Genomic DNA, 52539 nt, shown 5'->3' with positions numbered 1-52539 from the left:
AACGATCAACAGACACCCCAACCCCCGCGAAGACAGAGCATCCGAACGCCCAGTGACACACGCCCGCGCCCCGTGCCGTTGCCGAGCCCCGTGCCGTTGCCGAGCCCCGTGCCGTTGCCGAGCCCCGTGCCGTTGCCGAGCCCTGCGTCGATCTTGCACTTATGGCCGCCCCTATTTGCGGAAATGTCGTGTTTTGAGGGGGGCCACAACTGCAAGATCGGCGGAGAGGGGGGTCGGGAGGCGTCAGGGGTTCTGCTTCACCAGCGGGAGCTCGGCCGTCGGGAAGTCGGCGAAGCCGGGGTCGTCGGCGCGCGGCGCCACCGGCTTCGGCGGGGTGCCGGCCGACACGGTCAGGGCCGCGTTCAGCAGCGGCAGCGCCGCCAGTGCCGTGGTGCCCTCGCCCAGCCGCATCCGCAGGTGCAGCACCGGGCTCAGGCCGAGCACGTCGCCGCCGAAGCGGACCAGGGGGTGGCCGCCGTGGTCGGCCAGCTGCAGCCAGAGCCGGCTCTGCGGTCCGATGTCGCGGGCCGCGAGGCCGGCCGCGATGCCGACCGGGCCGTCGATCAGCACCGGGGTGCGCCGGTAGGTGGCGCCGAGGATGATGCCGGTCGCCACCGCGATGTCGCCGCCGCCGACCGTGGCCAGCAGGCTGCGCGGGTCACGCGGCCGGGTGCGCACGCGGTGCAGCGCGTCGCGGACCGTGACGCAGCGGGTCATCCACGCCAGGTCGTTGATCGAACTCGACGCCGCCACCACCCGGTCGAGCAGCGCGGCCGGCTCGCCGCCGGCGGTGAGCGTGGTGAGCGCGACGGCCGCCGCCTCCTGACCGGTGCCGAGCGCGGCGAGCACCAGCACGTCGGCGCCCTCGTCGACGGCGGCCTCGGCGAGCTTCCAGCCCTGCGCGAGCGCCGCCTCCACCTCCTGGGCGGTGAGCGCGTCGCCGGTCTCCATGGCCGCCGACGGCGGGCACTCGACCGTGCTGATCGAGGCACCGGCCGCGCCGGCCAGCAGCGCCAGCGCCCCGACCCCCTCGTGGGCCTGCTCGAGGCGCCGGTCGACCGAGTCGCGGTCGTCGCCGGCCGCGGCGCCGCCGGCGTGGATCCCGTGCAGCAGCATGACCCGCGCCGACCGCCACGGCTGCGGCGCGGCCCGCCCCTGGGTGCCGCCGGCGAACCGGACGACGTCGGTGAGCGCGCCCAGCCCGGCGCCGACGAAGTCGAGCCCCTGCAGCTGGAGACCGGCCGCCGACGCGGTGGTCTCGTCGGGAACCAGGAGGTCGGGCCGCTCGGGGATCCCGGCGTCGACCTCGATCGGCACGATCGCGGGCCGCGCGACCTCCCCGCTGGTCACCGGCGCCGGTCCACCCTTGAGCCACGCGACCTGGCCCGCGACGACCAGCGCGACCCGGTCGCACGCCTCCGCCAGCGCCCGGTTGAGCTTCGCGAGCGCCGCCGCGTACACCGTGTCCCGTCCACCGGCGGGAACCGCCAGGCCCACCTCGCGGCTCACCAGCACCACGCGGCGCGCGGCGGTGCCGGCGAGGGCGTCGGCGAGCGCCCGGATGGCCTCGTCGGCATGGGACCGGTCGGCCCATCCGGACACCGCGTCGAGCAGCTCCGTGACCCATTCGTCGAGGTCGGCGACGAGGATCTCGTCGGACGCCGCGGCGCCGGCGAGACCGGCCGCCACCGCGTCGGGCTCGGTGACGTCGAGCCTCGTGGAGGCCGGACCGAGCAGCGTCTCGGCGAACTCCGCCTGGCCGGCGTCGAACCCGCCCAGTACCAGGACGCGCGTGGAGGACATGCCCGCTAGCCTATGGCCCGCGCAGCGGCGGTACCCTGCCGCCCCGGTACCCTTGGGCACAATCAAGTTCAGGGAGCGTGGCATGGCGTGGACGTGGCGGTACGAAGACGCGCAGGGCGGGGCGCTCGACGGCCCGAACGAGGCGTTCGCCAGCCAGTCCGACGCCGAGAGCTGGATCGGCCAGAGCTGGCGTGAGCTCAGCGCGCGTGGGGTGCTGCGGGTGGCGCTCTACGAGGAGAACCGGCTCGAGTACCGCATGCCGCTCACGCCCGCCACCACCGAGTGATGTACGAGGTCAGGGCACCCCGGAGCGCGTTCCGGCCGAGCGCCATCTTCCTGGCCATCGTCGCGTTGTTCGTCACCGCCGGGGTGATGCTGTGGCAGGGCTTCGGACACTCCGGGGTGAACGTCTTCCTGTTCGTGGTCGCCGGCTGGCTGGTGTCGCTGTGCCTGCACGAGTACGCCCACGCGCTCACCGCCTTCCGCGGTGGTGACCACGGCGTGGCCGGCCGCGGCTACCTGACGCTCAACCCGCTGAAGTACTCGCACGTCCTGTTGTCGGTGATCCTGCCGGTGCTGTTCGTCATCCTCGGCGGCATCGGGCTGCCCGGCGGCGCGGTGTGGGTCGACAAGCACCGGCTGCGCGGCAAGGGCTGGGACAGCTTCGTCAGCTTCGCCGGGCCGGCGATGAACATCCTGTTCGCGCTGGTTCTCACGGTCCCGTTCGCGATCGGTGTCGACATCTACGCCCACTTCGAGTTCTGGGCGGCGGTGGCGTTCCTGGCGTTCCTGCAGATCACCGCGTCGCTGCTGAACCTGCTTCCGATTCCCGGCATCGACGGCGGCAACCTCATCGAGCCGTGGCTCAAGCCCGACTGGCAGCGCGGCTTCGCCAAGGTGGCGCCGTTCGGGTTCCTGCTGCTGTTCGCCCTGCTGTGGGAGCCGCGGATCAACAACGCGTTCTTCAGCGTGGTCTTCGCGATCTCCAACGCGCTGGGTCTCCCCGAGGACCTCTACGGAGACGGCTTCCGCCTGTTCCGGTTCTGGCTGTAGCGCGGTTCGCGGTGCGACGCCCGCAGGCGCCGCACCGCGGACCCACCGTTACGGGCGCTGCGCCGGCACCTGGGTCTTCGACGGGTCGGTCGTCACCACGTCGCCGAGGGCCTCGTCGATCGCCTTCAGCATGTCGGCGTCGAGCGTGACGTCGAGCGCCTTGACGTTGTCGGTCAGCTGCTCCGGCCGGGTGGCCCCGACGATCGCCGACGACACGTTGCTGTTGTTCAGCACCCACGCCACGGCGAGCTGCGCGAGCGTGCAGCCGGCCTGGTCGGCGATCGGCTTGAGCTTCTGCACCGCCTCGAGCACCTCGTCGCGCAGCCACGACTTGATCATGTTGGCGCCGCCCTGGTCGTCGGTCGCCCGGGACCCGCTCGGCGGGGCCTGACCCGGCAGGTACTTGCCGGTCAGCACGCCCTGGGCCAGCGGCGACCACACGATCTGGCCGATGCCCAGCTCCTCGCACGTGGGCACGACCTCGGCCTCGATCACGCGCCACAGCATCGAGTACTGCGGCTGCGACGAGACCAGGTGGATCTTCAGCTCGCGGGCGAGCTCGTGCGCGGCCCGGATGTGCTCGGCCCGCCACTCCGAGACGCCGATGTAGTGCGCCTTGCCGCTGTGCACGATGTCGGCGAAGGCCTCCATCGTCTCCTCGAGCGGCGTGAAGTTGTCGTACCGGTGGGCCTGGTAGAGGTCGACGTAGTCGGTCTGCAGCCGCGTCAGCGAGCCGTTGATCGACTCCATGATGTGCTTGCGGCTGAGCCCGCGGTCGTTGCGGCCGGGTCCGGTCGGCCAGAAGACCTTGGTGAAGATCTCCAGGCCCTCGCGGCGCTCGCCCTTCAGCGCGCGGCCGAGAACCGCCTCCGCCCGGGTCCCGGCGTAGACGTCGGCGGTGTCGAAGGTGGTGATGCCCAGGTCGAGCGCGGCACGGACGCACGCGGTGGCGGCATCCTCCTCGACCTGGGAGCCGTGCGTGATCCAGTTGCCGTACGAGATGGCGCTCACCAGCATCCCGGAGCGGCCAAGGTGTCGGAATTCCATAATCTCCAGACCTTATCCACCTACCGGTCGACCCGCGTGATCAACAACGGGTCGAGCGCCGTGCGGCTCGGGTGCACGAGGTCGAGCAGCGGCCGCCCGTCCCGGTCGAGCGCACCCCAGTGCAGGCCGTCGGTCACCAGAAACGCGACCGGGTGCAGCACCACGCCCGTGTACGCCGTCGGCACCAGCAGCGCACCGGTGTGATCGACGACACCCGACCGGTCGTTGCGCCGCACCACCGCGTAGCCGCCGTCGCTGAACCCGTCGACATACCGGCCGTCGTGCAGCGCCGTCGCGAACCCGTCGAACTCCAGCGGGACGACCACCGCGCCGGCCGGGTCGACCGCGCCCCACCGGCCGGCGCGGGCCACCGCGGCCAGCCCGCGCCGGAACGGGCGCACCTCGTCGTACGACGGCGCGATCAGCTGGCCGCCGACCTCGTCGATGAGCGCCCATCCGCGGGCCTGCAGCGGCCGCACCCACGCGACGCCGCCGGAGAACGGTTGGGCGTCGGCGAACATCGGCGCGATCACGAAACGACCGTCGAGGGCGTAGCCCCAGTGGCCGTCGAACGCCGGTTCGGGCGCGGGCCGCACACCGAGGATCTCCTCGACGGGACGCGCGTAGGGGCCCCACCCGTGCTCGGCGACCTTCCGGAACACGCCGTCGAGCGCGACCTCGGTGCTCGCCAGCAGCCCCGGGTCGGGGTCGTCGCGCCGCAGCTCCAGCGCCTTCTCGAAGTGGGTCACCGCCTCGATGTAGCGGCCCTGGTCGAAGGCGCACTTGCCGGCGTGCTGGTGTGTCGCCGCGAGGGCCCGGTCGGGCAGGTCGGGGGAGAGGGCGTATGCGAACAGCCGGTCGGCCGCCTCGAACTCGCCGAGCCACTGCAGCACGTGCGCCAACCGCGTCTGTACCGCCGAGAGCAGCACCAGGTCGCCGACCGACTCGGCGTACGCGAGCGCGCGTACCCCGTCCGCTCTCGCCGGTCCCAGATCGCCGAGACCACGCGCGACCGCCGCGCGGACGCTGAGCAGCCGCGCGCGCGACCTGTCGTCGCGCGCGGCTTCGAGCTGCGCGGTGAGGCCGGCGCGGATCTCCTCGAACAGCGCGGTGTCGGCCTCGTCGAGGACCTCCCGCAAGGTGTCGGGATCGAACGTGTACCGGTATTCGGCCAGCAGCCGGAACGGATCGCGGTCACCCATCCGGTCACTACCTCCGCGAAAGTCGGGTGCGCCCGGTTCGACGCCCGACTACATTCTTCGCGGTCGCTGGCACCCCGCTCAAGGAGAGCTCCGTGTACCTCGCGCTGGCCCGGGCGGGCTTCCGGCGGCATGCGACCTACCGGATCGCGACCGTCGCGGGAGCCACCACGAACATCACGTTCGGGTTCCTGCGCTACTACACGCTTCTCGCGGTGGCCGCCTCCGCCGGCGGCTCCATCGCCGGATACGACGGGGCGAAGATCGCCACGTTCGTCTTCTGCAGCCAGGGCATCCTCGCCGTGGTGGCGCTGTGGGGCGACATCGGCGAGCGGGCCGAGCGCATCCGCAACGGCGACGTGGTGGTCGACCTGCTGCGCCCGGTCGACCCGTTGCGGCACCAGTTCGCCACCGACGTCGGCCGGGCCGTCTACCACCTGCTCACCCGGTTCACGTTGCCGGTCGCGGCCGGTCTGCTGTTCTTCCGGATGTACCTGCCGGCCGACCCGGCCACGTACCCGCTGTTCGCGGTGTCGCTGTGCCTGGCCGTCACGGTCTGCTTCGGCTGCCGGTTCATCGTCACGTGCTCGGCGTACTGGCTGCTCGACGTCCGCGGGCCGATGGTGCTGTGGTTGCTGCTGTCGGGCGCGGCGTCGGGCCTGTACTTCCCGCTGTGGCTGGTGCCGGAGCCGTGGTCGACGGTGCTGGTCTACGGGTTGCCGTTCGCGTCGATGGTGCAGGCGCCGATGGACATCCTCGTCGAGCGGACCGACCACCCGTACCTGATGGTGGCGACGCAGGCGTTCTGGGCGGTGGTGGTGCTGTCGGTCGGGCGGGCCGTGCACCGCCGCGCGGAACGGAAGCTGGTGGTGCAGGGTGGTTGAGGTCGCTCCGTACCTGCGGCTGTTCGCCGCGCAGACCCGGGCCCAGGCGCAGTACCGGCTGTCGTTCTGGCTCGACGTGCTCGGCTCGGTGGTGATCGGACTGCTCGACCTGTCGGCGGTGGTGGTGCTGTTCCAGGCCACCGGGCTGGTGGCCGGGTTCACGACGGCCGAGGCGATGCTGATGGCGACGCTCGCCACGGTCGGGTTCGCCACCGCCGACCTGGTCGTCGGCAACATGGACACCATCCGCAACCTCGTGCGCACCGGGCGCATGGACGCGGTGCTGCTGCGTCCGCTCGGGGCGCTGGGCCAGCTCGTCGCGACGGAGTTCGCGCCGCGTCGGGCCGGGCGATTGGCCGTCGCGGTCGTTCTGGTCCCGGTCGCGGCGGCGTGGTCGGGGGTCGATTGGACGCCCACCGGAACAGCACTGGTACTGGCAGCTTCGCTGGGCGGCGCCCTACTCTTCGGCGCGATCTTCACCGGCGCGGGCACGGTGGCGTTCTGGTGGATCGAGTCGGGCGAGTTCAGCAACAGTTTCACCTACGGCGGCCGGGACTTCGCGACCTACCCGATCACCGTGTACGGCCCGGCGTTCCGGAACGTCTTCGCGTTCGGGCTCGGGCTCGGTTTCACCGGCTACTACCCGGCGCTTGTGCTGCTCGGCCGATCCGACCCGCTCGGAGGGCCGGCCTGGTTCGGTTGGCTGAGCCTGCCGGTCGGGCTGGTGGCGTGCGGCGCGGCCGCCCTGCTGTGGCGGGCCGGCGTGCGCCGGTACCGCAGTACCGGTTCCTAGTGTCCCGAGTCGCAGGTTCGCGCGCAGTCGCGGATTGGGCAAAGCCGACATTCAGCTCGGACGGACCCCCGCCACCACTGTCTGTCACCCCAAATCCGCCCACTACGTCTGTGCCGGCCGCCTTGATCGTCGTCCGAGGAACGAACGTGAAGCCCCACTGCAGTTCCGTTCCTCAAACAACGATCAACACACACCCCGAAGCCCCGCGAAGACAGGGCGTCCGAACGCACAGTGACACACCACGACCGCAAACGAATCAACGACTCAGGACACTAGGAGGGGTGCCGCTGTGGCCGTGATCGAGGCGCGCGAACTGCGCAAGGACTTCACCGTACGCCAGCGTACGGGTCGGCTGCGACGGGAGAGACGCGTGGTGGCCGCCGTCGACGGCATCGACCTGACGGTCGAGGCGGGCGAGATGGTCGGCTACATCGGGCCGAACGGCGCCGGCAAGTCCACCACGTTGAAGATGTTCACCGGGGTGCTGTTCCCGTCGGCCGGCCACGTGCGGGTGTGCGGGTTCGAGCCGGTGCCGCAGCGGGTCGCGATGGCGCGGCGCATCGGGGTGGTGTTCGGCCAGCGGTCGCAGCTGTGGTGGGACCTGCCCCTGGCCGACTCGTTCGACCTGCTCCGCCACATCTACCGGGTGCCGGCGGCCGACCACGCCGCCCGGCTGGCGCGCTGCCGCCGTCTCCTCGACCTCGACTCCTTCCTCGACCAGCCGGTGCGCCAGTTGTCGCTGGGCCAGCGCATGCGCGGCGAGCTGACCGCGGCCCTGCTGCACGGTCCGAGCGTGCTGTTCCTGGACGAGCCCACGATCGGCCTCGACGTGGTGAGCAAGCAGGCGGTGCGCGAGTTCCTCGCCGACCTGGGTGCCGAGGGCGACACCACGCTGGTGCTGACCACCCACGACCTGGCCGACATCGAACGCCTCTGCCGCCGCCTGGTCGTGGTCGACCACGGCCGCATCGTGCATGACGGCACCCTCGACGACCTGCACTCCCGCTACGGTTCCCAGCGGCGGGTGGTGGTGGACCTCGACGAGCCCACCGACCCCCTGGACGTGCCGGGTGCCCTGCTGGAGGCCACCGAGAGCGGCGGTCGTCGCCTCACCTACGCGCTGACCGGCCCACCCGGCCCGCTACTGGCGGCACTGGCGGGCACGGGCAAGCTGCGCGACGTGGCAATCCTGGAACCCGAAATCGAGGACGTGGTGGCGAAGCTCTACTCGGGCGGTTGATCCACCGCGCACCTGCCACCGCGCACCTGCCACCGCGCACCTGCCACCGCGCACCTGCCACCGCGCACCTGCCGCCACTGCTGCGCGTCGGCCCGCGCACAAACGACGCTCGATCCGGTGCGCCCCGCGGGCGGGAAAGCGCACTGGATCGAGCGTCGTTTATGAAAGGCGGCCCCGCCCGCTACCGGGCGGGTCAGTCGAGCTTCTGGCCGATCTTGACGCGGGGCTTCGGCACGCGGAGGCGGCGGAACGTCAGGCCGCGCATCGAGGCGTACAGGTACAGCGAGGTCAGCTTCTGCGTGCTCTTCGGGAACTGCTCGCGCATCCGGCGCTTGACCTCGCGACCGAGCAGGATGCTGTCGACCAGCGTGCCGAGCGCCAGCAGGGCCCAGAGGACGTTCGACACCGCCTGGACGAGCGGCGGCATCGCGGCCGACGAGCCGATCAGCACGATCAGCGCGCCACCGAAGAACCAGGTGCCGATGGTGAGCCGCCGGTCGACCACGTCGCGCACCATGGCGCGCTCCGGGCCCTTGTCGCGGGGGAGGAGGTACCGGTCGTCGCCGGCCATCATCGCCGCGCGGCGCTCGGCACGGTCTTCGCGGGCCTTCTCGCGGGAGCGCTTCAGCGCCTCCTTGCGGTCGGCCGGCGGCGCGGTCGCGGCGGAGCGCGGGTTGGCGCTCGGCCGCTTCTTCGTCTCCTGGCCGAGCTCGCGCTTGCTCAAGGTGCGCCCCTTGGGACGCACCTCCTCGACGACCTCGACCGCTGGCTCGGTCTCTTCGACGGTCTTGCGTTTGAACAGCGACGGCACGCAGTCAGAGTAACCGAGCGTCGTTCAAGCGTTGTCGGCCGATTCAGCCTTTCTCGACCGACGCACCGAGGGCCGCCAGCTTGGCCTCGAAGTCCTCGTAGCCGCGCCGGATCAGCTCCACGCCGTAGACCCGCGAGGTGCCCTCCGCCGCCAGCGCCGCGATCAGGTGGCTGAACCCGGCCCGCAGGTCGGGGATCACCACGTCGTGGGCCAGCAGCTTCGACGGACCGGCGATCACCGCGGAGTGGGTGAAGTTGCGCCGGCCGAACCGGCACGGCGTGCCACCCAGGCACTCGCGGTAGGTCTGGATCGTGGCGCCCATCTGGTTCAGCGCGTCGGTGTAGCCGAGGCGTCGCTCGTACACGGTCTCGTGGACGATCGACAGCCCGCGGGCCTGGGTCAGCGCGACGACCATCGGCTGCTGCCAGTCGGTCATGAACCCGGGGTGCACGTCGGTCTCCAGCAGAACGGCCTTGAGCTCGCCGCCCGGGTGCCAGAACCGGATGCCACCGGTGGGGGAGTCGTCGATGTCGAACGCGCCGCCGACCTTGGTGTACAGGTTCAGGAACGTCATCATCTCGGCCTGGCGGGCACCCTGCACGTAGACGTCGCCGCCGGTGGCCAGCGCCGCGGCCGCCCAGCTCGCCGCCTCGATGCGGTCGGGGATCGGCCGGTGGGTGTAGCCGCGCAGGCGGTCGACGCCCTCGATCTCGATCACCCGGTCGGTGTGGACGTTGATGATCGCGCCCATCTTCTGGAGGATCGCGATCAGGTCCATGATCTCCGGCTCGACGGCCGCGTTGCGCAGCTCGGTGACCCCGTGCGCGCGCACGGCCGCCAGCAGCACCTGCTCGGTGGCGCCGACACTCGGGTACGGCAGCTCGAACTTGGTGCCCTGCAGCCCGTTCGGCGCGGTGATGTCGAGCCCGGACGGCGTCTTGTCGACGACCGCGCCCATCTCGCGCAGCGCCTGCAGGTGGAAGTCGATCGGCCGGCCACCGATGTTGCAGCCGCCCAGGTCGGGGATGAACGCGTGGCCGAGCTTGTGCAGCAGCGGCCCGCAGAACAGGATCGGGATCCGGCTCGACCCCGCGTGCACGTTGATCTCGTCGACGTTGGCGCGCTCGACGTTGGCCGGGTCGAAGACGAGCTCGCCGTGCTCCTCCCCGTCGGAGACCCGCACGCCGTGCAGCTCGAGGAGACCGCGGACGATCTCGACGTCCCGGATGGCCGGCACGTCGTACAGGCGGCTCGGCGAGTCGCCGAGGAGCGCCGCGACCATCGCCTTGGAGACGAGGTTCTTGGCTCCGCGAACGCGGATCTGCCCGCGCAACGGCGAGCCGCCGTGCACGACAAGGACGTCGGTGGTCAACGCAGCCTCCACCCGGAAACGGAAAGTCTGTGGATAACGCTCGGTAGTCGAACGGATCGATTCAGGTACCCGATCCGTGACGTTGCCGACGCAGCATAACCACAAGACCATCACCTGCGAATCGACCGACGCGTTGACCTGGCACGAAGCCGTGAGGGAGTTACACGACTACGAAAAGTAACTGGCTACGGCAGTGCCAGCATCTGCGCCAGGGCCGCCTTGGCGTGGTGCGCGGTGTCGGCATCGACCGTGATCTCGTTGACCACCCGGCCCGCGACCAGCTCCTCGAGCGCCCACACGAGGTGGGGGAGATCGATGCGGTTCATCGTCGAGCAGTAGCAGACGGTGCGGTCCAGGAACATGATCTGCTTGTCGGGGTGGGCGTTGCCGAGCCGCCGCACGAGGTTCAGCTCGGTGCCGATGGCCCACTTGCTGCCGGCGGGCGCGGCCTCGATCGTGCGGATGATGTACTCGGTCGAGCCGACGAAGTCGGCGGCGAGCACCACGTCGTGCCGGCACTCCGGGTGAACGAGCACGTTGACGCCGGGCACCCGTTCGCGCACCTCCTTCACGCTGTCGAGCGTGAAGCGGCCGTGCACCGAGCAGTGCCCGCGCCAGAGGATCATCTTCGCGTTCGCCAGCTGCTCCCCGGTGAGGCCGCCGCCGGGCTTGTGCGGGTCGTAGAGCACGCAGTCGTCGAGGCTCAGCCCGAGCTCCAGTACCGCGGTGTTGCGGCCGAGGTGCTGGTCGGGCAGGAAGATGACCCGCTCGCCGCGCTCGAACGCCCACTTCAGCGCCCGCTCGGCGTTCGACGACGTGCAGACGGTGCCGCCGTGGCGCCCGACGAAGCCCTTGATGTCGGCGCTGGAGTTCATGTAGGTGATCGGCACCGTCGTGTCGGCGAGGCCGAGCGACGCGAGCCGCTCCCACGCGGTCTCGACCTGGCCGAGCACCGCCATGTCGGCCATCGAGCAGCCGGCGGCGAGGTCGGGCAGGATCACCTTCTGCTCGGGCGCGGTGAGGATGTCGGCCGACTCGGCCATGAAGTGCACGCCGCAGAACACGATGTACTCGGCCTGCGGCCGGGCCGCCGCGTCCTTGGCGAGCTTGAACGAGTCACCCGTGACGTCGGCGAACTGGATGACCTCGTCGCGCTGGTAGTGGTGCCCGAGGATGAACAGCCGGTCGCCGAGGGCGGCCTTGGCGGCGGCGGCGCGGGCGACCAGGTCGGGGTCGCTGGGGGAGGGCAGCTCGCCCGGACAGTCGACCCCGCGTTCGCTCGACGGGTCGCTGCCGCGGCCGAGCAGGAGCAGGGCGGTGGCGGTGGGCGACGGCTCAGTAAAGCTCACGTTGATAATAATTGCATGATCCCGCTCGCCTATTCCCGTTCCGGCGGTGTGACCTGACAGACTCCACCTCCATGCGGGTGCTGATCTGTCCGGACAAGTTCGCCGGCACCCTGTCGGCCGTCGAGGCGGCCGCCGCCGTCGAGGCCGGCTGGCGGGCCCGGTCCCCGCGCGACGAGGTGGTCACACTTCCGCTCGCCGACGGTGGGCCCGGGTTCGTCGAGGTCCTGGCGGCCGCGCTGGGCGGCCACCGGCTCCCGGTGCCCATCGTCGACCCGCTCGGCCGCCGCGTGACCGGTGAGGTGCTGGTGGCCGGCGACACCGCGTACGTCGAGAGCGCACAGGCGTGCGGGCTGCACCTGCTCGACCGGGGTGAGCGGGACCCGAACCGCACCACGTCCTACGGCCTGGGCGTGCTGCTGGTGGCGGCCATGGAGGCGGGCGTGCGGCGGGTGGTGGTCGGCCTCGGCGGCTCGGCCACCAACGACGGCGGCGCCGGCATGCTCGCCGCGCTCGGCGCGGCCCCGGTCGACGGGGCCGGCCTGGTGCTGCCGTACGGGGGCGCCGCCCTGGCCGGCTGTGTCGGCCTCACCGGGACGCCCCGGCTGCGGGCCGGTGTGACGCTGGTCGCCGCGACCGACGTCGACAACCCGCTCACCGGTATCCACGGCGCCAGCGCGATCTTCGGCCCGCAGAAGGGCGCCGAACTGGAGGACGTGATGCGCCTCGACGCCGCGCTGGAGCGCTTCGCCTCCGTCCTCGAAAGGGATCTGGAACGGTGCCCGCCGGAGCTGGCGGCGCGGCCCGGCGCCGGCGCGGCCGGCGGCATCGGCGCCGCCCTTCTCGCGCTCGGCGGCACGGTCGAGTCGGGGATCGGCCTGGTCCGCGCCGCGGTGGGCCTCGACGCGCAGCTCGACGACGCCGACGTGGTGATCACCGGCGAGGGCTCGTTCGACCACCAGTCGCTGCGCGGGAAGGTGGTCTCGGGGGTCGCGGCCGGCGCGCGCGACCGCGGCGTGCCGTGCGTGGTGCTGGCGGGACGCGTGAGCGCCGGCCGCCGGGAGGCCGCCGCGGCCGGAGTCACCGAGGCGCATTCGCTGGTGGACGAGCTGGGCGGCGTCGAGGAAGCGATGTCCCGGCCGGCGGACGGGCTGCGGAGGCTCGCGGAACGGCTCGCCGGCCAGTGGGCGGGTTCCTGAGAGCGTGAGACAATGGGAATGCTGTCCGTGGTGACGCGTGTTGACCATCACGACGTGTCCCAAACGCCAAGTAACTGCAATCAAGCGCCAAGGAGCAACACATCGTGACCGCTTCGCACACCGAAGAAGTCAAGGAAGGCGCCGCCAACAACACCGGCGTGACGCTGACCGACTCTGCCGCCTCGAAGGCCAAGGCTCTTCTGGCCCAGGAAGGGCGCGACGACCTGCGGCTGCGTGTCCGCGTGCAGCCGGGTGGCTGTTCCGGCCTGCGCTACGAGCTGTTCTGGTGCGACCGCCCGCTCGACGGTGACAAGGTCGACGCCTACGACGGCTTCGAGTTCGTCGTCGACCGGATGAGCATCCCGTACCTGTCGGGTGCCAGCATCGACCACCTCGACCGCATCGACGCACAGGGCTTCGTCATCGAGAATCCCAACGCCCAGGGCTCCTGCGCCTGCGGCGACTCGTTCCACTAGTCGTTCCCGCACGACGGGCCTGCCGGACACGTCCGGCAGGCCCGTCGTGCTCCCGGGCCGTCCCTCGGTACGCTGATCGCTGCCGGATTTTCGCTCTCCGTCCATCTGGGGTTCCCCTATGAAGATCGCCGTCACCGGCTCGATCGCCACCGACCACCTGATGCACTTCCCTGGTCGCTTCGCCGAGCAGTTGCTTCCCGACCAGCTGCACAAGGTGTCGCTGTCGTTCCTCGTCGACGACCTCGTGGTGCGGCGCGGCGGTATCGGTCCGAACATCTGCTTCGGGCTGGCCCAGCTGGGCGTGGCGGCCGCCCTCGTGGGCGCGGTCGGGTCGGACTTCGCCGAGTACCGGTCCTGGCTGGAGCGGCACGGCGTCGACTGCGGGTCGGTGCTGGTCAGTGAGACGGCGCACACCGCCCGGTTCGTGTGCACCACCGACGACGACCTGTGCCAGATCGCCTCGTTCTACGCCGGCGCGATGGCCGAGGCCCGCAACATCGAGCTCCAGCCCACCGCCGCGCGGCTGGGCGGCCTCGACCTGGTGCTGATCAGCCCGAACGACCCGGTGGCGATGGTCCGGCACACCGAGGAGAGCCGGGAGCGCGGCTACGCGTTCGTCGCCGACCCGTCGCAGCAGCTGGCCCGGATGTCGGGCGCCGAGGCGCGGCAGCTCATCGACGGCGCCGCCTACCTGATCACCAACGACTACGAGGCCGACCTGCTGCGGTCGAAGACCGGCCTCACCGACGCCGACCTGCTGGGCCTCGTCGGCGTGCACATCACCACGCTGGGCGCGCAGGGCGTGCGCATCGTCGGCCGCGACCTGCCCGCGCCGATCGAGGTCCCGGCCGCCCGCGAGGTGCAGATCCTCGACCCCACCGGCGTCGGCGACGGCTTCCGCGCCGGGTTCTTCGCCGGCGTGTCGTGGGGGCTGTCGCTGGAGCGCTCGGCGCAGGTCGGCGCGCTGCTGGCGACGATGGTCCTGGAGACCGTCGGCCCGCAGGAGTACGTGCTGCGCGGCGACGAGTTCGCGAAGCGGCTGGCCGAGTCGTACGGCGACGACGCCGCTGACGAGGTGCGTCCGTTCCTCCCGTAGCACGTGAGGGGGATCTCCTACTTTCGCCGTAGGAGAAGGGTAGTTTTTCCCGCCGGCCGGGCCTAGCGTGGAGACCGGTGGGAGCAAGCGGGAGTGGATGGGTCGTGGCGGCCGCCGTGCTGGTGGCCGCCACGATCGTCGGCGTCGGGTGGCGCCGCCGCCAGGGCCGGCCGAGGAGCGTCGGAGCCGGAGGCGGCGGTGTGAGCCTGCTGCTGTTCACCACGCCGACCTGTTCGACCTGCGCGCGGGTCCGCGAGCTCTGCGCCACCATCGACGCCCCGTACCGGGAGGTCGACGCGTCCGTCGACCTCGACCGGGCCCGGGCCTTCGACGTGTGGCGGGCACCCACCCTGTTCGTCCTCGATGAAGAAGGCAAGCCCGTGTGGCGCGCCACCGGCGTCCCGAAGCGGGCCGACCTGGAAGCGGCGGTGACCCCGTGACCGGCCTCGACCCCCGCGGACCGCGGTTCGTCGCGGCCGTCACCGCCGTCGTGCTGGTGGTTGTGCTGGTGACCGGGAGCGGCTGGCTCACGCTCGCGCAGACCGCCGCGTTCGCCCTCGGGTCGGTCGACCCGGGCTGGAACCCGTACGCGCTCGTCTACCGGTGGCTCGTGCGGCCCCGGCTGCGGCCGCCCACGGAGAAGGAGAGCCCGGAACCCGTCAGGTTCGCGCAGCGGGTCGGGTTGGCGTTCCTGGCGGTGGCCACGGTCGGCTACCTGGGCGGGCTCACCGGGCTCGGTGCCACCTTCGCCGGGCTCGGACTGGCCGCCGCGTTTCTCAACGCCGCGTTCGGGCTGTGCCTCGGCTGCGAGGTGTACGTGGCGCTTCAGCGCACCCGCCGCACGTCGTAGCCCGGCCCGTCCTCGACCGCGCCGACGAACTCCTGCCCGCGGAGGCGGCACCACGCCGGGATGTCGACCGCCGCGGCCGGGTCGTCGGCCAGCACCCGCACCACCGAGCCCACCTCGACCTCGGGCACCAGGCGGGCCAGCATGATCACCGGCAGCGGGCACCGCTTGCCCCGGGCGTCCAGGACCTTCACAGCCCCACCACCCCGGCCTCGGCCCGCAGCCGGTCCACCACCCGCGGCACCACCGCCAGGAACCGGTCGACCTCGTCGTCGGTCGTCTCGCGGTGCAGCGACACCCGCACGTTCCCGTGGGTCAGCACGCCCATCGCGGCCAGCACGTGCGAGGGGCGCAGCGTGTCGGCGGTGCACGCCGACCCCGACGACACCGCGAACCCCTCCCGCGCCAGGCCGTGCAGCAGCGCCTCGCCGTCGACGTACAAACAGGAGAACGTCACGATGTGCGGCAGCCGGTCGACCGGGTCGCCCACCACCTCGATGTCGGTGACCGCCGCTACCAGGCCCGCGCGCACGCGGTCCACCAGCGCTCCGAGCCGGCGCGACTCGGCCTCGGCCTCCGCGACCACCGCGCGCACGGCGGCGGCCGCGCCCACCACCAGTGGAACGTTCACCGGCGGTGCCATCGGCCGCGGGTCGGCCCAGCGGGTGCCCTTGCGCACCACGAGCACGCCCACGCCCGCCGGTCCGCCCCACTTGCGCGCGCTGGCCGACAGCAGCGACCACCCGCCGGGCACGGCCTGGCGGCCCACCGACTGCGCCGCGTCGACGTAGAGCGGCACCCCGGCCTCCCGGCACGCGGCCGCGACCTCCGCCACCGGCTGCGTGGTGCCGACCTCGTGGTTGGCGCTCTGCAGCGCGGCCACGGCGGGATCCGTCGTGCGCACGGCCGTCGCGAAGGCGTCGGCGTCGACCCTTCCGTAAAGATCCACCGGGACCACGTGAGCGCGGCCGTTCGCCGCCTTGATGACCGCCGAGTGCTCGACCGCCGAGTGCACCACGGCCCCGGTGTGCTGGACGCCGTCGATGGCCAGGTGGGCGGCCTCGGTGCCGCCGGCGGTGAGGTGCAGTTCGTCCCGGTGCGCCCCGAGCGCCTCGGCCAGCACCTCCAGCGAGGCGTCGAGCAGCTGGCGGGACTGGCGCGCCACCGGATACAGCTTCCCGGGATCGGCCCAGCCGACCTCGAACGCGGCCCGCATCGCCTGTACGGCAACCGGATGGAGAGGTGCCGCCGTAGCGGCGTCGAAATACCCAGGCACGACACAACGGTACGTTCGGCCCCCACGCCAAACCGGGCGGCGACGTCGAGTAATGTGCGGCTGGATCGGTTGTTTGCCGTCATGAGGCAGGAGCTCAGGTGTTGGCAAGGGAACGCGGGTGGCGCCTGGCCCGGCTGGCCGGCCTGGGAGTCACCGTCGCGGTGCTGCTCTCGGGCTGCTCGTTCGACGAGAGCGTGCGGGGCTTCGGGTGGTTCAAGGGCATCACGCCCGAGGGCCGTCGAATGTACGAGCTGTGGATCGCGGCCTGCATCGCCGCGCTGGTGGTCGGGGTCTTCGTGTGGGGCCTGATCTTCTGGTGCGTGGTGCGCTACCGCAAGCGGGGCGACGAGCTGCCGCCGCAGACCCGGTTCAACATGCCGCTGGAGTTCCTGTACACGGTCATCCCCGTCCTCGTGGTCTGCGTGCTCTTCTACTACACCGCGATCGTGCAGACCTACGTCGACCGGCGCGTGCCGAACCCCGACGTCGTGGTCGACGTCGTGGCGTTCAAGTGGAACTGGAAGTTCAAGCACACGAGCGTCGACGGCGACGAGGTCTCCGGGCCGGCCGGCTCCGAGGTCACCACGATCGGCGCCAGCGACTACATTCCGGTGCTCGTGGTGCCCACCGGCAAGCGCATCGAGTTCCGTGAGTACTCCGAAGACGTCATCCACTCGTTCTGGGTGCCGGAGATGCTCTTCAAGCGCGACGTGTTCCCGGGCGGCATCAAGGAAGACGGTGAGGAAGAGGGCATCGTCAACCGGTTCCAGGTCACCATCGACCGGGAGGGCGCGTTCGTCGGCCGGTGCGCCGAGCTGTGCGGCGCCTACCACTCGATGATGAACTTCGAACTGCGCGCCGTCAGCGAGAGCGACTTCGCCCGCTACATCGACCTGCGCAAGCAGGGCCGCAGCACCCCGGAGGCGCTCGAGGCCATCGGCCAGGAGGGCTACGCCACCACGACGCGGCCGTTCCAGCGCGAACCCGAGCAGAACGACCCGCAGGCGGTGACCCGGTGAAAAGCGAATGGCGGCTCTTCGGGCTCATCGCGGCGTTCTGCTTCATCGTCGCGGCGATCTACGCCTGGTGGACGAAGGAGATGAACCCGGCCGACCTCGGCGTCGAGTGGGTCGGCACGGTGGGCCTGATCCTCACCGGGCTCCTGACGCTCATGTGCGGCGGCTTCTTCCTCGTGGTGTCGCGGCGCATCGAGCCCCGCCCCGAGGACCGGCCCGACGGTGAGATCGCCGAGGGCGTCGGTGACCTGGGCTTCTTCAGCCCCGGCAGCTACTGGCCGTTCGGCCTGGCGGCGGCGTGCTTCGTCGCGGCGCTGGGCCTGGTGTACATGCAGATCTGGCTCATCATGGTCGGCGCGGCGTCGATCATCTTCGCCACCGGCGGTCTGCTGTTCGAGTACTACACGGGCTCCCGCCGGGTCGCCGAGTAGGCGCCCACAGAGGACGAACGCCCCAGACGACGAACGCCCCCGGCCGGGTTCTCCGGCCGGGGGCGTTCACGTTCTCCCGGAGTCAGCGACCCCGGGGCGGTGGCGTCAGCTGGCGCCGGCCGCCCGCTCGGCGCGTGCCTGCGCCTCGAGCTGCGCCTTCTTCGCGGAGGCCTTGTCGACCTCGGCCTGCGACACCGCGAGGTTCCCGAACACGCTCACGGCCTGGTAGTAGGTCCAGGCGAGGCCGAGGCAGACCGGCCGCACGATCGAGTTGTACGTGCCGCACTTGCGCTTGAGGTCCTCGTAGAACGCGCTGTCGATGCGCGCCTTGTTCGCGTCGAACTGGCTCATGTCCTTGTAGTTGCGGTAGCCCCAGTCGTGCCGGTGGCAGGAGAGCCGAAAGTCGAAGCCGGACGGCTGGTCGGGGCTGGCGGAGCAGTAGTCGGTGCTCCAGTCGAACCCGTAGGAGGCCCAGGCACCCTGGTTGAGGCGGGCCGAGTTCCAGGAGTTGTAGCTGGTGGCACTGGTCTGCGTGAACGTGCTCATCACGCTCAACTTCTGTGCCGGTGTGACGGCTGCCGCTGGGGTGGCAGCGGCTCCGAGCGCGAGCAACCCGAGGATGGGTGCGGCGACGATGGCGGCAAGGCGGCGCTTCATGGGTCACCTCGTATGGCCGGGCCCCCGAATGGGCCAAGTGTCCCATTGTTATGGCGAAGTCACGCTCCGGAACAGATGTAGATCGATGAAATCCGTTCTTCGGCGCGTGATTTGGGGTGTTTGACGCCTGTTCAGGGACCCCTGAATCAGGCCGCGAGCCGTCGGTTGCGCTGGCGGGGCAGCGGCGCGAGCCGGGGCAGCGGCAGCAGCCGCGGCATCGGCGGCTCGACCAGGACCGCGGTGCCGCACGACGTGCACGCCCACTCGGGGCACGTGGGCTCGTGCTGGTCGGCACACGGCGGCTGCTCGAACGTGCGCGGCTGCGCGCACGCGGGGCAGTGGAGTTGATAGCTGAACACGGCTCGCACCTTCCGTCACCTCGACGGTCGCACGACCCGCCGCGCCGGCACGGTAGGCCGGCCCGGCGTGTCGCACACGGCCGGCGCCCTCGACGGTCCACATGCGGCTTCTCAGCGGTCCCCGGGCGGCCTCTCAGCCGTCGACGTCGGTGACCACCGCGTTGGGTGGCAGCGTGAAGCCCTCCGGCGCCGCGGCCGCCTGGTAGGTGGTGAGCGTGAGCCGCCCGTCGGGGGACTCGAAGTGGGCCAGCACCCCCTCCGCCGTGGCGCAGGCCTCGATCACCTCGGCCACCCGGACGCACTCCGTCGACCGGCCGGCGATGTCGCGCGTCGACCGCTCCACCGGGCCGGGCACGCGGGCCGCCAGCCGGCTCAGGTAGGCGCTCACCAGCTCCGGCGCGATGAAGTCCGGCGCGAGCACGTCGACGAGGGCCTTGGCGTGGGTCAGCGGGATGCCGTCGGTGCCCGACGAGCGCACGCAGTTGGGCGCCTCGCCGCCCGGTGTGCGGCAGAGCACGTTCGCGTCGGGACCGGCGACGTACACGGCCGCGGCGCTGCGGTAGGCGCGGCGGGGTGCCTCCTGGACGGCGGTGACGGCCGTGCCGTTCCCGGTGGTGTAGCCGGCCGTGTAGGCGAGGTCCTGCCCGTTGGCGAGGTTGGCGGCGAAGTCACGCAGCGCCTGGGCGTCGGCCGGGCTGCCGGCCTTCCGGGCGGAGTCGCCGCCACCCCAGCCGAACAGCTGGAACGCGCCCATCAGGAGCGGCACGCTCAACGCGGCGGCCGCGATGCCGGCCGCAATTCGCTTCTTGGTGGTCAGATCGCCCATCACGGGTCGTTCAACGCCACTCCAGCCACTTCGGTTGCGGCGCGGCGCATCCACAGACGACGCTCGATCCGGTGTAGATAGCCGCTCCGGAACCGCACCGGATAGAGCGTCGTCTGTGGACACACCGTGGTGTGGGCGAGCGTGGTACGGGCGGGTGGGCGTGGTGCGGGTGCCGCGCTCCGCGCAGGACGGGCGTGGTGCGGGTGAACCCGGCGGTACCGCCGGGCGTGGTGCGGGGCGGGCGCGGTGCCGGGTGGGCGTGGTGCGGTGGGTGCGGGGTGGGTGCGGGGTGGGCGCGGTGCGGTGGGTGCGGGGTGGGCGTGGTGCGGGGCGGGCGTGGTGCGGGGTGGGGCGTGGTACGGGCTGGGGCATGGTCGCGTATGCGGCGGCGAAGCGACCGGGCAGATAATGAGCAACCGCGCATACAAGGAGCAAACAGGCATACAAGGAGCGACCCGGCAGCCAACCGGCAGACGAGGAGCAGACAACAGGCAGACAAAGAGCGAGCCCCGGAGGCCATCCTTCGGGGCTCGCTCCTGGTTCGGGCCTAGCGGGTGCCGGAGCCGATCTCCTCGCGCGCGGGGGCGGGGGAGACGGGGGCCTCGCTGGGCTTGTTGAGCTGCACCGGTGGGGCCGGCTTCTCGATCGGGTAGAAGAAGCCACGGACGGTGGGCAGCAGCGCACCGAGGCGGTTCATCTTCTTCGGCACCGGCGCGCCCTGGTAGTCCAGGTGCGCGTGGTGACCGTTGTCGCTGGCGGCCAGCGGCTGGTGGATCTCCACGAACCCACCGTCGGGGAGGCGGCGGATGATGCCGGTCTCGACGCCGTGGGCCAGGACCTCGCGGTCGTGCTGCTGGAGTGCCAGCGCGATCCGGTACGCCACGTAGTAGCCCAGCGGCGGCAGTACCAGCAGGCCGATGCGGCCGGCCCAGGTCATGGCGTTGAGGCTGATGTGGAACCGTTCGGCGATGACGTCGTTGGCGCCCGACAGCGTCAGCACCACGTAGAACGTGATCGCCATGGCACCCAGGCCGGTGCGCCAGGGCACGTCACGCGGACGCTGGAGGAGGTGGTGCGCCTCCTTGTCCTTGGTGAACCGCGCCTCGATGAACGGGTACACCGTGGGCAGCATCGTGAGGATGCCGGGCAGCACCACCGTCGGCCAGAACAGCGGCGGGACGGTGTAGTTCCACACCCGGATCTCCCACGGCGGGAACAGACGCGTGGAGCCGTCGAGGAACATGACGTACCAGTCGGGCTGGCTGGCCGAGGAGACCACCGCGGCCTGGTACGGCCCGAAGATCCACACCGGGTTGATCTGGAACAGGCCGCCGAGCAGGGCGATCACCGCGAAGACCAGCATGAAGAACCCGCCGGCCTTGAACGCGAACCCGGGGAACATGCGCACGCCGACCACGTTGTGGTTCGTGCGCCCCGGGCCGGGGAACTGGGTGTGCTTCTGCTTGACCAGCAGCCCCATGTGCGCCGAGATCAGCGCCAGCAGCGCGCCCGGGATGAGCAGCACGTGGGCGATGAAGAAGATGTTCAGGATCTGGGTGCCCGGGAACTCGCCGCCGAACAGCGAACTGGCCACCCACGAGCCGATCACCGGGATCGACAGCATGATCGCGTGGGCGATCCGCAGGCCGGTGCCCGAGAGGGCGTCGTCGGGGAGCGAGTAGCCGGTGAAGCCGGCGAGGAAGCCGACCCAGAAGAGCAGCGAGCCGATGATCCAGTTGAGCTCGCGCGGCTTGCGGAACGCGCCGGTGAAGAACACCCGGAACATGTGCAGCACGATCGCGGCCATGAACAGCAGCGCCGACCAGTGGTGCATCTGCCGCATGAACAGGCCGCCGCGGACCTCGAACGACAGCTCGAGGGCCGACTCGTAGGCCCGCGACATGTCGATGCCGCGCAGCGGGGTGTAGGCGCCGTCGTAGACGACCTCCTCCATGGAGGGGTCGAAGAACAGCGCCAGGTACGTGCCCGTGAGCAGCAGCACGATGAACGAGTAGAGGGCGATCTCGCCGAGCAGGAACGACCAGTGGTCGGGGAAGACCTTGTTCAACAGGCGACGCAGCGGCGTGGCCACCTGGAGCCGGTCGTCGACCTCACCGGCCGCCTTGGCCGGTAGCTCGGCGATGTCGAACTTGCGCTTTTTCATGGCTCGCACCGCTTCCTGCGAGGGCTCCGTTCCGTCATGGCCGTTCCCAGAAGCCAGGACCCACCGGAACCCGGTAATCCGATTTCGCCACGAAGTAGCCTTCCTCGTCTACTTCCAGCGGCAACATTGGCAGACGCCGCGTCGCCGGGCCGAAGATCGGCCGGGCGTTGTCGGTGATCTGGAACTGCGACTGGTGGCACGGGCAGAGCAGACGGTTCGTCTGCTGCTCGTACAGGCTGGCGGGGCAGCCGGCGTGGGTGCAGATCTTGGAGTAGGCGACGTAGTTGCCGTACATCGCGTCCTTGTTGACCTCGATGCGGCCGAGGTTGCCGCGAAGCTCCTCGGCGTCGTTCTGGCGCAGGTGGATCAGGAGCGTCGGCGAGTCGGCGTGCTGGTTGGTGTCGCCGTGCGGGATGCCCGGGAACACCGTGATCTGCCCGCCGACGCTGACCTCCTCGGGCCGCACCGGGGTCTCGTCCTCGCGGACCAGGCGGATCTTCTCGCCGTTCTCACCGGGCTGGAATCCGGTGTGGTAGTACATGTCCTCGTCGTGCGGGTCGTTGATCAACCCGCCCAGCGCGACCACCGGCACCGCGGCGAACGGAGCCACGCCGAGCGCGATCGCGCCCTTGAGCAGCGGCCGCCGGGTGATCCCGGTCTCGTCGGCCATGTTCAGCAGCGTGGCGCCGGTCATGACGCGCTCGTCGGTGGGCGACGCGCCGTCGTGCCGGTCCTGCACCGCGACCTCTTCGGGCAGCAGCTTCTTCGCGAAGATGATCACCGCGGCGCCGAGGCCGAGCAGCGCCAGGCCGAGCGTGAGACCGAGCAGCGGCGTGTAGTAGTCGCCCGGGCCCGAGGCGCGCTCGTACTCCCAGGGCCACCAGCCGAACGCGATCACGAACCCGACCGAGGCGGCGCCGGTGAGCAGGAAGAAGAACGCGATCGTGCGCTCGACCCGCTTCTCGGCCTTGGTGCCGCGCACCGGGAACCGGGGCGCGTAGTGCACGATCTCGACGCCGTCGCGTCGGGCGCCCTCGCGCACCAGGTCGAACCGGGTGTGCCGCGGGTCGGAGACGTCGAACGGCTCCCCATCGTCATGAGGGTTGGGCTCGTCGTGCCTGTGCTTCGTGTCGACCGTCACGACTTCCCCGCAATCCACAGCGTCGAGAACACCAGGACCACAATGCCGACCAGGAAGATCACCAGTGCCTCGGGCACCGGGCCGAGCCGGGCCAGGCCGAAGCCACCCGGATCCTTGTCCTCCTGCAGGGTCGTGATGTAGCCGATGAGCGCCCGCTTCTCGTCGGGCGTGAGCTGGTTGTCGCCGAACACGGGCATGTTCTGCGGACCGGTGAGCAGCGCCGCGTAGATCACCCGGGGTGACACCTCGTCGAGCGAGGGGGCGTACTTGCCGGAGGACAGCGCACCGCCGCCGCCGCCGTACCCGTGGCAGGCCGAGCAGTTGATGCGGAACAGTTCGCCACCGCGCGAGATCGCCTCGTCGCCGGTGTCGACCAGCTCACCGCCGGGGATCTCCGGGCCGCCGCCGAGGGCCTGGATGTAGGCACCGATCTGGCGCGCCTGGTCCCAGGTGTAGAGGTTGGGCTTCTTGGGGGCCTGGGCCTCCTGCTGGGCCATCGGCATGCGACCGGTGCCGACCTGGAACTCCACCGCCGCGGAGCCGGCGCCGAGAAGGCTCGGGCCGCGCCCCTGCACGCCCTGGGCGCCGGGGCCGTGGCAGGTGATGCAGGTGGTCTCGTACAGGCGCTTGCCCTGCTCGGCGGCCGTGGACAGCGGCGGGGTGTCCTCCGCCTGGGTGATGCCCGGGGCCATCGCGGTGTAGAAGCCACCGACGATGGTCAGCGCCGCGAGCAGGCGCACGGTGGCACCCAGCCGGCGACGTAGCCGACCGGGCGGCCGGCGGAACGCCGGCACACCGTGGGTGCGCTCGCCGGCGGGTCCACCTGCGGACCTGCCGCCCGGGTCGCCGGCGGGTCCACCCGGCCGGCGCCGACCCAGTTTCCAGCTCATAACCTCACCTTGGCATGGAGTTTTCTGCTACGCCCACGTACCTGAGACGATGCGTCGTTTGGAAACGTGACGTGTTCTAGATGAACGGCAGGATGTAGATCATGAAGAACAGCGCGATCCACACGATGTCGACGAAGTGCCAGTAGTACGAGACGACGATCGCCGCCGTTGCCTGCGCCGGGGTGAACCGGCCCATGGTCGTTCGGATCATGTAGAAGATGAACGCCACCAGACCGCCGGACACGTGTAGTCCGTGGAAGCCGGTGGTCAGGTAGAACATCGACCCGAACCCGTCCGAGTTGATCTTGATGCCCTCGTGCACCAGGGTGCGGTACTCGTTGGCCTGGCCGAGAACGAAGATCAGGCCCATCACGAACGTGATGAAGAACCAGCGCCGCAGGCTGTGCACGTCGCCGCGCTCGGCCGCGAACACGCCGATCTGGCAGGTGATCGAGGACGCCACCAGGATCACCGTGAAGGTGAGCGCGTACGGGATGTTCAGCTCTTCCGAGTGGTGTGCCCACTCAGTGGGCATGGCCGCGCGGATGGAGAAGAACATCGCGAACAGCGCCGCGAAGAACATCAGCTCGCTCGAGAGCCAGACGATCGTCCCGACCGCGACCATGTTCGGCCGCGTCAACGAGTGGATCTGGTTCTTGGCGATGCCCGGAGCCGCAGTCACGCGGTCATTATGTCGTCTGCGAGATCGCCTGGCTGCGCGGGGGCCAGATGTCAAGGTCCGTGCCCCACAAACTCCTCCCGCGGGGGACCTCGCACGGTAACGGGAATAACCTGGGTCACGTGGATGCGCTGCTGTTGGTGCCCGCCGTCGCGGGCACGGGCCCCGGGGCCGCGATTCTGGCGCACGGGGGTGAGCTCGGCCCGCCGTCGGCGGCGACGCTGCTCGCGCCGCGGCCCGGCTCGTGGCTGGCGCTCGCGCTCCTCGCGGCCGCCGCGCTGTACTGCTACGCGTGGTGGCTGCTGCGCGCCCGCGGTCACAGGTGGCCGGTCGGCCGCGGTCTCGCGTTCCTCGGCGGGCTGGTCGCGATCGCGGCGGTCACCCTCACCGGGGTGGGCGCGTACGACACGACGCTGCTGAGCGTCCACATGATCCAGCACATGGTGCTGTCGATGATCGCTCCGATTTTCCTCGCGCTCGGAGCGCCGGTCACGCTCGCGTTGCGCGTCCTGCCGAAAAAGCCACGTGACGCGCTGAGCACCGTCCTGCACAGTCGCGTCGCCCGGGTGGTGGCGCACCCGCTGGTGGCCTACGGGCTGTTCGTGTTCACCCCGTTCGCGCTGTACTTCACCGGCCTCTACGAGCTCACCGTGCGGAACGAGCTGGTGCACGAGCTCGTTCACGCGCACTTCATCCTCGTCGGCTGCCTGTTCTTCTGGCCGCTGATCGGGGTCGACCCGCTGCCCGGCCGGTGGCCGTACCCGGGGCGGGCGCTGCTCATGGTCCTCAGCACGCCGTTCCACGCGGTTCTGGGGCTCACGATCATGCAGAGCACGACGCTGCTCGGCGGCGACTGGTACCCGTCGCTGAACCTGCCCTGGGCCGACCCGTTCCAGGACCAGGAGCTGGCCGGCGGCATCCTGTGGGCCGGCGGCGAGGCCGTCAGCATCACGATGCTCGCCGTCCTGGTGGGCCAGTGGATGCGGGCCGCCGACCGGGAGGCGCGCCGCGTCGACCGCCAGCTCGACCGGGAAGAGGCGGAGGAGCGTGCCCGGGCCGAACGCGCGGAAGGTACGATCCGCCCCGGGACGACCGAACAGCAGGAAGTGACCACGACATGACCTCGACGGTGCTGCTCTACAGCGACGACCCGCACGTGCGGGACCGCATGCGGCTGGCCATCGGCCCGCGCCCCGCCAAGGACCTCGAGGTCGAGTTCGTCGAGTCCGACTCCTACGCCGAGACCGTGCGCCTGGTCGACGAGTACGACGTCGACCTGCTGGTGCTCGACGGTGAGGCCGCGCCGGCCGGCGGGCTGGGCATCGCCCGCCAGATCAAGGACGAGATCGCCGACTGCCCGCCCACGTGCGTGGTCATCGCGCGCGCCGCCGACCGCTGGCTGGCCGCGTACGCGCGGGTCGACGCCACGCTGGTGCACCCGCTCGACCCGGTGACCACCACGCAGACGGTGGCCACCCTGCTCCGCCAGCGCGCCGACGGTCTCCCCGTCAACCGGTAAGCCCACCCGTACCCCCGACCCCCGGAAAGGCCGTCATGGGCGAGCGCACCTGGCCGAACCTGCTCTCGGCACTGCTGCGCGGCGAGGAGCTCGGCACCTCAGACACCGCGTGGGCGATGAACGAGATCATGACGGGCAACGCCACCAGCGCGCAGATCGCGGCGTTCGCGGTCGCGCTGCGGGCGAAGGGTGAGACCCCGGCCGAGATCGCCGGCCTGGTCGAGGCGATGATCGGCAACGCGGTGCGGGTCACACTCCCGGAGGAGACGCGTACCAGCGCGGTCGACATCGTGGGCACCGGCGGCGACCGGAGCCACACGGTGAACATCTCCACGATGGCGGCCCTGGTGGTGGCGGGCGCGGGTGTACCGGTGGTCAAGCACGGCAACCGGGCGGCCTCGTCGTCGTGCGGCGCCGCCGACCTGCTCGAGGCGCTGGGCCTTCCGCTGAACCTGGGTCCCGACGCGGTGGCCACGACCGTCGCCGACACCGGCATCGGGTTCTGCTTCGCGCCGGGCTTCCACTCCGGGCTCCGCCACGCCGGTGTCACCCGGCGCGAGATGGGCGTGCCGACGTTCTTCAACTTCCTCGGGCCGCTGACCAACCCGGCGCAGCCCACCGCGTCCACCGTCGGCTGCGCCGACCCGCGCATGGCGCCGGTGCTGGCCGAGGTGTTCGCCCGGCGCGGCGACAGCGTCGTGCTGGTGCGCGGCGAGGACGGGCTCGACGAGTTCACCACCCTCGCGCCCACCCGCGTGTGGGCCGTCAGCGGCGGCACGGTCACCGAGCAGGTGATCGACGCGGTCGACCTCGGCATCCCGCGGGCGCCCGACCTGGGCGCGCTGCGCGGCGCCGACGCCGAGTTCAACGCCGCTGTCGCGCGGCGCCTGCTCGACGGCGAGACCGGTCCGGTGCGCGACGCGGTGGTGCTCAACGCCGCTGCCGCGCTGGCCGCCCGCAAGGGCTTCGGCCCCGGCTCGGGCACGGACCTGCCGGGCGCGCTGCGCGAGGGCATCACGCGGGCCGAGGAATCCCTCGACACCGGCGCCGCCAAGTCCACGTTGGACAAGTGGGTCACGCGCGCCAGGTCACTCGCGGGGTAACCCCGCGAAGGCAGAGATGCGGGCCACGATGGGTCCGCTCATGCGGGTCCACGTGAAATGGTCTGAGGCGGCGCCGAGGTCTCCGGCGCCGAAATGGACGCGCTCGACGGACGCCGCGCCGAGCAGCGCGGTGTAGTTGTCGACGACCGGGGCCGGCACGAGGTGGTCGCCCTCGATGCTGATCGCCAGCACCGGAACGCTGAGCTTCGCCAGCGCCTCGTCGGCGCCCGGCAGGTTGCCGTAGCCGCCGGTGCGGGCGGTGCGGGCCCAGTCGGTCATCACCCGGCCGGCCTGGCGGCCGCCGAAGCCCCAGCCGGGCCACACCCGGAGCACGGCGGAGGTCGCGCCGATGCTCTGGGTCATCGCGAGCAGGCCGTACCGGCGCCGGCCCGGATACGCCCGCCAGTACGGGATCGCGGCCGCGACCAGCACCACACCCGCGATGCCGGCCGGGTCGTTCGCCGCGTGCAGCAGCCCGATCTGACCGCCGAGCGAGTGCCCGACCAGCAGCAGCGGCCGGCCGGCCCGGCGTTCGGCGAGCGCGGCGCAGACGGCCGCGACGTCGTCGACGAGGTCGGCGTAGCCGTGGTTCCCCCGGCGCGACGGCCGGGGCGTGCTCGCGCCGTTGGCCCGCAGGTCGAGCGCGACCACGGCGAACCCGGCCGCGTGCAGCCCGGCGGCGAAGTGCCGGTAGTAGCGGGCGGGCACACCCATGGCGGGCAGGATCAGCACCATCGGTGCCGACCCGTCGTCGGGATAGCTGTGCAGCGCAAGGCTGTCACCTGATGCGAGAGGGAGCTGCTCGACGGTCGGGTCCACGTCGGAAGCGTAGGTTACCCCTGGGTAGCTCGACCACCGTCCTATAGCTTGGCGGGCATGAAGCCCCTTGATATTGCGACCGCCCGCATCCCGGGCCGCCCGGCGGTGAGCCCGAGCGGTGACACCGTGGTGCTACCCCTGTCGCAGATCGACCTCGACGCCGACGACTACACGAGCCACCTCTGGATCGCCCCGGCCGACGGCTCCGCTCCGCCCCGCCGGCTCACCGGTGGCTGGCGCGACGGCGCGCCGAAGTACTCGCCCGACGGTGCCTGGGTGGGCTTCATCCGCACGGTGCGCGACGACGACGGCGAGACCGGCAAGTCCCAGCTGTGGGTGCTGCCGACCGCGGGTGGCGAGGCCCGGAAGCTCACCGACGAGAAGCTCGGCGTCGGCGAGTTCGCGTGGGCGCCCGACTCGGCCCGGATCGCGTACGTGGCCCGGGTTCCGGAGGAGGGCCGGTACGGCACGAAGGCGAAGGTCGACGCGGGCAAGGAGCCGCCGCGGCGGATCACCAAGCTGTCGTACCACGTCGACGACCTCGGCTACCTCCTCGACCGGCCGCGGCACGTGTTCGTCACCGCGGTCGCGGAGGGCGCGGAGCCGACGAAGATCACCGACGGCCCGTACGACCACAGCGACGTGGTCTGGTCGCCGGCCGGCGGCCTGCTGGCGTTCGTCGCGGCCCGCCACGAGACGTACAACGACGACCTGGTCGCCGACCTGTGGGTGTGCGCCGAGGACGGGTCCGACCTGCGCGCCGTCACCGACGGCACGATGTGGTCCGGCGGGCCGCAGTTCACGCCCGACGGCACCGGCCTGTGCTTCCACGGCGGCGACGCCGAGGAGGCGATCGTCAGCAACGTGGGCATCTGGTACGCGCCGGTCGACGGCAGCGCGCCGGTCCGCCGCATCACCGACGAGGAGAAGTACCACCTCGCCTACCCGGGCGGCGACATCCAGCCGCTCGACGACGGGGTGCTGTTCCTCAACGAGCAGCGCGGCGCCGTCGAGATGCTGCTGTTCCCCTACGACGGCGGCGAGCCGACGGTGCTCTCCGACGGCGAGCGCCAGATCATCGGTTACCACCGCGTCGGCGACACCCTCGCCACGGTCGTCGTCGACGCCGGCTCGTGGGGTGAGCTGTACGTCGGCGACCGCAAGCTGTCGTCGTGGAGCGAGGGTGTCGAGTCGTTCCCGATGGAGGAGATCACCGGCTCCACCTCCGACGGGTATCCGGTGCACGGCTGGGTCGTGCGGCCGGCCGGCGGCGGCCCGCACCCGGTGCTGCTGATGATCCACGGCGGCCCGTTCACCCAGTACGGCTGGCGGCTGTTCGACGAGGCCCAGGTGCTGGCCGCCGCCGGCTACGCCGTGGTGATGGGCAACCCGCGCGGCTCGTCGGGGTACGGGCAGGCGCACGGCCGCGCCGTGATCGGCGACGTCGGCGCGGTGTGCGGCGCCGACCTGATCGCGCTGCTCGACCAGGCCCTGAAGGCCGACGACCTCGACGGCTCCCGGGTCGGCGTGCTCGGCGGCTCGCACGGTGGCTTCATGACCACCTGGCTCGCCGGCAACCACCCCGACCGGTTCAAGGCCGCCATCTCCGAGCGCGCGGTGAACGCGATCGACAGCTTCACCGGCTCGTCGGACATCGGCTGGTTCTTCTCCGACGGCCTGTACAACGGCGACGCCACGAAGAGCCCGCTCGCCTATGCCGACGCGATCACCGCCCCGATGCTGATCATCCACTCGGAGCAGGACTGGCGGTGCCCGGTCGAGCAGGCGCAGCGGCTGTTCGTGGCGCTGAAGCGCCGCGGCGCGACCGTGGAGATGCTGCTGTTCCCCGGCGAGGGGCACGAGCTGTCGCGTACCGGCCTGCCGTCGCACCGGGTGGCCCGCTTCGAGGCCATCATCGAGTGGTTCGACCGCTGGGTCTGACGGGTCGTCTCCGGACGCCGACTGACGCGCGGAGCGCGTCAGTCGGCGTCCGGAAACCCGATCGCGAAGGCCTCTTCGAGGTCGTGGCGGGAGTAGGCGCGGAACGCGATGTGCGTGTCGGTGGCCGTGACCCCCGGGGTCTTCGAGATGCGGCCGGCGATGACCTCGGCGATCGCGTCGAACTGGGCGACGCGCACGACCGCGATGAGGTCGATGCTGCCCGCCACCGAGTAGACCTCGCTGACCCCGTCGATGTTGGCGAGGTTCTCGGCCACCTCGGGAATCGCGTCGGTGGCGCAGTTGATCAGGACGATGGCGGTGATCACCTGTGGTCTCCTTCGACGGCCGAACCGGCGCGAATCATCGTACGGCGACGGTGAGCCCGCCGTCCGCGCGGATCGCGTTCTCCAGAACTTCGCCGGCGCCGACGGACGCACCCGGCCAGACCACCGCCGACCGCACCGGCCCGGCCACCCGGGCGCCGGCGCCGACCACCGCGCGCGTCACCGGCGCGGTGACCTCGGCCGTCGGGTCGACCAGCGAACCGTCGCCCGCGGCGTGCAGGTTCGCGGCCAGGTACGTCGCGGGGGTGCCGGTGTCGAGGTAGGTGCCGTCGAACGGGACCACCTCCAGCCGGCCGGCCCGCTCGGCCGGCCGCCAGGCCGTGCGCACCAGGTCGCCGCGCTCGACCGGGAGGTCGCGCACGACGGTCCAGGGCAGCAGGGAGAAGCCGGCGAACCGGTACGGGCCGAACTCGCCGCGACCGGGCTCCGCGGGGACGCCGAGGATCCGCACCGTGTCGCCGGTCCAGCCGTCGAGCATCGCCGCGATGTCCGGGCCGGGGGCCTTCCCCGCCGAGGACAGGTAGGCGTCGGCGTTGCCGGCCAGGACACCCCGCCCGTCGATCCAGTCGCGCAGCCTGGCCAGCCCTCCGCTGGTCCCCCATGGTTCGTCGGGCTCGACCCCGACGAACGCCCGCCCTCCGATGTGCGCGACCACCTGCGAGCCGAGGTAGCAGGCGTTGACCGCCGCGTCGAGACCGAGCGCCGCCACCCGGGCGAGTGCGAGGTCGAGCAGGGGCACGTTGCCCACGGGACACAGCGCCTTCGGCACGGACTCCGTGAGTGGGCGCAGCCGGGTGCCCTCGCCGGCCGCCAGCACGACCGCGCAGACGTCGCTCACGACCGGGTCTCCGGGTACGCGGCGTAGGGGCCCATGCCGTAGTAGCCGAGCAGTTGCGACGTGGGCACGGTGAGCGGCGGCAGCGCGTCGATGGGGTGGAACGCCGCCTCGTAGACCTCGGCGCCGTCGACGCTGGTCTCGGTGCCGGGCGGCACAGTCGCGAAGAACACGCAGTCGATCCAGCCCGCCCGGTGCACGATCGCGTTGGGGTTCCCGGGTTCCAGGTCCTCCGGCGTCAGCCGGATCCCGCTCTCCTCGAACAGCTCGCGGGCGGCGGTCTGTGCCGGACGCTCACCGCGGTCCATCAGCCCGGCCGGCAGCGACCAGCCGGTGCCCGGCGGCTGCCGCAGCAGCAGGAGCTTGTCGTCGGTGGTCTTCACGAGCACGACGGCGCCCACGGTGAACCGTTGCTTCACCAACCGCACGATGCGGCGCCGCCACCGGCCCGGCAGCCGGTAGAACGCGGCATAGAACGCCTTACGAAGTGCGTGCACCCGGCAACGGTAGTGGACGGCTACTGGGGCGAGTGATCCACCGCCCGGATCAACCGGTCGACGACCGTGTTCGCGGAGACCTTGTGGTCGGCGACGGCCACCAGGAGCGTCTCAAGATCGGGGAAACCGAGCTGGCCGGCCAGCCTGACGAGGGGGAGGTCGCTCGCGAGGCCCCGGCCGTGCTGGCGCAGGGCCAGCCCCACCGCCACCCGCCCGAGGCGGACCTTGTTGGCGATCGTGACGGTCTCGCTGCGCTTCTCGAACCAGCGGCCGATGTGCAGCCGCGCGTGCGGGGTCTTGACGAACGTCAGCCACTCCTCGGAGGGGCCGCGCTCGTCGTCGGCGTCCTGACGGGTGATGATCTCCACCGAGTCGCCGTCGGCGAGGGGGGACGACAGGGGCACCAGCCGGCCGTTGATCCGCGAGCCGATACATCGGTTGCCGGTGTCGGCGCTGAGCGTGTACGCGAGGTCGACCGGCGTCGAGTCCGAGGGGAGCAGCACCGGCCGCCCGGTGCCCGTGAACACGATGATCTGGGACTCCGACAGGTCGCACCGCAACGACGCCAGGAACTGGCCCGGCTCGGCGGCGGCGCTCTCCCAGTCGAGCAGGCGCTGCAGCCATTCGAGCTGCTCGGCGCGGGCGGCCGGGCCGTACCCGCCCATGCCCTCCGGATACCGGAAGTTGACCGCGACCCCGTACTCGGCGCTCAGGTGCATCTCGCGGGTGCGGATGAGCACTTCGACCGAGCGCCCGTCGGGGCCGATGACCGTGGTGTGCAGCGACCGGTACAGGTTGTTCTTCGGCGAGGCGATGAAGTCCTTGAACCGCCCGGGTACCGGCCGCCACCGGCCGTGGATCACGCCGAGCGCCGCGTAGCAGTCCATGTCGCCGCCGTCGACCCGTACGACGAGCCGGGGGAGGTCGTGCGGCTCGGAGTGCCGCCCGGCGACGGTGTCCTTCCAGATGGAGTACAGGTGCCGGGGACGGACGGTGATCTTGCAGTCGACCCGGCCGGCTCTGAGCTCCTGGGTGAACACCGTCTTCGCCCGGTCGAGGTACTCGTTCCACCCTTCGCGCTGGGCGAGGTACTCGGTGATCAGCGCGTAGCCGCTCGGGCTGAGCGCCTTGAGCACGCAGTCCTCCAGCTCGCGCTTGAGCACCTGGATGCCGAGCCGGTCGCACAGCGGTACCAGCACGTCGCGGGTGGCCGTGGCGATGCGTTGCTGGCTCTTCGTGCTGCGGGCGTCGAGCGTGCGCATGTTGTGCAACCGGTCGGCCAGCTTGATGACCAGCACCCGCACGTCGCGGCCGGCCGCGATGATCAGCTTGCGCAGCGTCTCCGCCTCGGCGGCCTCGCCGAAGAACAGCTTGTCGAACTTGGTGAGCCCGTCGACGATAAGCGCCACCTCGGGCCCGAAGTCGCTCTCCAGCGCGGCGACCGTGTAGCTCGTGTCCTCGACGGTGTCGTGCAGCATCGCGGCGACCAGCGTCACGGTGTCCATGCCCAGGTCGGACAGGATCGCGGCGACCGCCACCGGGTGCGTGATGAACGGGTCGCCGCTCTTGCGCATCTGGCCGCGGTGCATGCGCTCGGCCATCTCGTAGGCGCGGCGCACGAGGCCCGTGTCGGCGTCGGGATGGATGCCCTTGTGCGTGCGGATCAGCGCCGAGACCGGATCGGTGTCGGTCGACCAGGGCAGCAGGCTCTTCAGGCGACGGGTGAGGCCGCTCTCGGCCGGGGCGTCGGCTTCCGGCGTCTCTCTCGCGTCCTTCGCGGGCGCCGCGACGGCGAGGCCGAGCTCGGCCGCGGTGAGCGACGGGTCGGACCCGTGCCCGCGCTGCGTCGGTTCGCTGGTGCCCCGATGGTCGTGCCGATCTGGGGGCGTGTTCAGGCGCCAGCCGTTGTGGGCGATCCCGGGGTCCACCGGTGGCACCTCCTCACCGTTGCCGTCCGGGTGGGGTGCACCGGTCGGCGTGTCGGGGTGGGTAGCAATTCCTTCCAGGGTAGTAACTGTCTCCGCGCCCGATCGGTCATTTGCGTATGTGCGAACGACGGATGCACTAACCGCCTTCAAAGAGATATTTCACCCCGTAGTGCGCGAATCGAACTCACAATTCCGGCAATGACTCCGTTACCGGCGGTGAGAATCCTCGGGATCGCGCCCCGCGGAGATCGCCGCGTCGGCCATCGCGAGCAGTTTCCGCCACCGTCCGGCCCCGCGGGCGGGTGACGCCCACCCCTGGTCGATCCGGACCAGCCGGGTCTCCGGACGCTCGAGCCACGCCAGGATCCGCTCGCCCTCCTCGGGCGTGGCGGCCGGCACCGGACCGGGACCCGGGAGCACCGTCTCGGCGGTGGCGAGCAGCATGTCGATCGTGCGTCGTGGATGCTCGCCGGCGGGCGAGACCCCGGCGGCGACGAGCCGGCCGCGCCGGGCGACCGCCAGCTCCCAGCCTCCGGTGGCGGCCGGCCGCGCGGCGACCACCTCGGTGAGCGTGGTGAAGCTCGCCAGGCGCTGCATCCGCACCGCCGCCCGGAGGAACGCGGTGAGCCGGGACCGCACCGCGGCGGCGTCCTCGTACCGCTGCTTCTCGGCGAGCGTGTGGATCCGGGCGAGCAGCCCCTCGACCACCTCGGCCGGGTCTTCGCGGGTGGCCGAGCGGAACGGCTCCGCGGCGCGCGCCGCGTACTCGTCGACCGAGATCCCGTGCTCGCAGGGCGCCGGGCAGCGGCCCAGTTCGGCCAGCGCGCAGGCCGGCGTCTTCGTCTTCTTCGACAACTTCTTGGTGCACTGGCGCATCGGCAGCGCGTCGTAGACACCGGCGGCGGCGAGCTCGGCCGACCGCTTGGACGCGAACGGACCGAGGTAGGCCGCGCCGTCGTCGCTGACCTGCCGCACCAGCGACAGCCGCGGATAGGCCTCGACAGTGAGCTTGAGCCAGACCACCCGCTCCGGGTACTTCGACCGGCGGTTGTACGGCGGCTTGTGCGCGGCGATCAGGCGCAGCTCGCGGATCTCCGCCTCCAGGGAGTGGGAGCACTCGATCGCCTCGACCCGCTCGGCGGCGGCGAGCATCTCGCTGATGCGGGCCCGCTTCTCGGCGGCGGTGAAGTAGCTCCTGACCCGGGTGGAGATCGACGAGCTCGTTCCCACGTACAGCGGGCGGTCCCTGCCGCCCCGGAACACGTACACGCCCGGTTTGTCGGGAAGGTTCTCGGCGAGGTGCTTCTTCTTCCGCTGCTGCGGACTGATCGCCTTCACGAACTCCAGCGCGTCGCCGAGGGTGTGCACCCGGTGACCGTTCAGCCGGGCGATCAGGGCGTGCAGGACGTCGACGGTGGCCCGGGCGTCGTGCAGCGCCCGGTGGCAGGGCTCGTTCGGCACCTTGAAGTGCCTGGCCAGCGTGCTGAGCTTGTGGTTGGGCACCTCGTCGGCGATCAGGGTCCGCCGGGCCAGCTGGGCGGTGTCGAGCGTGATCGGCTTCGGCCAGGGGTAGCCGAGCTCGGCGCAGGCGGCCTTAAGGAACCCGGTGTCGTAGGGCGCGTTGTGGGCGACCCAGACCGATCCCTCCGCGAACTGGAGGAAACCGGGCAGAACCTCCGCGATCTTGGGTGCGGGTAACAACATGGCCTCAGTAATGCCGGTGAGCACCGTGATGAACGGTGGCAGCCGCTCCTCGGGGTGGACGAGCGTCGCGAACTCCCCGAGTACCTCCCCACCCCGGACCTTCACCGCCCCTATCTCGGTGATGCCGCCCCCACTTGGTGAACCCCCGGTGGTCTCCAGGTCGACGACCATGAACGTGGTGCTGAACAGGGAGGCCGCGCGCGGATCGTCGAAAAGCGCGTCCAGGGTGAGCTGCACGGGGGGACGTTATGCCACCGGTACGACATTCTTGAGCCGCCTGCCCGGCTTTTGATCGGGACGCGCACCCCCTCGCGGTGCGACACTGGGGAGTATGTCGTCGTCGACCGGCCCGATCGGCCCTGCTGAGCAGGAGCCGATCGACCCTGTGTTCGACGACTCCTACGAGCCCGACCCGGTGCTTCCCGACCCGGTGCGCCAGCGGGTCACGGCCCTCGCCGCGGGGGTTCTCGGCAGCCTGCCGGGCGACGAGCTGCCGGTCTCGCTGCGGCGGGTGGCGAAGTTCGCGCCGAAGCAGCGGGCCAAGCTCGGCGGTCCGCTGATCGCCGCCCAGATCGCCACCGACGCGCTGCTCCGCCAGCGGCTGGCGGCGAAGGTGGTCGAGGCGGCCGGCGACCTGGGCGCGGCCGTGGCCGAGGGCACGCCACCAGGTGCGGCCGACCCCACCGAGGTCGCCGCGCTGGCTTATCTGTGCCGCCCGCCGGCCTGGCGTGATCTCATCGGCGCCGCCACCGAGGCGCTGCGCGCCGAGACCGAGCAGGCCCTGGTCGCCGCGCAGACGCGCGAGCTGGAGCAGCGGGTCGCACGGGCCGAGCACGACCGCACCGTCGCCCGCACCGAGGCCGACAAGCTCCGCGACGAGCTGGCCCGGCTCCGCGAGGAGGCCGGTGGCCTGCGCGAGGAGAACCGGCGCCTCGGCCGGTCGGTGCGCGAGCTCGAACAACGCGAGCGCAGGGCCGCCGACCTGCTGGCCACGGAGAAGGGACGCGCCGCGCGCGCCACCGCCGACCACGACGCCGAGATCCGGCGCCTGAAGGCGCGCCTCGCCGAGGCCGAGTCCCAGGCCGGTGCCGCCCGGGTCAGCGCCAAGGAGGCCCGGGCCAACGACGACGCCCGCCTGTGGCTCCTGCTGGAGACCATCGGCCAGGCGGCCGTCGGGCTGCGCCGCGAGCTGGCCCTCGACCCCACCGACCGGCTGCCCGCCGATTTCGTCGCCGACACGGCGGCCGACCGTCCCGAGGGCGTGATGCCGGCCAAGGCCCGCGCGCTCGACGCCACCGACCCGGCCCGCCTCGACCAGCTGCTCGACCTGCCCAAGGCCCACCTCGTGGTCGACGGGTACAACGTCACCAAGGCCGGGTACGGCGACCTGTCGCTGGAGCAGCAGCGCAGCCGGCTGGTCACCGGTCTGGGCGGCATCGCGGCGCAGACGCGGGCCGAGGTCACCGTCGTGTTCGACGGGGCGGAACGCATCGTCGGCCTGCCACCGGCCCCGCGCGGCGTGCGCGTCCTCTTCTCGAAGAAGGGCGAAACCGCCGACGACCTGATCCGTCGCCTGGTCCGGGCCGAGCCGGCCGGCCGCCCGGTGGTAGTGATCTCCTCCGACCGCGAGGTGGCCGACGGCGTGCGGAGGCATGGCGCTTATCCGTTGAGCTCCACGGCCCTGCTCCGCCGCCTGGGCCGCACGTAGCCGTCGCCGCTCCCGCTCCCGCGCGTCCCGCGCCGCGCGCCCGTCCCGCGCCGTGCGCCCGTCCCGCGCCGCGCGCCCCGTGCCTTTTCCGCGCCGATCTTGCAGTTGTGGCCGCCTCTTTAGGCGCATTTTGGCGGATTTATCGGGGGCCACAACTGCAAGATCGGCGCAGGTTGGGGAGGCGGCCCGAGGCGGTCGGGCGGTTTTGTCGTACCCCCCACGTAACGTGCCGTGCAGATGACGATCGCGGAGGAGGAGCGATGCTCGTCGACTGCACGAAGTGCCCCCGTCGCTCCACGGGGTGCGACGGCTGCCTGGTGGCGGCGTTGCTCGAACCACCGCCCGAGGTCGAACTGCTCGACCGCGACGAACTCTGGGCGATCGAGACGCTGGCCCGTGCCGGGTTCGAGGTGACCCTGCTGGAGCCACCGTCCGTGAGCACCGGCCGGGCACCGGTGGCGGAGCAGGGGCCGCCGCCGTTGCGTCTGGTCCGGCGGGGCGGCTCCGCCGCCTGACAGGCACCGGCCGGGTGGAACGACCGCCGCCCGGCCGGTGCCACCCGGGCCGTGTGCTGCGCTGGCCGGCGGTCAGTCGGATGGACGGCCGCGTCGGCGGGTGGCACCACCGCCGGCGCGGTCCCGGCGCGGAGTCCGCGCGGCCACGCACACGGTCCCGGCGCGGAGTCCCGCGCGGTCCCCGCAGCCCCGTGCAGGCCCGCGCTGTCCCCGCAGCCCCGGCCCTGTCCCGGCCGAGGCCGGGTCTTCGGCGGCGCGCGCGTCGGGGTGGTGGTCTGGCGGGGGACCGGTCGCGTCACCCCATAGGATGGCCGCGATGTCTCATCGGGTGCTGGCCGCTTCCGTGCTGGCTGTGCTGCTGGTCGCGATCGCCGTCGTGTTGGTGCTTCGGGTGCCCTGGGCCACGGCGCCGGCGCCACGGGCCGACCAGCTCGACGCGCTCCAGGGGTTGCCGGCCGACGCGGTCGCCAAGGGGCGGGCGTTCCACTCGGCGCTGCGGCCCGGCACGTACGGGGCGCTCGGCGTGGCGCTCCTCGTGGCCCTGGTGCTGGGGCTCACGCCGCTCGGTGCCCGCCTGGTCGAGCTGGTCGGACGGCCGTTCGGGGGGCACTGGCTGGGCCGGGCCATCCTCGGCGGACTGGTCATCGTGCTCATCGGCGAGCTGGTCACGCTGCCGTTCGCGGCGTGGCGGCACAGCGTGCTCCGCGACTACGGGCTGTCGACCCAGACGTGGCAGGCGTGGCTCGTCGACCTGCTCAAGGGCTACGCCGTCGGCGCGGTCGTCGGTGGAGTGGCGATCGTGGGGTTCTTCACGGTCACCAGGCTGTTCCCGCGCTGGTGGTGGGCGGTCGGAGCGGCCGGGGCCGCCGTGCTGATGATGGCCCTCACGTTCGTGTTCCCCGTGCTGGTGGAGCCGCTGTTCAACCGGTTCACGCCGATGGAGGCCGGCCAGCTGCGCACGGACCTGCTAGCCATGGCCCAGCGCGACGGCGTCCCCGTCAAGGACGTTCTCGTGGCCGACGCGTCACGGCGGACGAAAGCGGTCAACGCGTACGTCTCCGGGTACGGGGCAACCCGGCGCATCGTCATCTACGACACGTTGCTGACGGAGGTGTCGGACGCGGAGGTCCGCAGCGTCGTCGCACACGAGCTCAGCCACGCCAAGTCCAACGACGTGCTCACCGGCACGCTCCTCGGCGCGCTCGGCGCCGCCAGCGCGGTCCTCGTCGTGTTCATCCTCGGGGCGTGGACACCGCTGCTGCGAAGAGCCGGCGTCGACGACATCGCCGAGCCGCGGGCGATCGCGTTGCTGCTGGTCATCGGCACCATCGGCGGCGTGCTCGCCGGACCGGCGCAGGGGCTCGTCTCGCGGAAGATCGAGAGCCGGGCAGACGCGCACGCCCTCGAGGTGACCGGCGACCCGGCCACCTACGAGACGATGATGAGCCGCCTCGCGACGGTCAACCTGGCCGACCCCGACCCGAACCCGATCGAGCACGCGCTCACCGGCTCGCACCCCACGGCCGTCCAGCGCATCGCGATGGCGCGGGCCTGGGCCAGGTCGCACTGATGGCGCGCACGCTCCTGGTCACCAATGATTTTCCGCCGCGACCGGGCGGCATCCAGATCTTCGTGCACAAGCTCGCCGTGCGTCAGCCGGCCGACGACCTCGTCGTCTACGCGTCGAGCTGGCGCGGCGCGCGGGAGTTCGACGCCGAGCAGCCGTTCGAGGTCGTGCGCGACCGCACCTCCGTCCTGCTGCCGACCCCGCGCGTGGCCCGCCGCGCCGCCGACCTCGCCCGCGCGCACGGCTGCGACACCGTCTGGTTCGGCGCCGCGGCGCCCCTCGGTCTGCTCGCGAAGGGCCTCAAGAGGAAGGGCATCGGACGCGCGGTCGCGCAGACCCACGGCCACGAGGTCGGCTGGGCCGCCCTGCCCGGCGCACGCGCCATGCTGAACAGCATCGGCAGGCACGTCGACGTGTCGACCTACCTCAGCGAGTACCAGCGGGTGCGGCTGCAGCCCCTGCTCCGCAACCTCGAACGGCTCACGCCCGGCGTCGACACCGACACCTTCCACCCGGACGTCGACGGGTCAGAGGTTCGCAAAAAGCATCAATTGGACGATCGTCCGGTGATCGTGTGCGTCAGCAGGCTCGTCCCGCGCAAGGGGCAGGACATGCTGATCCGGGCGCTGCCGGCGGTCCGGAGAAAGGTCCCCGACGCGAAGCTCCTGATCGTCAGCGGCGGCCCCGACCGCGACCGCCTCACGAAGCTCGCACGAAGCACAGGCGCGGAAGAGCACGTCGTCTTCACCGGCTCGGTCCCGTGGCAGGCCCTACCCGAGCACTACGCCGCCGGCGACGTCTACGCGATGCCCTGCCGCACCCGCCGCAGAGGCCTCGACGTCGAAGGGCTCGGCATCGTCTACCTCGAAGCGTCCGCGACCGGGCTGCCGGTCGTGGCCGGCGACAGCGGCGGCGCCCCCGACGCCGTCAAAGAGGGCGAGACGGGCTACGTGGTGAACGGCCGCGACACGGAACAGATCGCCGACCGCCTCGTCACCCTGCTCTCAGATCGCGACAAGGCGAGAACGATGGGCCGAGCCGGCCGCACGTGGGTCGAGAAGCAGTGGCAATGGGACGCGCAGGCGGACCGTCTGGCCCGCCTGCTGCATCCCGGCTAGAACTTCGGTGCGTCCGGAGCCTCGAGGAGGCCCAGACGCAGGGCCGTCATCAGAGCCTGTGCCCGGTTGGCGGCGCCCAGCTTCTCGTAGAGCTTCGAGATGTGGGTCTTGGCCGTGGACTCCGAGACGAACAGCTGCTTGGCGATGCCGGCCACGCTCATGCCGTCGGCGAGCAGGCGGAGCACCTGACCCTCGCGCGGCGAGAGCTGGGGACCCTGCGGCGCCAGCCGCCGCTTCATCGCCTCGGCCAGGTCGGCGGCGGTGAACGCCGACGGCGCCGACGCCGCGTGCCGGGCGGCCGCCACCACCTCGTCGGCGGGTGCGGTCTTCGGCACGAACGCGCTCGCGCCGGCCTCGAGCGCTCCGAACAGCTGGTCGTCGCCCGCGTACATGGTGAGGACGACGATGCCGATCGTCGCGTTGTTCTTGCGCAAGGCCCGCGTGGCTTCCAGGCCGCTGCCGTCGGGCAGGCGGAGGTCCATGATGACGACCTCGGGCTGTAACGCTCCGGCCAGCCGGATCGCCTCAGCGGCAGTCGAGGCCTCCCCGACCACCTCGAACTGGCGGTCGCGCTCGAAAGCGTGCCGCAGGCCGCGACGGATCAGGTCGTGGTCGTCGACGAGCAGCACCTTGGTGCGCGTCGTCGGGGTCGCGTTGGTGGTGGTCATACGCGGTGCTCTCTCCCTTTCGTGATGTCACACGCTACCGCGTCGGGTGGCCGTGCCGAGTACGACGGCGACCGTCGTACCGGTCGGATTCCGCGGCTTGATCTCGAGGCGCCCGCGGATACGGTCTGCTCGCTCTTTCATGATCGCAAGACCGTACCGCCCATCCGGACGCGAATCCCCGATTCCCGATCCATCATCGGAAACTTCGATGTTCGCGTACGGCGGATCAACGACGCAGGTGACCCAGAGATTCTCGGCACCCGCGTGTTTTCTCGCGTTCGTGATGGCCTCCTGCGCGATCCGGAGCAGTTCGGCCTCGACGGCGGCGGGTAGGCGCGCCGTCGATTCGTTCAACGTGAAGTGGACCCGCAGGCCGCCGGTCGCGGCGATGGTGCGGGCGTAGTCGGCGACCGCGGCGGTGAGGCCGCCGTACCGGTCGACCTCGCTGCGCAGCTCGAACAGCGACAGCCGCAGCTCGGTGATGACCCGGGTGACCTCGGCCCGCAGCACCCGCAGCTCCTCGATGGCCGGCGCCGAGTCGGGGGAGTCGGGCAGCGCGGCGAGCGTGTTGTCGATGCCGTACCCGACCATCACCAGCTCCTGCGCGACCCCGTCGTGGATCTCGCGGGCGAGGCGCTGCCGCTCCTCGGTGGTGGCGATCGTGCGGACGTCGTCGAACAGCAGCGCCGCCTCCAGCCGGATCGCGGCCGGTCCGACCACGTCGACCACCCGCCGGATGACCGGCTGCGGGTAGGCGCCGGCGCTGTCGGTCTCCATCGCGACGAGCCCGATCGTGCGGACCCCGGCGACCAGCGGCACCACCAGCGCGGACACCTCGGTTCCGGCCGGCACCGAGGTGCGGCTCTGCGACCGGGCCGACGTCTGCGGCTGCTGGCTCGCCCACGCGTCGGCGATGGCCGAGTCGGCGTCGAGGGCGGTCTCCCAGTCGACGCGGTCGGTGCCGTGCTGGGCGAGGACCACCAGCCGACCGCCACCGCTGGCCGACAGCACCGCGGCCCGCGTGACCGGGACGGCGGCGCGCACCTCCTCGATGAGATGCTCGGCCAGCCCGCCCGGGTCGAGCGTGGCACCGGGCAGCTGCCGGGCGACGCTGCGGAGCTGGGTGAGCAGCCGGGCCGCCTCGGCGTAGGGCTGGGGCGCGGTCCGCCGGTTCTGCAGGCGCCGCCGCATCGACCCGATGATGCCGCCGGCGAGCGCGCTGACGATGAGCCACTGGGCGCAGGCGAGCAGGTAGCCGACGTCGCCGACCAGCCCGTCGGTGGCACCCGCGCCGGTGAGGACGCCGGCGGCGCCGGCGATCAGCGCGAACGCCTCGATCCGGTGGCCGTAGAGCACGGCGACGACCACCGGCACGCTCAGGTAGGGCAGTACCGCACCGGCCATCGCCGGCTCCGACTCGGCCGCGACCGCCGCCGCGGCCAGCCCGCACAGCACCACCTCGGCGAGCCGCGCCAGCGGCCCGATCACCGGATGGGCGGCTCCGAGCAGCGACGGCACCGCGGCGAGCGTGAGCAGCCCGAGCCAGCCGAGTACCCGCGCGTCCTCGGTCGCCCACAGCGACATGACCGCCGCCAGGACCAGCAGCGTTCCGCGGCTGATGACCGGTGTCAGGGAGATCCGGGGCCACGGCGGAGGGACCCGCACCCGCGCCTCCGGCGGAATGGCCCGCCAGGATCCGCTTTCGGTGTGGACGGTCTGCCAGCCGCTCTCACCCGCCATAGATCGCTGCGATTTCGTCGGCGTACCCCTTCAGAACGACATTTCGTTTGATCTTCAGCGACGGTGTCACCTCGCCCGCCTCTTCGGTGAATTCACGGGGGAGAATCCGGAACTCCCGGATGGCTTCGGCTCGGGACACGGCGAGGTTAGCGGCATCAACGGCCTTCTGCACCTCGCCGCGCAGTTCCGGGTCACTCCGTAGAGTTTCGACGGTCGCCGATGCCGGCTTTCCGTTCGACTCCAGCCACTTGGCGAACGCATCCTGGTCGATCGTCACGAGGGCGGCGATGAATGGCCTGCCGTCACCGACCACCATGCTCTGGCTGACGAGCGGGTGGGCCTGTAGGCGGTCCTCGAGCACCGCCGGCGCGACGTTCTTGCCGCCGGCCGTCACGATGATCTCCTTCTTGCGACCGGTGATCTTCAGGTACCCGTCCTTGTCGAGGCTGCCGAGGTCGCCGGTGTGGAACCAGCCGTCCTTCAGCACCTCGGCGGTGGCCTGCTCGTTCCTCCAGTAGCCCTGGAACACGTTGCCGCCGCGCACGAGGATCTCGCCGTCGTCGGCGATGGCCACGGTCACGCCGGGCAGCGGCCGTCCGACCGTGCCGACCCGGATGGCGTGCTGCAGGTTGATGGCGACGCCGGGGGAGGTCTCGGTGAGCCCGTAGCCCTCGTACACGGTGACCCCGACGCCGCGGAAGAAGTGGGCGAGCCGTTCGCCGAGCGGCGCGCCGCCGGAGATGCTCATCTCGCAGGCGCCGCCGAGCGCGGCCCGGATCTTCGTGTACACGAGCCGGTCGAACAGCGCGTGCTGCGCCTTGAGGAGCAGCCCCGGCTTCCCGTCGGCCCGGCTGTGCGCGATCGCGACCTTCTCCGCCCGGTCGAAGATCGCGCCCTTGCCGTCGGCGTGCGCGCGCAGCTTCGCCGAGGTGTAGACCTTCTCGAAGATGCGCGGCATCGCCAGCAGGAACGTCGGCTGGAACTCGCGCATCGCCTCGGGCAGCTTCTTGATGTCGGCGTCGGGCCGCATCAGGCACGGGGTCCGCACCACCGCCACCTGGATCAGCCGGGCGAACGAGTGCGCCAGCGGCAGGAAGAGCAGCGTCCGTCCGCGCGCGTTGACGTAGTCGTCGAGTCCCGCGAGCCCGTTGGCGGCGTTGAAGTCGATGTTGCGGTGGGTGAGAACGCAGCCCTTGGGGCGGCCCGTGGTGCCGCTGGTGTAGATGATCGTGGCGAGGTCGTCGGCGCGGGTGTCGCGCCGTCGCCGGTTCAGCTCCGCGCTGTCGGCGCCGGGCTGGTGCAGGTCGGCCAGCGTCGGCCCGTCACCCTCGATCGTCCAGATCTTTTCGAGACCGGTGGACGAAGCGTGAGCGCGGTGTTCGTTCGTCTCCACGACGCACGCGACCGCGCCGGAGTCCTCGATGATCCACGCCACCTGCTCGGCGCTGGAACTGTCGTAGATGGGTACCGTGACCGCGCCCACGGCCCAGATCGCGTAGTCGACCAGGGTCCACTCGTAACGGGTGCGGCTCATCAGGGCGACCCGGTCGCCGCGTTGGACCCCCTCGGCGATGAGGCCGTTGGCGACGGTGGTCACCTCGTCGCGGAACCGCGCGCAGGTGACGTCCTCCCAGCCGGTCGCCGTGCGGCGCTGGAACTGGACGGCGTCGGGGGTGCGTTCGGCGTTGGCCCAGACCGCGTCGGAGAGGGTCGCGTCGTCGGCGATCGTGGCCACGGGCGGTACCTCGACCTCGCGCATGCCCGTCTCCTTCCTCTGTCGGGGTTGCCGTGACCGTACCGCGCCCCCGGCAGGTGCCGGCGCTTACCAGGTAGCCTGCCCACCATGACGGACACGTCGACGCAGTCGATCACGATCGCCGCGCCGCCCGAGAAGGTGGCTGAGGTCATCTGCGACTTCGCCAGGTATCCCGAGTGGGTGTCGGCGATGAAGTCGGTCGAGGTGGTGGAGGAGTACGAGGACGGGTACGCGAGCCAGGTGCGGTTCGCCCTCGACGCCAGCGTGCTCACCGACGAGTACACCCTCCAGTACGAGTACGCCGAGGACATCTCCCGCATCGAGTGGCACCTCGTGGAGCCGACCAAGCTGCAGAAGAGGCAGGACGGGTCGTACGACATCGTGGCCGGTCCCGACGGGACGACCACCGTCACGTACTCGCTCGCGGTCGATGTGAACCTGGGCATGTTCGGCATGTTCCGGAGCAAGGCGGAGAAGGCCATCATGGATTTCGCTCTGCGGGACCTGAAGCGTCGGGTAGAAAGTCTTTCGACATGACCGAGTCCAACAAGGATCCACGGGAAGAGGCCGAGCGGCTCATCGCGTCGGTGCTGGGAAGTGCCTCGGTGGCGGCCGAGAACCTCAGCGGCTTCGCCACCGGGTCGGCAGAATGCTGCGTGTGCCCGGTCTGCAAGGCGATCGCGGCCGCGCGTGACCCCAACCCGAACGTCGCGGAGAAGTTGGCGACCGGTGCGGGCGACCTCGCGTCGGGGGTGGCGAGCTTCCTGCGCACCATGGCGCGCGCCGCCAGTGACATCGGAAACCCTGGTACCGGTGGTGCCACCGGCACCACGAAGGCCTCCGGCACCCGTGAGACGTCCACGGAGGATCCGTGGGCGGCGGCGACCAGGGCGGCCGCCGAGGCGGAAGCCGCGGGCACCGCTTCTCCCACGGCGGCGGCCGCACCCGCGTCCACCGAAAGCCCTGCGCCCGGCGCGGCCGTACCCCCAGCACCCGCCGCGACGCCGGACCCGCCGAAGCCGATGGCCAAGAAGGCCGTGAAGCCGAAGGCCCCCACCGAACCACCAGCCGAGGAGATCTAGAACACGTGACGCTGACCATCGGGGTCGACATCGGCGGCACCAAGGTCCTCGGTGCCGTCGTCGACGAGCGCGGTGAGGTGCTCGCACAGACCCGGCGGCCGACGCCGGCCGGCGACACCGAGGAGATCGTGCATCGCACGGTGTCGGTGATCGAGGAGCTGCGGGAGGCGCACGACGTCTCCGCGATCGGCATCGGCGCCGCCGGCTGGATCGACGCGGGCCGGGCGACGGTGCTGTACGCCCCCAACCTGGCCTGGCGCAACGAGCCGCTGCGCGACCTCATCGCCGCGCAGGTCGACATCCCGGTGGTGGTGGAGAACGACGGCAACGTCGCGGCGTGGGCGGAGTTCCTGTTCGGCGCCGGCCGCGACGCCGACGACTCGATGGTGCTCGTGGCGGTGGGCACCGGAATCGGGTCGGGCATCGTCATCGGCGGGCAGCTCATCCGCGGCTCGCACGGCATCGCCGGCGAGGTCGGACACGTCACGTCGGTGCCGGGCGGACAGCTGTGCGGCTGCGGCCGGCTCGGCTGCCTGGAGCAGTACGCCAGCGGCAGCGCGCTCGTGCGGTTCGCCCAGCAGGCCGCCAAGGACGACCCCGACGCCGCCAAGCAGCTGCTGAAGCTCGCCAACGGCTCGGTGGAGGCGATCAACGGTCCGCTGGTCACCCAGGCGGCGAAGGCCGGCGACCAGGCCGCGCTCGGCGCGTTCGACCAGATCGCCCACTGGCTGGGCACCGGGCTGGCCGACCTGGTGCAGATCTTCGACCCGCAGGTGCTGGTGATCGGTGGCGGCGTCGTCGAGTCCGGCGACCTGCTGCTGGCGCCGGTGCGCAGGCACTTCGACGAGGCGCTGTCGCAGCGCGGCCGGTTGCCGGTCGGCGAGGTGCGGCCGGCGCTGATGGGTAACAAGGCCGGTGTCGTCGGCGCGGCCGATCTGGCTCGGCGTCGCTGATATTCGGAAGGGCATCCGTGCACAAGATTCGTGTGATGTCGTACAACATCCACAGCTCGCGAGACGACCTGCGCGCGCTGGCCGCCGTGGTGCGGGGTGAGGCCCCCGACCTGGTGCTGGTGCAGGAGGCGCCGCGCCGCTTCCGGTGGCGGGGCAAGAACGCGCGGCTGGCCCGCCAGTGGGGGATGCTCCACACCGGTGGCGGGCTGTGGGCCCTCGGGAACTCGGCGTTCACCACGCTGCGGGTGGGGGTCCGCGAGACGTGGAACGTGCAGTTCCCGCTCACGCCGGGCCGGCACATGCGCGGGGCGGTGTTCGCGCGGTGCACGATCGGCCGGAGCCGGTTCGTGGCCGTCGGGACGCACCTGTCGCTCGACGCCACCGAGCGGGTCAGCCAGGCGCAGCTGCTGAAGGACCACCTGGCCGCGCTCGACGAGCCGTACTTCGTCGCCGGCGACCTCAACGAGGAGCCCGGTGGCGGCGGCTGGCGCACCCTGGCCGACGGGCTGGTCGACGCCGCCGACGCCAAGGAGTGCGGCAACATCTTCACCTACTCCTGCGCCTCCCCGCGGCGCCGCATCGACGGCATCTTCGTCGACCCGCGCATCGAGGTCCTCGACTACCGCCTGATCGACTCCGACCAGGCAAGGGCCGCCAGCGACCACTTTCCACTAGTGGTAGACCTGGCCCTCCCGTCCTAGCCGCCTCGCGCCCCCCGCGCCCGCCCCCGCGCGCCGCGCCCGCCGCGCTCCCCGCTGCGTCGATCTTGCACTTGTGGCCGCCCTTTTGTGGTGATTGGCACGTGTTTGGGGAGGGCCACAACTGCAAGATCGACGACGGAGAGGGGGCGCGGGCCGGCGCCGCTGGACAAATCCGTACGGGGGCGGCGAAGATGCCCGCCGGGGCTGTTCTGCAATGGGGAGAACGCGGTGGGTGATGAGGTGGCGCCGGCGGGCCGGGGCGCGGGCGCGGAACGGTCCGACGGCGGGGTTCCCGTGCCGCGGAGAGACGTACCGTCCGTGCCAGGGGTGGAGCGGCCGTCGGCGTCGGCTCCGCGGGCAGGGCAGCCGTCAGGGCCGGTCGCGGGGCAGCCGGCAGGACAGCCGGTCGCGGGGCAGCCGGTCACCGGGTGGCCGTCCGTGCCGGGCGCTTCCCCCTCGGTCCCGGCGCCGCGCAGCGGAAACGACAAGCCCGCCGCCGGCACGGCCGCGCCCACGGCGAACGTCTCCGACCGGGGCGAGGCGGTCTGCGTGATCGGCGCCGGCGGAAGCGGACTGGCCGCGATCAAGAACTTCAAGCAGCACGGCTTCGACGTCGACTGCTACGAACGGGAGACCGGGGTCGGCGGAGCCTGGAACTGGCGGCACGACCGCAGCCCGGTGTACGCCAGCACCCACCTCATCTCCAGCAAGCCGTTCACCCAGTTCCCCGACTTCCCGATGCCCGACGACTGGCCGGACTACCCCCACCACTCGCGGCTGCTCGCCTACTTCGAGCGGTACACCGACCACTTCGGGCTGCGCGAGCACATCTGGTTCGGCACCGAGGTCGTCAAGGTGGTGCCGACCAACGAGGACGACCCGAACACGTCGTGGGACGTCACGGTCAAGGGCGTACGGGGCGGGTCGGAGAAGACGCTGCGGTACGCGGCCGTGGTGGTCGCGAACGGGCACAACTGGGCACCGAAGCTGCCCAGCTACCCGGGCCTCGACACGTTCCAGGGCACCGTGCTGCACGCCAGCGCCTACAAGGACGCGGCACAGCTGCGCGGCAAGCGGGTCCTGGTGGTCGGCGCCGGCAACACCGGCTGCGACATCGCCGTCGAGGGGGCGCAGCAGGGCGCGAGGTGCTGGCACTCCAGCCGGCGCGGCTACTGGTACGCGCCGAAGTACGCGTTCGGCAAGCCGGCCGACCAGGTCAACGACCGGGTGCTCGGCCTCGGGGTCCCGCTGAAGATCCGCCAGTGGCTGTTCCACTTCACGATGCGGCTGACGGTCGGCGACCTGCAGCGGTTCGGCCTGCCGAAGCCCGACCACAAGATCTACGAGACGCACCCGATCTCGAACAGCCAGCTCGTCTACCACGTCGGCCACGGCGGGATCACGCCCGTGCCCGACATCGAGCGGTTCGACGGCAACCAGGTGGTCTTCACCGACGGCAGCACCGCCGACCCCGAGGTGGTCGTGCTCGCCACCGGCTACCTGCCGCGCTTCGAGTTCCTGGCACCGCGGCTCTACGGCGGCGACGACCGGGGCCGTCCGCACCTGCGCTGGCAGCTGTTCTCGCCGGCCCACCCGACGCTGAGCTTCGTCGGCCTCGTGCAGCCCGACTCGGGCATCTTCACGATCTGCCACTGGCAGAGCGAGCTGGCCGCCGCGTGGCTGCGCCTGAACGACACCGCACCCGACCGGGCGTCGGCGTGGTGGCGGAAAGCGGTCGAGCCGGGCGGCAAGTACTCCGACGCCGACGTCAAGGACTCCAGCCGACACTGGCTCGAGGTCAGCCACTGGGTCTACCTGAAGGCCCTCGAGCGCGCGCTCAAGAGCCTGGAGAGGGTACCGGCATGAGGGTCATGCGTCCGGACGAGTGGTCGGACCCGCCGCTGCCGGTCTCGCGGGAGGTGCTGGCCGTGCAGCCCGACGGCCCGGCGACCGGTGCGCCGGTGCTGTTCGTGCCGGGCTTCGGGCAGGGTGCCTGGGTCTACGCCGAGCACTGGTTGGAGCACACCGCCGGTCGCGGCTTCCCGGCCTACGCGATGAGCCTGCGCGGTCACGGGTCCAGCGGCACCGCGCCGAAGGCCGGGCTCCGGGCGTACGTCCACGACGTCACGCAGGTCGCGGCCGGGCTGCCGCGCCAGGCCGTGCTCATCGGTCACGGCGCCGGCGCGCTCGTGGTCGCGATGGCGCTGGCGCGGTATCCGGTCCGGGCCGCGGCGCTGGTCGCGCCCGTCTTCGGCGGGCCTCTGGCCGCGGTGACCGCGTGCGCGCGCAACCCGCTCGGCGTGCTGCCGGCGGCTTTCGGGGGACGGCTGCGCCCGCGGCGCGGCCAGTTGTTCAGCGCCGACCTGCCGGCCGACCGGCAGCGGGACTACGTGTCCCGGCGGGGCCGGGCCTCGGCGCGCGCCCAGTGGCAGCTCTGCCAGGTGCGGGCACCCGAGGAGCCGGTCGGCGCTCCGCCGGTCCTCGTGGTGGGTTCTCCCGACGACGGCCTGGTGTCGCGCGCGGACCTCGAGCGCGTCGCCCGCCGCTACCACGGCGCCCCGTTGCTGTTCCCGGGCATGGGACACGACCTGATGCTCGACGCGAAGTGGGCCGAACCCCTGGACGCGATCCTCGACTGGCTGGAGAAGAACCCCTGAAATCTTTCGGTCAATGTGACAGATCGTAGGATTTTGTTTACCCAGTGGTGGCTGCGGGTAGATAATGCAACCCCCCACCTCTGGTTAGGCGGCACTCCTCATGCGGTACCGGTCCACCCGTGACGTCCTTGACGACCACCTACGCCGGCGGGCCGCCGGTGACCTCGACGGCGATCTCCTGGCCAACTACGCACCCGATGTGATCGTGCTCCACCCCGACGGCGAGGCCTTCGGCCACGACGGGGTCCGCTGGCTGGCCGACCGGTTCTCCCGGTACCAGACCGACGCCGAGTTCCGCTGCCACCGGGTGCTGACGGCGGGCGAGATCGGCGTGCTGGAGTGGAGCGGCCGCGGCGGCCGAACCGACACCCTGATGATCGAGGCGACGGAGTCGTTCGTGCTGCGCGAGGGCCTGATCGCCGCGCAGACGCTGACCTACGTGACGGCGTACGTCATGATCCCGGACGCGGCCGCCGCCTGATCGCGGTGGCACGGCGCCTGAGCGCGGCGCCGTTGGATGCGGCGGGACGGCGCCGCTAGATGCGGGCGCCGTCGTCGTAGTCGTCGTCCTCGTCGTCGCCGGGGCGCAGCCGCCAGATCAGGGTGCCGAACCCGGCCACGATGAGGCCGAACGCCAGCACCAGCGTGGTATTGCGGGCCAGCGGCATCAGGTCGGGCCACACGAACAGCAGCAGGCCGCCCACGATCGCGGCCACGCCCAGCGCCGCGGCGGCCGAGATGCGGGGCAGCGGCGGTGCCGGTGGCGGCGTGTAGCCCTCGTCGTCCTCGTCGACGTCGGGGAGCGTGGCCCCGAACGTGTCGAGCGCGTCGAGCAGCGACGGCTCGGGCTCCTCGGCGCGCGGCCGCGGCTCGGCGTTCGGGTCGATCGTCGGGAGCAGTCGCGGCGGGTCGAGCGTCACCCTCGGGCCGGTGTCGGTGGTGCCGTCGGTTTCTGCGGTGAGGTGGTAGCCGGCGACGATCGCGGCCCACGCCGAGTCGACGTCGGGCTCGGCGGCCTCACCCGGCAACGGCTGCGGCTTCGGGTCGGTGCGGCGGCGCAGGTGCCGGCGGGACTGGTCGCGGCGGCGGTCGACCGGGTCCTCGCCGTCCGACTCGGACTCCGACGCGACCGCGGGCGGATCGGCGGCCTCGGCCGGCTCCTTCGCCCGGTCCTTGGCTCTTTCCGCCGCTCGCTCGGCGGCGCTCTCCGCGGCTCGTTCGGCCGCCTGTTCGGCGGTGACCCGCCGGACGAACGCGCGGGCGGTGTCGACCTGCTCGCGGTCGACGAACAGCCGGTCGGTGGGGCGGGCGGGCAGGCTCGTGGTGCGGGTGATCGGGTGCAGGTCGGTCGACGGCTGCAGGTACGCCGCGATGCCCCTGGTGCCGAGGACGTCGAGCAGGTGCTCGCCCACCCGCGGGTCGACGTCGCCGACCGGTTCGTACGCGGACGCCATCAGACCGTTGTCGCGCCGTCCTCGCCGTCCGCCCGTCGTTGGCACGCCGCGCCCCCTTCCGCCGGAACAAGCCGCGGCGACCGGTTCCGCCGCGGGATGCCCACCCGTCGCCTCCCACGGCGACAGGTCAACTGCTTCCAGCCTTGGGAAGAATCCTGACACGTCCGCACCCGTGCGCGGCAGTGCGAGTGTGTGCCGCGCGTTGCTGTGAGGTATTCCAGATCCGTAGGCTCTGTGTCGCCGGGTGTACCGGCATGCGGCGGGTGGAAGGACGAGCATGCTCTACTGGCTGCTCAAGTACGTGATTCTGGGTCCTGTGCTGAAGGTGGTCTTCCGGCCGCTGGTCGAGGGTCGTGAGAACGTCCCAGACACCGGGCCGGCCATCATCGCCAGCAACCACCTCTCGTTCTCCGACTCGATCTTCATGCCGCTGAGCGTCAAGCGGCGGGTCACATTCGTGGCCAAACAGGAGTACTTCACCGGAAAAGGCCTCAAAGGCTGGCTGACGAAGATGTTCTTCGTCGGTACCGGCTGCATCCCGGTCGACCGCTCCGGTGGGCGGGCCGCCCAGGCGGCGATCGATACCGGTATGCGGGTGCTGGAGGAGGGCAACCTGTTCGGCATCTATCCGGAGGGCACCCGCTCGCCCGACGGCCGGCTGTACCGTGGCAAGACCGGTGTCGCCCGGATGGCCCTGGAGAGCGGCGCGCCGGTGGTGCCCGTGGCGATGCTGAACTCCGACGAGATCCAGCCGACCGGTCAGATCATTCCGAACCTTCGGCGCCCCCGGATCGTGTTCGGTAAGCCCCTTGACTTCTCGCGGTACCAGGGCATGTCCGGCGACCGCTTCATCGAGCGGGCGATCACCGACGAGATCATGTACGAGCTGATGCAGCTCTCGGGCCGCGAGTACATCGACATCTACGCCCAGAAGGCCAAGACCGCTGCCGCGAAGACCCCCGACCCGCAGCCGGCCACCGCCGCCGCTGCCTGAGAGGGCTCCCGCCCGCCCTGCGTCCCGCGCCGCCCGCCCTGCGTCCCGCGCCGCCCGACCCACGTGTCGTGTCGCCCAGCGAGGGTTCCGCGCCGCTCCGGGGGGTCCGCGCGGCTCGCCCCGTTCCGCGCGGTTCCCCACGTTCCGCGCCGGCCCCACGTTCCGCGCCGATCTTGCAGTTGTGGCCGGGACAAGACGTGTTTGAACATGACAAAACGGCGGCCAGAACTGCAAGATCGGCGCTGGGCGCTGGGCGCTGGGCGCTGGGCGCTGGGCGCTGGGCGCTGGGCGCTGGGCGCTGGGCGCTGGGCGCTGGGCGCTGGGCGCTGGG

At 71.6% G+C, this 52539-nt stretch carries 53 protein-coding genes; 28 read left to right on the top strand and 25 right to left on the bottom strand.

Going from position 1 to position 52539, the window contains the following annotated elements; all coding sequences use genetic code 11:
- Positions 1–243 precede the first annotated feature (243 nt).
- Positions 244–1803, bottom strand: coding sequence for a bifunctional adenosylcobinamide kinase/adenosylcobinamide-phosphate guanylyltransferase (locus Voc01_RS18390; RefSeq protein WP_203928683.1), 1560 nt, complete (start codon positions 1801–1803; stop codon positions 244–246).
- 82 nt (positions 1804–1885) lie between these two features.
- Between Voc01_RS18390 and Voc01_RS18385 the strand changes: the two genes are divergently transcribed.
- Together Voc01_RS18385 and Voc01_RS18380 are read left to right on the top strand one after the other, a co-directional pair.
- Entirely contained in the window at positions 1886–2089 is a 204-nt protein-coding gene (locus tag Voc01_RS18385; RefSeq protein ID WP_203928682.1) for a hypothetical protein, read from the top strand.
- On the top strand, positions 2089–2856 hold the full coding sequence (locus Voc01_RS18380) for a site-2 protease family protein (RefSeq protein WP_203928681.1): 768 nt from the start codon (positions 2089–2091) through the stop codon (positions 2854–2856). The genes Voc01_RS18385 and Voc01_RS18380 overlap by 1 nt, the downstream gene beginning before the upstream one ends.
- A 48-nt stretch (positions 2857–2904) precedes the next feature.
- Here the strand turns inward: Voc01_RS18380 and Voc01_RS18375 are convergent, their stop codons facing one another.
- Positions 2905–3903 carry an aldo/keto reductase family protein gene (locus tag Voc01_RS18375; protein ID WP_203928680.1) on the bottom strand — a complete coding sequence of 333 codons (999 nt, stop codon included), beginning with the start codon at positions 3901–3903 and terminating at the stop codon, positions 2905–2907.
- 20 nt (positions 3904–3923) lie between these two features.
- On the bottom strand, positions 3924–5105 hold the full coding sequence (locus tag Voc01_RS18370) for a WG repeat-containing protein (RefSeq protein ID WP_203928679.1): 1182 nt from the start codon (positions 5103–5105) through the stop codon (positions 3924–3926).
- Between the two features lie 92 nt (positions 5106–5197).
- Between Voc01_RS18370 and Voc01_RS18365 the strand changes: the two genes are divergently transcribed.
- From Voc01_RS18365 to Voc01_RS18355, 3 genes are all read left to right on the top strand, one after another.
- On the top strand, positions 5198–5986 hold the full coding sequence (locus Voc01_RS18365) for an ABC transporter permease (protein ID WP_239160292.1): 789 nt from the start codon (positions 5198–5200) through the stop codon (positions 5984–5986).
- Positions 5979–6779 carry an ABC transporter permease gene (locus Voc01_RS18360; RefSeq protein ID WP_203928677.1) on the top strand — a complete coding sequence of 267 codons (801 nt, stop codon included), beginning with the start codon at positions 5979–5981 and terminating at the stop codon, positions 6777–6779. The genes Voc01_RS18365 and Voc01_RS18360 overlap by 8 nt, the downstream gene beginning before the upstream one ends.
- A 289-nt stretch (positions 6780–7068) precedes the next feature.
- Positions 7069–8019 (top strand): ABC transporter ATP-binding protein, encoded by a 951-nt coding sequence (locus Voc01_RS18355; RefSeq protein ID WP_203928676.1) that lies wholly within the window; start codon positions 7069–7071, stop codon positions 8017–8019.
- A gap of 193 nt (positions 8020–8212) precedes the next feature.
- Here the strand turns inward: Voc01_RS18355 and Voc01_RS18350 are convergent, their stop codons facing one another.
- The 3 genes from Voc01_RS18350 to nadA form a co-directional block, all read right to left on the bottom strand.
- Positions 8213–8830 (bottom strand): DUF3043 domain-containing protein, encoded by a 618-nt coding sequence (locus Voc01_RS18350; RefSeq protein WP_203928675.1) that lies wholly within the window; start codon positions 8828–8830, stop codon positions 8213–8215.
- Positions 8831–8873: 43 nt separating this feature from the next.
- On the bottom strand, positions 8874–10259 hold the full coding sequence (gene murA / locus Voc01_RS18345; RefSeq protein WP_239160297.1) for a UDP-N-acetylglucosamine 1-carboxyvinyltransferase: 1386 nt from the start codon (positions 10257–10259) through the stop codon (positions 8874–8876).
- 128 nt (positions 10260–10387) lie between these two features.
- A complete protein-coding gene (gene nadA, locus Voc01_RS18340) occupies positions 10388–11551 on the bottom strand; it encodes a quinolinate synthase NadA (protein ID WP_373873832.1) in 1164 nt (387 codons plus the stop codon).
- Positions 11552–11622: 71 nt separating this feature from the next.
- Between nadA and Voc01_RS18335 the strand changes: the two genes are divergently transcribed.
- From Voc01_RS18335 to Voc01_RS18315, 5 genes are all read left to right on the top strand, one after another.
- Positions 11623–12747 (top strand): glycerate kinase family protein, encoded by a 1125-nt coding sequence (locus Voc01_RS18335; protein WP_203928673.1) that lies wholly within the window; start codon positions 11623–11625, stop codon positions 12745–12747.
- Between the two features lie 101 nt (positions 12748–12848).
- Entirely contained in the window at positions 12849–13223 is a 375-nt protein-coding gene (locus Voc01_RS18330; protein WP_373873835.1) for a HesB/IscA family protein, read from the top strand.
- Between the two features lie 118 nt (positions 13224–13341).
- Positions 13342–14319, top strand: a complete 978-nt coding sequence (locus Voc01_RS18325; protein ID WP_203928671.1) for a carbohydrate kinase family protein — start codon at positions 13342–13344, stop codon at positions 14317–14319.
- 77 nt (positions 14320–14396) lie between these two features.
- Entirely contained in the window at positions 14397–14759 is a 363-nt protein-coding gene (locus Voc01_RS18320; protein ID WP_203928670.1) for a thioredoxin domain-containing protein, read from the top strand.
- A complete protein-coding gene (locus Voc01_RS18315; RefSeq protein WP_203928669.1) occupies positions 14756–15169 on the top strand; it encodes a DUF4395 domain-containing protein in 414 nt (137 codons plus the stop codon). Before Voc01_RS18320 ends, Voc01_RS18315 begins: the two co-directional genes overlap by 4 nt.
- Here Voc01_RS18315 and Voc01_RS18310 read toward each other — a convergent pair.
- Together Voc01_RS18310 and Voc01_RS18305 are read right to left on the bottom strand one after the other, a co-directional pair.
- The gene (locus tag Voc01_RS18310; RefSeq protein WP_239160296.1) at positions 15145–15312 is read right to left on the bottom strand and encodes a sulfurtransferase TusA family protein; all 168 of its coding nucleotides are present in this window, start codon (positions 15310–15312) and stop codon (positions 15145–15147) included. The two genes, Voc01_RS18315 and Voc01_RS18310, sit on opposite strands and share 25 nt — an antisense overlap.
- 44 nt (positions 15313–15356) lie before the next feature.
- A complete protein-coding gene (locus tag Voc01_RS18305; protein WP_239160291.1) occupies positions 15357–16442 on the bottom strand; it encodes a cysteine desulfurase family protein in 1086 nt (361 codons plus the stop codon).
- A gap of 98 nt (positions 16443–16540) precedes the next feature.
- On the opposite strand from Voc01_RS18305, the gene ctaC reads away from it, so the two are divergent.
- The gene (ctaC, locus tag Voc01_RS18300; RefSeq protein ID WP_203928667.1) at positions 16541–17461 is read left to right on the top strand and encodes an aa3-type cytochrome oxidase subunit II; all 921 of its coding nucleotides are present in this window, start codon (positions 16541–16543) and stop codon (positions 17459–17461) included.
- Complete coding sequence (locus Voc01_RS18295) at positions 17458–17889, top strand: cytochrome c oxidase subunit 4 (protein WP_203928666.1); 432 nt, start codon at positions 17458–17460, stop codon at positions 17887–17889. The genes ctaC and Voc01_RS18295 overlap by 4 nt, the downstream gene beginning before the upstream one ends.
- Positions 17890–17994: 105 nt before the next feature.
- Here Voc01_RS18295 and Voc01_RS18290 read toward each other — a convergent pair whose 3' ends face one another.
- The 7 genes from Voc01_RS18290 to ctaE all read right to left on the bottom strand — a co-directional run bounded on the left by Voc01_RS18290 (position 17995) and on the right by ctaE (position 24608).
- Positions 17995–18546, bottom strand: coding sequence for a phospholipase (locus Voc01_RS18290; protein WP_203928665.1), 552 nt, complete (start codon positions 18544–18546; stop codon positions 17995–17997).
- Positions 18547–18692: 146 nt separating this feature from the next.
- Positions 18693–18905: a hypothetical protein gene (locus tag Voc01_RS18285; RefSeq protein ID WP_203928664.1), complete on the bottom strand. Its 213-nt coding sequence runs from the start codon at positions 18903–18905 to the stop codon at positions 18693–18695.
- Between the two features lie 133 nt (positions 18906–19038).
- A complete protein-coding gene (locus Voc01_RS18280) occupies positions 19039–19731 on the bottom strand; it encodes a hypothetical protein (protein WP_203928663.1) in 693 nt (230 codons plus the stop codon).
- Between the two features lie 547 nt (positions 19732–20278).
- On the bottom strand, positions 20279–21895 hold the full coding sequence (qcrB, locus tag Voc01_RS18275) for a cytochrome bc1 complex cytochrome b subunit (RefSeq protein WP_203928662.1): 1617 nt from the start codon (positions 21893–21895) through the stop codon (positions 20279–20281).
- A gap of 34 nt (positions 21896–21929) precedes the next feature.
- Entirely contained in the window at positions 21930–23036 is a 1107-nt protein-coding gene (qcrA, locus tag Voc01_RS18270; RefSeq protein WP_203928661.1) for a cytochrome bc1 complex Rieske iron-sulfur subunit, read from the bottom strand.
- Positions 23033–23926 carry a cytochrome bc1 complex diheme cytochrome c subunit gene (gene qcrC / locus Voc01_RS18265; RefSeq protein WP_203928660.1) on the bottom strand — a complete coding sequence of 298 codons (894 nt, stop codon included), beginning with the start codon at positions 23924–23926 and terminating at the stop codon, positions 23033–23035. The genes qcrA and qcrC overlap by 4 nt, the downstream gene beginning before the upstream one ends.
- 76 nt (positions 23927–24002) lie before the next feature.
- Entirely contained in the window at positions 24003–24608 is a 606-nt protein-coding gene (gene ctaE, locus Voc01_RS18260) for an aa3-type cytochrome oxidase subunit III (RefSeq protein ID WP_203928659.1), read from the bottom strand.
- A 110-nt stretch (positions 24609–24718) separates the two neighbouring features.
- Between ctaE and Voc01_RS18255 the strand changes: the two genes are divergently transcribed.
- Genes Voc01_RS18255 through trpD form a run of 3 tightly spaced genes read left to right on the top strand, consistent with a single transcriptional unit; the run spans position 24719 to position 27227 of the window.
- A complete protein-coding gene (locus tag Voc01_RS18255; protein WP_373873834.1) occupies positions 24719–25726 on the top strand; it encodes a cytochrome c oxidase assembly protein in 1008 nt (335 codons plus the stop codon).
- A complete protein-coding gene (locus Voc01_RS18250) occupies positions 25723–26124 on the top strand; it encodes a type 2 periplasmic-binding domain-containing protein (protein ID WP_203928657.1) in 402 nt (133 codons plus the stop codon). Before Voc01_RS18255 ends, Voc01_RS18250 begins: the two co-directional genes overlap by 4 nt.
- A 35-nt stretch (positions 26125–26159) precedes the next feature.
- The gene (gene trpD / locus Voc01_RS18245) at positions 26160–27227 is read left to right on the top strand and encodes an anthranilate phosphoribosyltransferase (protein ID WP_203928656.1); all 1068 of its coding nucleotides are present in this window, start codon (positions 26160–26162) and stop codon (positions 27225–27227) included.
- Here the strand turns inward: trpD and Voc01_RS18240 are convergent.
- The gene (locus Voc01_RS18240; RefSeq protein ID WP_203928655.1) at positions 27213–28046 is read right to left on the bottom strand and encodes an alpha/beta hydrolase family protein; all 834 of its coding nucleotides are present in this window, start codon (positions 28044–28046) and stop codon (positions 27213–27215) included. The two genes, trpD and Voc01_RS18240, sit on opposite strands and share 15 nt — an antisense overlap.
- Positions 28047–28103: 57 nt before the next feature.
- On the opposite strand from Voc01_RS18240, the gene Voc01_RS18235 reads away from it, so the two are divergent.
- A complete protein-coding gene (locus tag Voc01_RS18235) occupies positions 28104–29987 on the top strand; it encodes a S9 family peptidase (protein WP_203928654.1) in 1884 nt (627 codons plus the stop codon).
- 38 nt (positions 29988–30025) lie between these two features.
- Here Voc01_RS18235 and Voc01_RS18230 read toward each other — a convergent pair whose 3' ends face one another.
- From Voc01_RS18230 to Voc01_RS18210, 5 genes are all read right to left on the bottom strand, one after another.
- Positions 30026–30313, bottom strand: a complete 288-nt coding sequence (locus tag Voc01_RS18230) for an Lrp/AsnC family transcriptional regulator (RefSeq protein ID WP_203928653.1) — start codon at positions 30311–30313, stop codon at positions 30026–30028.
- A gap of 34 nt (positions 30314–30347) precedes the next feature.
- Positions 30348–31169, bottom strand: coding sequence for a nucleotidyltransferase family protein (locus Voc01_RS18225; RefSeq protein WP_203928652.1), 822 nt, complete (start codon positions 31167–31169; stop codon positions 30348–30350).
- Positions 31166–31663: an NUDIX hydrolase gene (locus tag Voc01_RS18220; protein WP_203928651.1), complete on the bottom strand. Its 498-nt coding sequence runs from the start codon at positions 31661–31663 to the stop codon at positions 31166–31168. The genes Voc01_RS18225 and Voc01_RS18220 overlap by 4 nt, the downstream gene beginning before the upstream one ends.
- Before the next feature lie 20 nt (positions 31664–31683).
- Entirely contained in the window at positions 31684–33558 is a 1875-nt protein-coding gene (locus Voc01_RS18215; RefSeq protein WP_203928685.1) for a RelA/SpoT family protein, read from the bottom strand.
- A 240-nt stretch (positions 33559–33798) separates the two neighbouring features.
- Positions 33799–35532 carry a DEDD exonuclease domain-containing protein gene (locus Voc01_RS18210; RefSeq protein ID WP_203928650.1) on the bottom strand — a complete coding sequence of 578 codons (1734 nt, stop codon included), beginning with the start codon at positions 35530–35532 and terminating at the stop codon, positions 33799–33801.
- Between the two features lie 94 nt (positions 35533–35626).
- Between Voc01_RS18210 and Voc01_RS18205 the strand changes: the two genes are divergently transcribed.
- From Voc01_RS18205 to Voc01_RS18190, 4 genes are all read left to right on the top strand, one after another.
- Positions 35627–37003, top strand: a complete 1377-nt coding sequence (locus Voc01_RS18205) for an NYN domain-containing protein (RefSeq protein ID WP_203928649.1) — start codon at positions 35627–35629, stop codon at positions 37001–37003.
- A 260-nt stretch (positions 37004–37263) separates the two neighbouring features.
- On the top strand, positions 37264–37518 hold the full coding sequence (locus Voc01_RS18200) for a hypothetical protein (RefSeq protein ID WP_203928648.1): 255 nt from the start codon (positions 37264–37266) through the stop codon (positions 37516–37518).
- Positions 37519–37834: 316 nt separating this feature from the next.
- Positions 37835–39088 (top strand): M48 family metallopeptidase, encoded by a 1254-nt coding sequence (locus Voc01_RS18195; RefSeq protein ID WP_203928647.1) that lies wholly within the window; start codon positions 37835–37837, stop codon positions 39086–39088.
- A complete protein-coding gene (locus Voc01_RS18190) occupies positions 39088–40203 on the top strand; it encodes a glycosyltransferase family 4 protein (RefSeq protein WP_203928646.1) in 1116 nt (371 codons plus the stop codon). Before Voc01_RS18195 ends, Voc01_RS18190 begins: the two co-directional genes overlap by 1 nt.
- Here the strand turns inward: Voc01_RS18190 and Voc01_RS18185 are convergent.
- From Voc01_RS18185 to Voc01_RS18175, 3 genes are read right to left on the bottom strand one after another with little or no spacing between them, the layout of a single operon-like run.
- Complete coding sequence (locus Voc01_RS18185; protein WP_203928645.1) at positions 40200–40871, bottom strand: response regulator transcription factor; 672 nt, start codon at positions 40869–40871, stop codon at positions 40200–40202. The genes Voc01_RS18190 and Voc01_RS18185 overlap by 4 nt on opposite strands.
- 27 nt (positions 40872–40898) lie before the next feature.
- Positions 40899–42554: a sensor histidine kinase gene (locus Voc01_RS18180; protein WP_373873833.1), complete on the bottom strand. Its 1656-nt coding sequence runs from the start codon at positions 42552–42554 to the stop codon at positions 40899–40901.
- A gap of 46 nt (positions 42555–42600) precedes the next feature.
- Positions 42601–44370, bottom strand: coding sequence for an AMP-dependent synthetase/ligase (locus tag Voc01_RS18175; RefSeq protein ID WP_203928643.1), 1770 nt, complete (start codon positions 44368–44370; stop codon positions 42601–42603).
- A gap of 84 nt (positions 44371–44454) precedes the next feature.
- Here Voc01_RS18175 and Voc01_RS18170 point away from each other — a divergent pair, with 84 nt between their 5' ends.
- From Voc01_RS18170 to Voc01_RS18140, 7 genes are all read left to right on the top strand, one after another.
- Positions 44455–44904 carry an SRPBCC family protein gene (locus Voc01_RS18170; protein WP_203928642.1) on the top strand — a complete coding sequence of 150 codons (450 nt, stop codon included), beginning with the start codon at positions 44455–44457 and terminating at the stop codon, positions 44902–44904.
- A complete protein-coding gene (locus Voc01_RS18165; protein WP_203928641.1) occupies positions 44901–45449 on the top strand; it encodes a hypothetical protein in 549 nt (182 codons plus the stop codon). Before Voc01_RS18170 ends, Voc01_RS18165 begins: the two co-directional genes overlap by 4 nt.
- A gap of 5 nt (positions 45450–45454) precedes the next feature.
- Positions 45455–46402, top strand: coding sequence for an ROK family glucokinase (locus tag Voc01_RS18160; protein WP_203928640.1), 948 nt, complete (start codon positions 45455–45457; stop codon positions 46400–46402).
- A gap of 35 nt (positions 46403–46437) precedes the next feature.
- Positions 46438–47103 carry an endonuclease/exonuclease/phosphatase family protein gene (locus Voc01_RS18155; protein ID WP_203928639.1) on the top strand — a complete coding sequence of 222 codons (666 nt, stop codon included), beginning with the start codon at positions 46438–46440 and terminating at the stop codon, positions 47101–47103.
- A gap of 549 nt (positions 47104–47652) precedes the next feature.
- Complete coding sequence (locus tag Voc01_RS18150; RefSeq protein WP_239160293.1) at positions 47653–48969, top strand: flavin-containing monooxygenase; 1317 nt, start codon at positions 47653–47655, stop codon at positions 48967–48969.
- Positions 48966–49760, top strand: coding sequence for an alpha/beta hydrolase (locus Voc01_RS18145; RefSeq protein ID WP_239160289.1), 795 nt, complete (start codon positions 48966–48968; stop codon positions 49758–49760). Before Voc01_RS18150 ends, Voc01_RS18145 begins: the two co-directional genes overlap by 4 nt.
- 100 nt (positions 49761–49860) lie before the next feature.
- Positions 49861–50241, top strand: a complete 381-nt coding sequence (locus Voc01_RS18140; RefSeq protein WP_203928637.1) for a nuclear transport factor 2 family protein — start codon at positions 49861–49863, stop codon at positions 50239–50241.
- A gap of 55 nt (positions 50242–50296) precedes the next feature.
- On the opposite strand, the gene Voc01_RS18135 is transcribed toward Voc01_RS18140, so the two are convergent.
- Entirely contained in the window at positions 50297–51259 is a 963-nt protein-coding gene (locus tag Voc01_RS18135) for a DUF308 domain-containing protein (RefSeq protein ID WP_203928636.1), read from the bottom strand.
- 232 nt (positions 51260–51491) lie between these two features.
- Here Voc01_RS18135 and Voc01_RS18130 point away from each other — a divergent pair, with 232 nt between their 5' ends.
- Positions 51492–52208 carry a lysophospholipid acyltransferase family protein gene (locus Voc01_RS18130; RefSeq protein ID WP_203928635.1) on the top strand — a complete coding sequence of 239 codons (717 nt, stop codon included), beginning with the start codon at positions 51492–51494 and terminating at the stop codon, positions 52206–52208.
- The last annotated feature ends 331 nt before the right edge of the window (positions 52209–52539 follow it).

The organism is Virgisporangium ochraceum, assembly GCF_016863655.1.
GTDB lineage: Bacteria > Actinomycetota > Actinomycetes > Mycobacteriales > Micromonosporaceae > Virgisporangium > Virgisporangium ochraceum.
This window is presented reverse-complemented; position numbering and strand designations above follow the sequence as displayed.

Excerpts from the sequence above, each read along its gene's own strand:
- Voc01_RS18390 (WP_203928683.1), bottom strand. The coding sequence starts at position 1,803 with ATGTCCTCCACGCGCGTCCTGGTACTGGGCGGGTTCGACGCCGGCCAG.
- Voc01_RS18385 (WP_203928682.1), top strand. The coding sequence starts at position 1,886 with ATGGCGTGGACGTGGCGGTACGAAGACGCGCAGGGCGGGGCGCTCGAC.
- Voc01_RS18380 (WP_203928681.1), top strand. The coding sequence starts at position 2,089 with ATGTACGAGGTCAGGGCACCCCGGAGCGCGTTCCGGCCGAGCGCCATC.
- Voc01_RS18375 (WP_203928680.1), bottom strand. The coding sequence starts at position 3,903 with ATGGAATTCCGACACCTTGGCCGCTCCGGGATGCTGGTGAGCGCCATC.
- Voc01_RS18370 (WP_203928679.1), bottom strand. The coding sequence starts at position 5,105 with ATGGGTGACCGCGATCCGTTCCGGCTGCTGGCCGAATACCGGTACACG.
- Voc01_RS18335 (WP_203928673.1), top strand. The coding sequence starts at position 11,623 with ATGCGGGTGCTGATCTGTCCGGACAAGTTCGCCGGCACCCTGTCGGCC.
- Voc01_RS18325 (WP_203928671.1), top strand. The coding sequence starts at position 13,342 with ATGAAGATCGCCGTCACCGGCTCGATCGCCACCGACCACCTGATGCAC.
- Voc01_RS18310 (WP_239160296.1), bottom strand. The coding sequence starts at position 15,312 with ATGCTGGCCCGCCTGGTGCCCGAGGTCGAGGTGGGCTCGGTGGTGCGG.
- Voc01_RS18290 (WP_203928665.1), bottom strand. The coding sequence starts at position 18,546 with ATGAAGCGCCGCCTTGCCGCCATCGTCGCCGCACCCATCCTCGGGTTG.
- Voc01_RS18280 (WP_203928663.1), bottom strand. The coding sequence starts at position 19,731 with ATGGGCGATCTGACCACCAAGAAGCGAATTGCGGCCGGCATCGCGGCC.
- qcrB (WP_203928662.1), bottom strand. The coding sequence starts at position 21,895 with ATGAAAAAGCGCAAGTTCGACATCGCCGAGCTACCGGCCAAGGCGGCC.
- qcrC (WP_203928660.1), bottom strand. The coding sequence starts at position 23,926 with ATGAGCTGGAAACTGGGTCGGCGCCGGCCGGGTGGACCCGCCGGCGAC.
- Voc01_RS18250 (WP_203928657.1), top strand. The coding sequence starts at position 25,723 with ATGACCTCGACGGTGCTGCTCTACAGCGACGACCCGCACGTGCGGGAC.
- trpD (WP_203928656.1), top strand. The coding sequence starts at position 26,160 with ATGGGCGAGCGCACCTGGCCGAACCTGCTCTCGGCACTGCTGCGCGGC.
- Voc01_RS18235 (WP_203928654.1), top strand. The coding sequence starts at position 28,104 with ATGAAGCCCCTTGATATTGCGACCGCCCGCATCCCGGGCCGCCCGGCG.
- Voc01_RS18205 (WP_203928649.1), top strand. The coding sequence starts at position 35,627 with ATGTCGTCGTCGACCGGCCCGATCGGCCCTGCTGAGCAGGAGCCGATC.
- Voc01_RS18200 (WP_203928648.1), top strand. The coding sequence starts at position 37,264 with ATGCTCGTCGACTGCACGAAGTGCCCCCGTCGCTCCACGGGGTGCGAC.
- Voc01_RS18195 (WP_203928647.1), top strand. The coding sequence starts at position 37,835 with ATGTCTCATCGGGTGCTGGCCGCTTCCGTGCTGGCTGTGCTGCTGGTC.
- Voc01_RS18190 (WP_203928646.1), top strand. The coding sequence starts at position 39,088 with ATGGCGCGCACGCTCCTGGTCACCAATGATTTTCCGCCGCGACCGGGC.
- Voc01_RS18185 (WP_203928645.1), bottom strand. The coding sequence starts at position 40,871 with ATGACCACCACCAACGCGACCCCGACGACGCGCACCAAGGTGCTGCTC.
- Voc01_RS18175 (WP_203928643.1), bottom strand. The coding sequence starts at position 44,370 with ATGCGCGAGGTCGAGGTACCGCCCGTGGCCACGATCGCCGACGACGCG.
- Voc01_RS18170 (WP_203928642.1), top strand. The coding sequence starts at position 44,455 with ATGACGGACACGTCGACGCAGTCGATCACGATCGCCGCGCCGCCCGAG.
- Voc01_RS18165 (WP_203928641.1), top strand. The coding sequence starts at position 44,901 with ATGACCGAGTCCAACAAGGATCCACGGGAAGAGGCCGAGCGGCTCATC.
- Voc01_RS18155 (WP_203928639.1), top strand. The coding sequence starts at position 46,438 with ATGTCGTACAACATCCACAGCTCGCGAGACGACCTGCGCGCGCTGGCC.
- Voc01_RS18145 (WP_239160289.1), top strand. The coding sequence starts at position 48,966 with ATGAGGGTCATGCGTCCGGACGAGTGGTCGGACCCGCCGCTGCCGGTC.
- Voc01_RS18140 (WP_203928637.1), top strand. The coding sequence starts at position 49,861 with ATGCGGTACCGGTCCACCCGTGACGTCCTTGACGACCACCTACGCCGG.
- Voc01_RS18130 (WP_203928635.1), top strand. The coding sequence starts at position 51,492 with ATGCTCTACTGGCTGCTCAAGTACGTGATTCTGGGTCCTGTGCTGAAG.